Origin of the sequence: Lentisalinibacter salinarum (genome assembly GCF_040706555.1) — a bacterium.
Classification (GTDB): domain Bacteria; phylum Pseudomonadota; class Gammaproteobacteria; order Steroidobacterales; family Woeseiaceae; genus Lentisalinibacter; species Lentisalinibacter salinarum.
On the sequence record NZ_JAPDRH010000002.1, the window covers coordinates 1,358,511 to 1,413,266 of the forward strand.

Genomic DNA, 54,756 nt, shown 5'->3' on the forward strand with positions numbered 1-54,756 from the left:
CCCAGGCCGAGTTCCACGTCCGAGCGGTCGTAGCGTTCGTAGCGCGACACGCTGGCGTGGTAGTCGCCACGTTCGGCGGTCTCGCCGTCCAGGCGCAGGAACTGCTGCTGCCAGCCCGGCAGGCCGTTGGTGAGATCCTCGTAGCCCGCGCCCGCGGTGAGGAAATAGCGCGTCGCCACGTCCCACGTGCCGGAGGTCTCGTTCCGGGCGAGACGCCGCTCCAGCTGCCGCACCGCCTCGTAATCCGGGGCCAGCCGGGCGGCGCGGCGAGCGGCTTCCAGGGCCTCGGCATCGCGCCCGAGCTGGGCCAGCGTCAGCGCGCGGCCGTAGACGTAGTCGACGTTGTCGGGATAGGCGTCCAGCAGGGCTTCGTACTCCGCGAGCGCGCCTTCCGGCTCCCCCGACCAGCGCAGCACCTGGGCGAGGCGGAAGCGCAGCGCCGGGTCGCCCGGGCGCTCCGCCAGCGCTTCCCGCAGCAGTGCCCGTGCCGCCGGCCAGTCCCGCTCCTCGATGGCGGCGTCGGCGGCGCTGGCCGGGTCGGTCGGGCTGGCCCGGTCGGCCGCAACGGGTCCGGCTGCGGCCAGCAGCATGGCGAGGAGTCCGGCCCGGGCCACCTGTACCGCGGCCCGGCTCATGCCGACAGCCTCTCGCGGGTGGCGATCAGCCGGCGGATCCGGGCCAGCAGTTCCTGGGGCCGGAACGGCTTCGTGACATAGTCGTTCGCGCCCTGGTCCAGCGCCCGGGTCACGTCCATCTCGAGCACCTTGCCCGAGAGCACGAGGATCGGAACGTCGCACCAGTCCGGGTCCTCGCGGGCGTCCAGGATGATCTGGTAACCGGAGACGTAGGGCAGCATCAGGTCCAGCACGATGACGTCCACCGGCGGCACATTGCGCATGACCTCCTGGGCATCCCGCCCGTTCGGCGCGACCAGCACCTCGTAGCCGGAGCGGTGCAGCAGAAATTCGAGCATATAGGCGGTGTGCTCGTTGTCCTCGACCACGAGGACACGACGCGCCGGTCGGACACTGGGCTCGGGATTGTTGCTCAAGGCGGCCTGCAGGAGGGTTTCACATAATCAATGTGGGAAGTGTAGGCACCGTGGCTTTTCACGGCGTGATCTGTGTCGCAGAACGCCGCTTCGCCCGGCGCCCCCAGGGCCCGTCGCGCCGGCCCTTCAGCCGCTATAATCCCCGGCCCCCACGGGTGGTGCGACGGGACTATGGCGGAGAAGACGGGTACCGGGCCGGCAGCGGCGGATCTGGAAGAGGCGATAGGCGACGGCGCAGCCGCTCTCGGCCAGGCGCTGCCCGCGGGTGCCGCGGCGAGGCTCGCCCGGCTGCTGCTCCTGCTGGCGAAATGGTCGCGGGCCTACAACCTCACCGCCGTGCGCCGGCCCGAGGACATGGTGACCGAGCACGTGCTGGATGCGCTCAGCATTCGTCCCTGGCTGGGCGGCCACCGCATCGCCGACGTGGGCACCGGCGCCGGGCTGCCGGGCCTGGTGCTGGCCATTGTCGAGCCGGAACGCCGCTTCACCCTGCTGGACGCCAGCGGCAAGAAGCTGCGCTTCGTGCGCCACGCCGTGGCGGAACTCGGCCTCGCCAACGTGGAGGTGGTGCAGGCGCGGGTGGAAGACTATGCGCCGGAGGCCGGCTTTGATACCGTGCTTTGCAGAGCGTTCGCGCCGCTGCCACGGTTCGTCGAGTCGAGCGCCCACCTCATCACCGGACACGGCAAGCTCCTGGCGCAGAAGGGCCTCTCGCCCGACGGCGAACTGGGCGCGTTGCCGCCGGGCTGGGCGGCGGAATCGGAGCCGGTGACGGTGCCCGGTCTCGCCAAGACCCGGCACGTGGTCAGCCTGAGAAGAACAGAGAAGGCGGCATGACGAGAATCATCGCGGTAGCGAATCAGAAGGGCGGCGTCGGCAAGACGACCACGGCCGTGAATCTGGCGGCCTCGCTGGCGGCCACCCACCGGCGTGTGCTGCTGGTGGACATGGACCCTCAGGGCAACGCCACCATGGGCTGCGGCGTCAACAAGATGGAGCTGGAGGCCAGCACCTGTGACGTGCTGCTGGGCGAGGCGAGCGCCGCGGACACCATCGTCTCCGTGCCCACCGGCAACTTCGCGCTGCTGCCCGGCAACGAGGACCTGACCCTGGCCGAGGTGCAGCTGCTGCAGGAGATCGGCCGGGAGATGAAGCTTGCGAAGGCGCTGGAGCCGGTTGCGGGGCTCTACGACTTCCTGCTGATCGACTGCCCGCCGTCGATCAACATGCTGACCATCAACGCGCTGACCGCCGCCGACGGCGTGCTGATCCCCATGCAGTGCGAGTACTACGCGCTGGAAGGTCTGAGCGCGCTGCTGAACACCATCGAGCAGATCCGCGACAGCGTGAATTCGCGGCTCGAGATGCACGGGCTGCTACGGACCATGTTCGACCCGCGCAACAATCTGGCCAACGAGGTCTCCGCCCAGCTCATCGAGCACTTCGGCGACAAGGTCTATCGCACCGTCATCCCGCGCAACGTGCGCCTCGCCGAGGCGCCGAGCTACGGGCTGCCCGTGCTCTATCACGACAAATACTCCCGCGGAGCCCTGGCCTACCTGGCCCTCGCCGGCGAGATCCTGCGCCGGGAGGGCGAGCCGGTGCCGCGGGTGCGCACGGCCTGACGCGGCGGCGGGCGCGGGCGAACCTGCTACAATTCCGCTCCCCGCGCCGGGGCGCGAGGGCGGCGCCGCGGCCGCGGCGGGCGAGACGAGAGAATCCGCGAGACCCCACATGGTGACCAAGAAGAAGAGGCTGGGACGAGGACTGGATGCGCTGCTGTCCCAGTCGTCCGCGCGTGCCGCCGAGAGCGGTGAGCGGTCGGCCGCCGGCGAATCCGACACGCTGCGCGAGGTGCCCGTGGATCTCCTGCAGCGCGGCCGTTACCAGCCGCGCACGGACATGCGCCAGGAGTCGCTGGAGGAACTGGCCGATTCCATCCGTGCCCAGGGCGTGGTGCAGCCGATCGTGGTGCGGCCGATAGGTACGACGGGGGGTACGACGGGGGGTACGACCGGCGGCACTCGTGGCGAGACGCGCTACGAGATCGTGGCCGGCGAACGGCGCTGGCGCGCGGCCCAGCTTGCCGGCCTGGCCACCATCCCGGCCGTGGTCCGGCAGATCCCGGACGAGGCGGCCGTGGCCATGGCCCTCATCGAGAACATCCAGCGCGAGGACCTCAACCCGCTGGAAGAGGCCATGGCGCTGTCGCGCCTGATCGCCGAATTCGACATGACCCACCAGCAGGCCGCCGAGGCGGTGGGCCGCTCCCGCGCCGCGGTCAGCAACCTGCTGCGGCTGCTGGAGCTCGGTGAAGAAGTGAAGAAGCTGGTGGAGGCCCGGCAGCTGGAGATGGGCCACGCCCGCGCGCTGCTGGCGCTCACCGACCCGGCCGCGCAGCTGGAGGCCGCCCGCCGGGTGGCGAAGGGCCAGCTCTCCGTGCGAGCCACCGAACAGCTGGTGCAGAAGCTGAACGCGCCGCGGAAGAAGCCGTCGGCGGGCAAGTCGAAGAAGACGGTGGATCCGGACATCCGCCGGCTGGAATCCGAAGTGGCGGAGCGCCTCGGCGCCCGGGTGGAGCTCGAGCACGCCGCGGGCGGCAAGGGCCGGCTCGTGATCCGCTACAACAGCCTCGACGAGCTCGAGGGCATCCTCGAGCACATCCGCTGACGCTGAGCCTCTTTCGCTCGGGTCTCCGGGCGCCGAAGCCGGGCGCCGGCTCTCAGGCGGCCGATGCCGCCGCCACCGCCGGGTAGCAGCTGCGGATGATCTCCGGCATGACGGCCGCCGAGATCAGGAAGCCCTGCATCTTGTCGCAGCGGATCTCGCGCAGAAACGCCAGCGTCTCCTCGTCCTCCACTCCTTCGGCGCACACGGTGATGCCGGAGCTGTGCGCCAGGCCCGTGATCGCCGCCAGCGCCTTGCGCGACATCTCGTTGGCCCGGGCGTGGGCCAGCATGCTGGCGTCGATCTTGATCTCGTCGAGCTCCAGCGCGCCGAACGCCTTCAGCGAGGAGGCCGCGGCGCCGAAGTCGTCCAGCGAGATACGGAAGCCCTGTTGCCGGAGCGCAGAGACCACGCGGCGCCCGGCGAAGTCCGGGTCGGCCACGGCCGATTCGGCGATCTCCAGCGTAACGTCGGCACAGGCGAGCCCGTACTGCTCGACGATCTGGGCGTAGCGCCAGGGCAGTGCCGGGTCGGCGAGCTCCGCCGGCGCCAGGTTGATGCAGCCCTTGAGCGCCAGGCCCCGCTCGCGCCACCTGCGCAGGTTCCTGAGCATATTCCTCAGCACCAGCTCGTCCAGCTCGGCGATGCGGCCCAGCCGCTCGGCCGCCGGCAGGAAGGCACCGGGCCCCAGCAGGCCGTGCTCCGGATGGCGCCAGCGGATCAGCGCCTCCGCCTCCGTGGTGCGCCATTCGCCGCTCTCATCGACCCGCTCCACCTTGGGCTGGAACTGCACGACGAACTCGCGCCGGACCACCGCCGCCTCCAGCGCTTCCGCCGTGATCCGGGGCCCGGGTATTCCGCCTTTGTCTGCCATTGATTACCTCCGGGGTCATTGCGGCGCGACCGTCGGCGCCGCAGACTCACTGTCGAGGATCGACTATACGGCTGCGGCGCGAGGGTTCCGTGCGCCAGTTCGCAGACCGCCGCGCCGCGCCAGGCCGCCGGCCGGGCGGCTCTGCCGGAGCCGGCGGGCGATGTTGCGCAGCAGCAGGACGCTATCTATAATGCTCAGGTTTGCACAGGATCGTTTCCAAAGACCTGTCCACGCCACGTACCCAGGCACATACCCAGGGGTTAGTGGCGTTTTTATTGTCGGCTTCATCCAGCAACGAGGTCCGCTTCGCGTGAGCGCCCCGGGCGATGGTCGCGATCCTCGGCACCTGGTGCTGAAGATACTGCTGGCACAGACAGGCCTGACGCTGTTCCTGACCGCGGCGGTCTGGATCGGTTACGGGACGGTCCCGGGCTATTCGCTGCTGATCGGCGGCTTGATCTGCATTCTGCCGAATGCATTCCTCGCCGCGCGGATACTGAAAGCGGATCTCGAGGGGCTCATGCGCGGCGCGTGGCTCGGCGAGATGGGCAAGTTCGCTCTGACCGTGCTCCTGTTCGGCGTGGTCTTTGCGCTGGTGAGGCCGCTCTCCTATGTCGCGGTGCTCGCCGGATTCATACTGGCACAACTGGTGATTCTGATTGCGCCCGCGCTCGAGGGCGGCGCGCGCAAGACACATTCTGACGGATAGCGAGAGCGGCACGGGAATGGCAGGCGAAACCCACGGAGCGGCGGAACGGACCGCCAGCGAATACATCTCGCATCACCTGCAGAACCTGCAGGTGTGCCGGGTCGACGGCGAGTGGGTGTGGAACAAGTGCGGCAGCACGTTCATGGCCATCAACGTCGACTCCATCGTGGTCGCCGTGCTTCTCGGTCTCGCCTTCGTCTGGCTGTTCCGCAAGGTGGCCAGCGCCGCCACCAGCGGCGTGCCCGGCAAGCTGCAGGCATTCATCGAGCTCATCGTCGACTTCGTGGACGGCTCCGTGAAGGACGCCTTCCACGGTAAGAGCGACGTTATCGCGCCCCTCGCGTTGACCGTGTTCATCTGGGTGTTCCTGATGAACCTGATGGACCTGGTGCCGGTGGACTGGCTCCCCTGGTCTGCCGAACAGATCGGTATCCCCTATCTGAAGGTGGTCCCCACCACCGATGTGAACGTGACCTTCGGGCTGTCGCTGTCGGTGTTCGCCCTGATCGTGTTCTACAGCATCAAGGTCAAGGGCTTCGGCGGGTTCATCGGCGAGCTGACGCTACACCCGATCAAGCCGCCGTCGAAGGGGCTCGGCCTCATCGGCGCGCCGTTCATCATCGCGTTCAACTTCATCCTCGAGAGCGTGTCGCTGCTGGCCAAGCCGCTCTCGCTCTCGCTGCGACTCTTCGGCAACCTCTACGCCGGCGAGCTGATATTCATCCTCATCGCGCTGGTCGGGCTGTGGCAGCTGCCGCTGCACTTCGCCTGGGCGGTGTTCCATATCCTCGTGATCATCCTGCAGGCCTTCATCTTCATGATGCTCACGATCGTTTACCTGAGCCTTGCTCACGAGCACCACTGATTCTGTATTGAGTCTTTCTTATCAACGATTCCTTTTAACTGACCTGATCCTGAGACGGAGAAACTGATGGACTTTGTAATTGGCATGACGGCGATTGCGGTGGCAATCATGATCGGCTTCGGCGCCATCGGCGTCGCCATCGGCATGGGCCTGCTGGGCGGCCGCTTCCTCGAGAGCTCTGCCCGCCAGCCGGAACTGGCACCGATGCTGCAGACGAAGATGTTCCTGGTCGTCGCCCTGCTCGACGCCGTCGCGATGATCGGCGTGGGTGTCGCGCTCCTGTTCGCCTTCGCGAATCCCTTCGTCGGTCAGCTGCAGGCGACCCTCGGCTGAGCATCCGGCCTTTGACGGGCCGCATGCAGGCGCGTGCCTGCATGACCAGCGGCCCGCAGCCGGCATGCCCAGGAAAGATTGAGGAGATACGCAGGTGAATATCAACCTGACACTGATCGGCCAGTCCGTCGCGTTCCTGTTCTTCGTGTGGTTCTGCATGAAGTTCATCTGGCCGCACCTCATGAACGCCATCGAGGAGCGGCAGAAGACTATCGCCGACGGCCTCGCGGCGGCCGAACGCGGTCAGCAGAGTCTCGAGACGGCCGAAGCGAAGGTCGACGAGCTCGTGCGTGAGGCCCGGGAACGGGCCCAGGAGATCGTGGATCAGGCGAACGCACGGGCCAACCAGATCGTCGCGGAAGGCAAGGCAGAGGGCGAGCGCGAGCGCGAGCGTCAGCTGGCGGCGGCGCGCGCGGAGATCCAGCAGGAGACCCACAAGGCGCGGGAGGAACTCCGCGGCCAGGTCTCGGCAATCGCCGTGGCCAGCGCCGAGAAGATCCTGCAGCGCGAGATCGACAGCGCCAGTCACGAGGACATCCTGAACAAGCTGGCCTCCCAGCTGTAGGGGCGAACGATGGCGGACAAGCACACCCTGGCAAGACCCTACGCCGATGCGCTGTTCGAACTGGCGCGCCAGGACGGCACACTGGACGAGTGGTCTTCTGCGCTCGGCGTGGCGGCGACCGTAGCGGCCGACGATGGCGTGGCCGAGGTGATGCACGACCCGCGCTATTCCGATACGCAGCGGATCGAGTTCCTGACCGGCCTGTTCGCCGAGATGCCCGGGGCGAAGATGCTTGCGGGCGGCGAGACGAAGGGCACGAACCTGCTCCGGCTGCTGGTGGATTACGACCGCATCGAGGTGCTGCCGGAGATAGCCGGGCACTTCGACGAGCTGAAGGCGGAACTGGAGAACACCATCGATGTGACCGTGACCGCCGCCTCGCCGCTTACCGACGAGCTGTCGGCGCGCATCCGCAAGGCGCTCGAGGAGAAACTGGGCCGGGAGGTGACACTCTCCACGGCGGTGGACGAAGAACTCATCGGCGGCGCAGTGATACGCGCCGGCGACTTTGTCATTGATGGCTCGATACGTTCGCGGCTCACGAAGCTCGCCAACGTACTGGGCAGCTAAGAGGAACGAGACATGGCACTCAAGGCTTCTGAAATCAGTGAACTGATTAAAGAGCGCATACAGAATTTCGAGTCCGCCGCCGAGGCGCGCGACGTCGGCACGGTCATCGGCCTGAACGACGGCATCACCCGCATCTACGGCCTCACGGATGCGAAATACGGTGAGATGCTCGAATTCCCCGGCGACACGTTCGGCCTGGCGCTGAACCTCGAGCAGGACTCGGTGGGCGCCGTGATCCTGGGCGACTACACCCACATCTCGGAAGGCGACACGGTGAAGACCACCGGCCGCATCCTCGAGGTGCCGGTGGGCGAGGCGCTGCTCGGCCGCGTCGTCGACTCGCTGGGTCGCCCCATCGACGGCAAGGGCGACATCAAGGAGTCCGGCTTCGAGCCCATCGAGAAGATCGCCCCGGGCGTCATCGAAAGGAAGTCGGTGGACCAGCCGGTGCAGACCGGCCTGAAGGCCATCGACTCCATGGTGCCGATCGGCCGCGGCCAGCGCGAGCTGATCATCGGCGACCGCCAGACCGGCAAGACTGCCATCGCGGTCGACACGATCATCAACCAGAAAGGCAAGGGCATAAAGTGCATCTACGTCGCCGTAGGCCAGAAGGTCTCGTCGGTCGCCGGCGTCGTGCGCAAGCTCGAGGAAGAGGGCGCGATGGATCACACCATCGTCGTCGCGGCCACCGCCGCCGAGTCCGCGGCCATGCAGTACATCGCCCCCTACGCCGGCTGCGCCATGGGCGAGTACTTCCGCGACCGCGGCCAGGACGCGCTGATCATCTACGACGACCTCACCAAGCAGGCCTGGGCGTATCGCCAGGTGTCGCTGCTGCTGCGCCGCCCGCCGGGCCGCGAAGCCTATCCCGGCGACGTCTTCTACCTGCACTCCCGCCTGCTGGAGCGCGCGGCGCGGGTGAATGAGGACTACGTCGAGCGCGCCACCAACGGCGAGGTGAAGGGCAAGACGGGCTCGCTGACGGCGCTGCCGATCATCGAGACCCAGGCCGGCGACGTCTCGGCCTTCGTGCCCACCAACGTGATCTCCATTACCGACGGCCAGATCTTCCTGGAGTCGGACCTGTTCAACGCAGGCGTCCGCCCGGCCATCAACGCCGGCCTGTCGGTGTCCCGTGTGGGCGGCGCGGCCCAGACCAAGATCATCAAGAAGCTCGGCGGCGGCGTGCGCCTGGCCCTGGCCCAGTACCGGGAGCTGGCGGCGTTCGCCCAGTTCGCCTCCGATCTGGACGAGACCACCCGCAAACAGCTGGCACGCGGCCAGCGCGTCACGGAGCTGATGAAGCAGAAGCAGTACTCGCCCCTGTCGGTCGGCGAGATGGGCCTGTCCCTGTACGCGGTCAACGAGGGTTACCTCGACGACGTGGCGGTGGAGAAGGTGGTGGACTTCGAGGCCGCCCTGCATGCGTTCGCCCACGCGAGCCACGCAGACCTGATCCAGAAGATCGACGAGACCGGCGCCTACGACGACGAGATCCAGGACGGACTGAAGAAGGTCCTGCAGGAGTTCAAGGAGACCGGCACCTGGTAAACGCCGGGTAATAGCGTCCCCGAGAAACCCGAGAGAGCCCGAGAGAGCAATATGGCTGGCGAGAAGGAAATACGCTCCAAGATCAAGAGCGTAAAGAACATGCAGAAGATCACCAGCGCCATGGAAATGGTCGCGGCGAGCAAGATCCGCAAGGCGCAGGCCCAGATGGAGGCCTCCCGTCCGTATGCCGAGCGTATCCGCCGGGTGGTCGGCCACCTCTCCCAGGCCAATCCGGACTACCGTCACCCGTGGCTCGAGCAGCGCGAGGTGCGCCGCGTCGGCTTCATCGTCATCTCCACCGACCGCGGCCTCTGCGGCGGCCTGAACGTGAACATGTTCAAGCGCGTCATCAAGGAGCTGCGGCACTGGTCCGAAGAGGAGGTGGAGATCGACATGGCGCTGATCGGCGCCAAGGCGGTGCAGTTCTTCCGCCGCGTCGGCGGCAACGTGGTGGCCACGGCCAGCCATCTCGGCGACTCGCCGCAGATCAACGACCTGCTCGGCTCCATCAAGGTGATGCTGGACGCCTACAGCGAGGGCCGCATCGACCGGCTGTTCCTCGTGCACAACGAGTTCGTCAGCACGATGAGCCAGAAGCCGGAAGTGAAGACCATTCTGCCGGTGAGCGAGATCGAGGGTGACAACGAGGAGCTGCAGCAGCACTGGGACTACATCTACGAGCCCGACCCGGCGGAACTGCTGGACGACGTGCTGCAGCGCTACATCGAGTCCCAGGTCTACCGCGGCGCGGTGGAGAATTTCGCCTGCGAGATGGCCGCGAAGATGATCGCCATGAAGTCCGCCACGGACAACGCCGGCGACATCATCGAGAGCCTGCAGCTGCAGTACAACAAGGCCCGCCAGGCCGCCATCACCCAGGAGATCTCGGAGATCGTGGGCGGCGCGGCAGCCGTAAGCGGCTGACGATTTTTAATGTAGGAGGGCCTTCAGGCCCGACAAAAGAATGTGGGAGGGCCTTCAGGCCCGATTCGAATGATGAGGAAATACGCATGAGCAGCGGAAAGACCGTGCAGATCATCGGCGCCGTCGTGGACGTGGAATTCCCGCGGGAGTCCATCCCGAACATCTACGACGCGCTGGAACTCGAAGACGGCGGGCTGACGCTGGAGGTACAGCAGCAGCTCGGCGACGGCGTGGTCCGCACGATCGCCATGGGCTCCAGTGAGGGCCTGCAGCGCGGCATGACGGTGAAGAACACGGGCCAGCCCATCTCGGTGCCGGTCGGCGCCGGCACGCTCGGCCGTATCATGGACGTGCTCGGCAAGCCCATCGACGACGCGGGCGAGGTCTCCACCGAGGAACTCTGGCCCATCCACCGCAAGCCGCCGGCCTACGAGGACCAGGAGGCCGCCACCCAGCTGCTGGAGACCGGCGTGAAGGTCATCGACCTCATCATGCCCATCGCCAAGGGCGGCAAGGTGGGTCTGTTCGGCGGCGCCGGCGTGGGCAAGACGGTGACGCTGCTCGAGCTCATCAACAACATCGCCAAGCAGCATTCCGGCCTGTCCGTGTTCGCGGGCGTCGGCGAGCGTACCCGCGAGGGTAACGACTTCTACTACGAGATGAAGGAAGCGGGCGTCCTCGACAAGGTGGCGCTCGTGTTCGGCCAGATGAACGAGCCGCCGGGCAACCGCCTGCGCGTGGCGCTCACCGGCCTCACCATGGCGGAGTACTTCCGCGACGAGGGCCGCGACGTCCTGATGTTCATCGACAACATCTACCGCTACACCCTGGCCGGCACCGAGGTGTCGGCGCTGCTGGGCCGCATGCCCTCCGCCGTGGGTTACCAGCCGACGCTGGCCGAGGAGATGGGCGTGCTGCAGGAGCGCATCACCTCCACCAAGACCGGTTCCATCACCTCGTTCCAGGCCGTGTACGTCCCCGCCGACGACCTCACCGACCCGTCGCCGGCCACGACCTTCGCCCACCTTGACGCCACGCTGGTGCTGTCCCGCCAGATCGCCGAGCTCGGCATCTACCCGGCCGTGGACCCCCTGGATTCCACCTCGCGTCTGCTGGACCCGAACGTGATCGGCCAGGAGCACTACGACTGCGCCCGTTCGGTACAGGCCGTGCTGCAGACCTACAAGGAGCTGCAGGACATCATCGCCATCCTCGGCATGGACGAACTCTCCGAGGAGCAGAAGCTCACCGTGAACCGGGCGCGCAAGATCCAGCGCTTCCTGTCGCAGCCGTTCTTCGTGGCCGAGACGTTCACCGGCACGCCCGGCACCTACGTCACGCTTAAGGACACCATCCGCGGTTTCCAGGGCATCGTCGACGGCGAGTACGACCACATCCCGGAGCAGGCCTTCTACATGGTCGGCACCATCGAAGAGGCCGTGGAGAACGCCAAGAAGATGCAGTAAAAGCCGCTGCATCGGCACACGAGGCTAACGAGCAATGCCAACCATCAAAGTCGACATCGTCAGCGCGGAAGGCGAGATCTATTCCGGCACCGCCGCGATGGTCTTCGCGCCGGCGTCTGAGGGCGAGGTGGGCATCGCCCCCCGCCACGCGCCGCTGCTGACGACGCTGAAGCCGGGCATGTGCCGGGTGGAGGACGAGGAAGGCGCCGAGCACAACTTCTACCTCACCGGCGGCGTGCTCGAGATCCAGCCGCACATGGTCACCATCCTTGCGGACACTGCGCTCCGCGGCGAGCAGCTCGACGAGGCCGCCGCCCTGCAGGCCAAGGAAGCCGCCGGGAAGGCGCTGGAAGGCGCCGCCGAGGAAACCGACCTGGCGCAGGCCCAGCAGGAGCTGGCGGAGGCCGAGGCCCGCTACCGCGCTGCCCAGAAGCTGAAGGGCAAGACCGGCTGAGTCCGGCTTGACCCCGTCTGCGCGCCCGCGCAGATTAAGTGCCTCTGTACGGAGGCTCCCCGGCATGCGCCACACCGCGACAGGACGACCGGCCGTCCTGAAGACCACGGCACCGAAGACCTTATCGACGATCCTCCTCGTTACGGGCGCGATCATCATCGCCATCGCGTTCGCCGGCTCGAGTGCGAGGGCCGCGGACGTGACAGTGGCGGTCGCCGGGAATTTCCTCGCGACGGTGCAGCAGCTGGAGCCCGAATTCGAGCGCCGCACGGGCCACGAGCTGCGCCTCGCCGCCGGCTCCACCGGCAGCCTGTATGCCCAGATCGCGAACGGCGCGCCCTACGACGTCTTCCTGGCTGCCGACGAGGCCCGGCCTGCCCGGGCGCTGGAGGAAGGCCACGCGGTAGCCGGCAGCGCCTTCGTCTACGCCGTCGGCACACTCGTCCTCTGGTCCGCCGACCCGGACGGTCCCCCCGGCCCCGAAGCGCTGGAAGGGCAATTCCACCATCTCGCCATCGCCAACCCCCGCACCGCACCCTACGGCGCCGCAGCCCAGGAGGTGCTGACGGCGATGGGACGCTGGGAGTCACTGCAGGGCCGTATCGCCCGCACCCAGAGCGTGGCCGGCGCCTGGTCCGCGGTGGCTTCCGGCGCCGCCGACCTCGGTTTCGTCGCGCTCTCCTCCGTCCTCACGAACGATGCCAGGGAGGGCCGCTACTGGGAGCCGCCCCAGGCCCTGTACACGCCGCTGCACCAGACCGCCGTCCTGCTGACGCGCGGCGCCGATAACCCCGGCGCGGCGGCCTTCCTCGAGTTTCTCCGCAGCGCCGACGCCCGCGCCGTCATTCGCCGCGCCGGCTACCGCATCCCCTGACATGTTGTCTCCGGCCGACTGGGAAGCCGCGCGCACCACGCTACTGCTGGCTGCCACCACCGTGGTGGTGCTGATACTCGTGGCCACGCCGCTGGCCTGGCGCCTGGCCTTCGCCCGCGGCCGCTGGGCCCGGGTGGCCGAGGCCGTGGTGGCCATGCCGCTCGTGCTGCCGCCCACGGTAATGGGGTTCTATCTGCTGGTCCTGCTCGGCCCCGCCGGCCCCATCGGCAGCTGGTGGGTGAAGCTCACCGGCGACACGCTGAGCTTTTCCTTCATCGGGCTGGTCATCGCCTCCTGCCTGCATTCGTTGCCGTTCGCCGTGCAGCCGCTGCAGAACGCGTTCGAGTCCGTGGGCCGCCGGCGACTCGAGGCCGCCGCCAGCCTGCGGGCGAGTCCGCTGGACGCCTTCTTCTCGGTGGCGCTGCCGCTGGCGCTGCGGGGCTACGTGACCGCCGCGGTGCTCACCTTCGCCCACACCCTCGGCGAATTCGGCGTCATGCTGATGGTGGGCGGCAACATCCCCGGCCGCACCCGGGTGTTGTCCATCTCCATCTTCGAGCACGTGGAGACGCTGGACCATGCGGCCGCCCACCGGCTGGCCGCGGCGCTGCTCGTCTTCTCCTTCGTGGTGCTGCTGTCGGTGTATCTCGCCAACGGCCGTTACCGGACGCGGGTGGCCTGATGCGCCTGGCCCTCGACCTCCACGTGCGCCGCGGCCGCTTCGAGCTGCGGGTGGACGAGGAGCTGGAACTGGAGGGCATCACCTCCCTGTTCGGCCCCAGCGGCGCCGGCAAGACCACCCTGCTGCAGGCAGTGGCGGGATTCCTTCCCGGCACCGGCCGCATCGAGGCGGACGGCGTCGTCTGGCAGGACGGCCGCCGCTTCCTCCCGCCCCATCGCCGGCCGGTCGGCGTCGTCTTCCAGGACGGCCGCCTGTTCCAACACCTGGATGTGGCCGGCAACCTCGACTACGCCGCCCGCCGGGCGGACCCGCGCGGCCCCTCGGTGCGCCGCGGCGAGGTGATCGCCGCCCTCGGCCTCGCCGGGCTGCTCGACCGCCGCGTGGATACGCTCTCCGGCGGCGAGACGCAGCGGGTGGCCATCGGCCGCGCCCTGCTGGCCCGCCCGCGCCTGCTTTTGATGGACGAGCCGCTGGTGGCGCTGGATCGGGAGCGCAAGGCCGTCATCCTGGCGATGATCGCGGAGCTGCCACGGCGCTTCGGTTTGCCCGTGCTGTTCGTGAGTCATCTGGTGGAGGAGATCGCCCAGATCGCCGACCGCCTCGTGGCGCTGCGAGACGGGCGCACCGCGGGCCAGGGCCCGACGGTGGCCATGCTGGAACGGCTCGGTGCCGAAGTCACCGGCCACTTCGAGGCCGGCTCCCTGCTGGAGGGCCACGTCACCCGCCACGACGAGGAACACTCGCTGACCTGCGTGGACGTCGGCGCGGGGCTGCTGTGGACGCCGGGCGCCATGCACGCCGGCGTGGGCGAGCGCGTTCGGGTGCGGCTGCGCGCCCGCGACGTGGCGTTGTCCCTGCGGCGGCTGGAGGGGGTATCCATGCGCAACCAGCTGCCGGCCACCGTGGTGCAGGTCCGCGAGGAGACCGGCCCGTACGCGGAGGTGCGGCTGGACTGCGGCGGCGCGATGGTGCGGGCGCGTATCACCCGGCTGGCGGTGCGCGACCTCGGACTCGAGCCGGGCCTGCTCGTCTACGCGCTGGTGAAAACGGTGGCTTTCGACCGCCGTCTCAAGGTCTGACGGTCGGCCGACCCAGGCCAGGGCCCCTCAGCGCAGCGACCCGGTCACGCTCGCGTAGTTCCAGGACCCCACGATGCGCGTGCGCGGCCGATGATCGGCCAGGCGCTGCCGCTGCCAGCGCTCGAACGCGGCCTGCTCCAGGTCCGGCGGCCGGCGCCAGTCGTCCCGGGCGTGGTAGTGCCAGACGTATTCGTCCAGATAGCCCGCATCCGCCACCGCCGCCAGCGTGTCCAGGTACGCGTCCCGGGCGTCCTTCATGCGGCTCTGCTCGTGCCAGGTCTCCACGAGTATCTCCCGCGCGCCCAGCTCGCAGTCCCAGGAATGGTTGCGGGCCGGGTTGTCCCCGCCGATCATGAGCTGGCAGGTGCTGCGGTCCAGGCTGTAGGCTACCCAGCTCTGCAGATCCGGGCTGTCGTCGATAAGCACCTGGGGCGGCAGGTAGAACGTGTCGCCGTCGGTGACACCGTCGCGCACGTAGATGCGGCCGTCGCAGGCGGCCAGGGCCAGCGTGGCCGCGCAAACGGCCAGCGTCACGGCGGGTCCGGGCCGTCGCGCGGCCCCTGTTTTCGGGCTACGGGTCATGTCCGTCCTCCCGGGAGGATTGATGTCCGGGCATTCTGCCACAGCCAAACTGAACGAACGCTGAGCACCGTCACGCCTGTGAACCGGGTAACATCACGGCCCCCGCGCCTGCGCTATCATTCGATTTTACGTAAACACACCCACAGACAACCCGAAACCCTTGCCACTCAGCATCGTCATACTCGCCGCCGGGCAGGGCACCCGCATGCGTTCGGACCTGCCCAAGGTCCTGCAGCCGCTGGCGGGCCGTCCGCTGCTCGCTCACGTGGTCGATACCGCCCGCGCGCTGGGCGCGGCTGATATCTGCGTGGTCTACGGCCACGGCGGCGACCGGGTGCGGGACGGCTTCCCGGAGGCCGACCTCCGCTGGGCCCTGCAGGCCGAGCAGCTGGGCACCGGGCACGCGGTCATGCAGGCGCTGCCGGACACCCCGGAGCCCAACCAGGTGCTGGTGCTGTGCGGCGACGTGCCGCTGATCCGGCCGGAGACGCTTCAGCGCCTCACCGAGGCCTGCGCCGACGGCAGCGTGGGCGTGCTCACGGTGGACGTGCCGGACCCGACGGGCTACGGGCGCATCGTCCGCGGCGCGGACGGCGACGTGCAGCGCATCGTCGAGCAGAAGGATGCCAGCGGCGCCGAACTCGACATCGCCGAGATCAACAGCGGAATCATCGTTGCTCCGGCCGCCCGGCTCTCGGGCTGGCTCGAAAACCTGAGCGCCGACAACGCCCAGGGCGAGTACTACCTGACCGACATCATCGCCAGCGCGGTGGCGGACGGCGTCGCCGTCCACGGCGTGAAGGCGGAGTCCTGGACCGAAGTCATGGGCATCAACGACAAGAGACAGCTGGCCGAGGCCGAGCGGGCGCTGCAGCGCCGCCGGGTGGAAGAGATCATGACGGCGGGTGCCACTGTGGCCGATCCGGCGCGGGTGGACATCCGCGGCACGCTCACCGTCGGCCGCGACGTCTTCATCGACGTGAATGCCGTCTTCGAGGGCGAGGTGGTGCTCGGCGACCGGGCGCGAATCGGCCTTGGCGTGGTGGTGCGCGACAGCCGCATCGGGGCGGACTCCGTCATCCATCCGCATACGGTGATCGAGGAGAGCGTCATCCACGCCGGCTGCCAGATCGGCCCGTTCGCGCGGCTGCGCCCCGGCGCCGAGTTCGCCGACGGCTCCAAGGCCGGCAACTTCGTCGAGGTGAAGAAGAGCCTGATCGGCGAGGGCAGCAAGGTGAACCATCTCACCTACATCGGCGACACCACCATCGGCCGCAAGGTCAACGTGGGCGCCGGCACCATCACCTGCAACTACGACGGCGCCAACAAGCACCGCACCGTCATCGGCGACGGCGCCTTCATCGGCTCGGGAGTGAATCTCGTGGCGCCGGTGGAAGTGGGCGCGGGCGCCACCATCGGCGCCGGCTCCACCATCAGCAAGCCGGCGCCGGCAGAGAGGCTGACGCTGGCGCGCAGCAAACAGATCACACTGGAACACTGGAAGCGGCCGCAGAAGAAAGAGTCCTGACGGGCTCGCCGCTGCAGCAAGGAGAAGCATATGTGCGGCATCGTCGGCGCCATCGCTGAACGCAACGTGGTCCCGGTCCTCGTCGAGGGCCTCAGGCGACTGGAATACCGCGGCTACGACTCTGCGGGCGTGGCCGTGCTCGAGAAGGACGGCGGCATTGGCCTGCGCCGCACCGTCGGCAAGGTGGCCGAACTCGATGCCAAGCTCGAGGCCGATCCCCTCGAGGGCCGCCTCGGCGTGGCCCACACGCGCTGGGCCACCCACGGCGGCGTCACCGAGGCCAATGCGCATCCGCACCTCTCCGGCGACCGCGTGGCGGTGATCCACAACGGCATCATCGAGAACTACCAGGAGATCAAGGAAGAACTCCAGGCCAAGGGCTACGAGTTCCTGTCCGAGACCGACACCGAGGTGGCCGCCCACCTGGTGCACGACCACCTGAAGGATGGCTGCGACCTGCCCGAGGCCGTGCGCCGCTCCGTCGCGCGTTTCACCGGCGCCTTCGCCCTGCTGGTGTTCGACGCCACCGACCCGGACCGCTTCGTGGTCAGCCGCGTGGCCAGCCCGCTCGTGATCGGCCTCGGCATCGGCGAGAACTACGTGGCCAGCGGCGTGCCCGCGCTGCTGCCGGTCACCCAGCGCTTCATCTACCTCGAGCAGGGCGACCTCGCCGAGATCAAACGCGACGCCGTGAACATCTTCGACGTGGACGGCAACGCCGTCGAGCGCAAGGTGCACGAGACCCAGTGGAGCAGCGACTCGGCGGAGAAGGGACCCTACCGCCACTTCATGCTGAAGGAGATCTTCGAGCAGCCGAGCGCGCTGGCCAACACCCTGTACGGCCGCATCGAGAGCGGCAAGGTCGTCACCGACTCCCTCGGCCCCCAGGCCGCCGAGATGCTCAACGACGTCGAGCACATCCACATCGTCGCCTGCGGCACCAGCTACCACGCCGGCTGCGTCGGCAAGTACTGGCTGGAGTCGCTGGCCGGCGTCACCTGCCAAGTGGAAATCGCCAGCGAATACCGCTACCGGCACGTGGCCGTGCCGCCCAACACGCTGTTCCTGACGCTGTCACAGTCCGGCGAGACCGCCGACACGCTGGAAGCGCTGCGCATCGCCAAGCAGTCCGGCTACGTCGGCAGCCTTACCATCTGCAACAGCGCCCACAGCTCCATGGTGCGGGAATCCGACCTCACCATGATGACCCATGCCGGCCCCGAGATCGGCGTCGCCAGCACCAAGGCCTTCACCACCCAGCTCCTCTCCATGCTGCTGGTGACCCTCATCCTCGCCCGCCAGCGCGGCATGAGCGCGGAGAAAGAAGCCGAACTCGTGCCCCACGTGATGCACACCGCGGCGGCAGTGGAGGAGGCGCTGGGCATGAGCGACACGCTGAAAGATCTCGCCGAGGACTTCGCCGAGAAGCATCACACGCTGTTCCTCGGCCGCGGCCCCATGTGGCCGATCGCCATGGAAGGCGCGCTGAAGCTGAAGGAGATCTCCTATATCCACGCCGAGGCCTATGCTGCGGGGGAACTCAAGCACGGTCCGCTGGCGCTCATCGACGAGGACATGCCGGTGGTGGTCGTCGCGCCTAACAACGAGCTACTGGATAAGCTGAAATCCAATATGCAGGTGGTGCGGGCGCGTGGCGGGCAGCTCTACGTCTTCGCCGACAAGGAGACGGGGATCCAGAGCGAGGAAGGTGTGAAGGTCATCGACATGCCGCACGCCGATCGGCTGATCGCGCCGATTGTTTATACCGTGCCGTTGCAGCTGCTGGCGTATCACGTCGCCGTGCTGAAGGGGACGGATGTAGATCAGCCGAGGAATCTGGCGAAGTCGGTGACGGTGGAGTAATTCGACGGCGGATTGTGCCGGTCCGCTCTCTCCTCGCTAAAGCGCAATCAGCCGCAGTCGGATCGCTGCGCGTTGTTATCGAGCACGTAGCCAGCTCCCGTTCTGGGATCGCGATGATCTTCGGATCGAACGCGGTTCAAAATCGAACGGCCCCCCGCCGGGAACATATCTCCCCATAACCTTGAGTCTGTTCAGGCGCTTGTGGGCCGGCGTCGCGCGATAATTTCTGATTGTGGTACTTTTCGACCACCAAGTTCTCTCCGACTCAGTGCGTCCCGCAGGCGTCGAGACTGACGTAAAAATGGATCTCAGGCGATTGAGACGGGTGAGCGAGGAGTAAATTGATGGAAGACCTCAACACATGGTTCTCGGGTCGCCCAAAGTGGCTGCAGGAAGCTGCCAGCCTTCTCCTGACGAAAGGGCGTCTAGCCGATAAGGACGTCGATACGCTTTTCGACAAGTGTTTGCGTGAGGTCGACTCGGGAGACACACCAACGGAGGCCTCGTTCCCCACGGACGCGTTCGGTCTCCAAAGCGAGTCAGCACTGCACCTGTGTTCCATCGGCAGTGTGAAAGGCATCAACGCGCTAGCACCTCGTAGTCCACTGGAATTCGGCTCGGACAACATGACTGTCGTCTACGGGGGAAACGGATCTGGGAAATCCGGCTACGTTTGGATATTGAAGCACGTATGTGGCGCCCGGAGTCCAGGAACGCTGCATCCCAACGTGTTCGCCACAGACGGCGCTCCACAGTCGGCCAACATCACGTACAAGAGCGACGGTCGCGAACGCCAGGTCTCTTGGAGTACCAATGACGGGGTTCAGGCGGACCTTCGGCCCGTGGATATCTTCGATACGGAGTGCGGCAGAATGTACTTGGAGGGCGAAAGTGAGGTCACCTATGAACCGCCCGCACTCGTGTTCTTCTCCGAACTGATCGCCGTCTGCGACGAGATCTCGCGTCGCATTGATGACAAAATTCGCAGACTCGCTTCGAAGAAGCCTCAGATGCCTGCGGAGTTAGCCGAGACAGTTCTCGGGCTCTGGTACTCGTCCCTGACCGCCGCAACTACACCTGAAGATGTCGCTGCGCACACGGAATGGTCCACCAAAGCCGACAATTACGTTACCGATCTGGAAAAGCGACTGGCAGAGAAGGCGCCCGCCGATCGGGCCAAGGAACTGCTTTCGAAAAAGAAGTACCTGGAGAAAATACTCCGTGGGATCGAGAGCCACGTTTCGACACTCTCCGATGAGAACTGCCGTCAAATCGTGAGGCTAAAGAAGGACAAGCGCATCAAACGTGAGGCCGCACAGGCCGCAGCTACCAAGGCGTTTTCCGGGGCTCCCTTGAAGGGCATCGGAACGGATGCCTGGAGTCTCTTGTGGGCCCACGCGCGCCGGTACTCCGAAGGGTACGCGTATCCTGACCAGCCATTTCCGCAGCTTGGCTCCGATGCCAAATGCGTGCTCTGCCATCAGCCATTGTCGGATGATGCCCGAAAGCGCCTCGCATCCTTCGAAGAGTTCGTCAAAGGGCAAGCCGAGGAAGATGCGAGAGTCGCGGAGACGGCCCTCGACGATGCGATGCTCGTTATCGGGGACATACCGACCGCTCAGGAAATCAAGACACAGTGCGACGCGGCAGGACTGACCTACGAAGGGGACATGCCCCCGTTGGTCACTTTGGTGGAGGCTCTCCGGCAACGCAAAGCAAAGCTGCTCGATGTAGAGTCGGAGACTGATCTGCCTGACGCTCCGGATTTCACGTCTTGGCTACAGGACAGTAAGAAGAAAGCGTCTGAATACGCTGAGGCCGCACAGAAGGCACAAGAAGACGCAACGTCCGACACGCGGCCACAACTCAAGAGCGAACTGCGTGAACTCAAAGCGCGGAAGTGGCTCTTCGAACAGCGTCTTGCCGTAAACGCAGAGATTGAGAGGCTTCAGGCCATCACGCGCTTGAACAGTGCAAAGCGGCTGACGGACACGCGCGGTCTCTCGCGCAAGAAGGGCGAGCTTGCGGAAGAACTTATCACGGAGGCGTACATACAACGATTCCACGATGAACTGGCCGCGCTTAGGGCATCACAGATCAAGATCGAACTGGTCAAGAAGCGAGTTGATCGAGGCCGCGTTCTTCATGAGTTGCGCTTGGCGAATGCCCGATCCGGCGCGCCGCGGGAGGTTCTGAGCGAAGGCGAACACCGCGTCGTATCTCTTGCTGCCTTCTTGGCGGACGTAACGGGGAAGCAACAGCCCGCGCCATTCGTGTTCGACGACCCTATTTCATCGTTGGATCAGGACTTTGAGGAGGCCGTAGTGCAGCGTTTGGTACGCTTGGCTGCGGATAGGCAAGTTATCGTGTTCACCCATCGAGTTTCTCTGCTGGTTCTATTGCAGGAATTCGCGAAGCGCGAGGGACGTGAACCTAAGGTGACCTGTGTCAGAAGCGAGCCTTGGGGTACGGGTGAGCCGGGCGACACGCCGCTGTTCGTGAAGAAGCCCGACAAGGCGCTCAATGTGCTCCTGAATGAGCATCTGGCCAAGGCTCGGAAGGTGCATGAAGCGGAAGGCGAAGCCGCCTACGCGTTATTTGCGAAGTCTATTTGCAGCGATTTCCGCATTCTTCTGGAACGCATGATCGAATGCGAGCTGTTGGCGGATGTTGTTCAAAGGTTCAGGAGGGCCATTAACACGCAAGGCAAACTGGACAAGCTGGCACGAATCACGGCCGAGGACTGCAGATTCCTCGAAGACCTGATGACGAAGTACTCCCGTTATGAACACTCGCAGCCGAATGAAGCTCCGGTCGCGCCCCCCAAGCCAGGTGAACTGAAAATGGACATAGAGGCACTGCGGGACTGGCGAGAGGCCTTTATTGCGAGGTCCTTGTGACGCGTCCGTCAAAAAGGCCTATCCAATAACTGTGTGAAGCGGACGGCTCTACGCGCCGCTGCTGACGCGTTGATGTGAAAATTGGACGAGGGTATGTCGTTCGAATCTGCCTGATATGCTCCATCTCGCACATTGGGAGTGGCTTAATTCACGGGCTACGGTCAGGTCCTCGTTCAAGCTTCCATGGGCTTGCCAGTATTGTCAGATATATACATACTCAATACATAAATCGAATCAGATGCTATCAAGCCCTCTGCGAACTTGAGAAAGCATCGGATTTGCTTCGAGGAAGCCTCTGGACTGCTCTCCTCGCTAAGCGGGTTTAGCGCAGCAGAACGCCTTGGCCGACTACGAGCACCGCTGGATAGTGATCGCCATGACCGTCAGAGCCCGCCTGTTAACGCTGGTGTATACGTTGCGCTGGGCGGATCGCATTCGCCTCATCGCCGCACGCAGGGCCACCCGAAAGGAAGCCGAATTCTATGCCAAAGGAACATGACTTCTCGAAAGCGAAGCGAGCCAGGGACGTGCCGCACCTGGCAAAGCTGCAATCGCAGGCCAGGGGCAAGACCCGGATCACGATCATGCTCGACAACGATGTGCTGATGACGTTTCGTGCGAAGGCGGAAGCGGAGGGAATCGGCTATCAGACGCTCATCAACCGGACGCTGCGGGAAGCACTGGCATCGGGTCCGGTGGACGAGGAGACTCTGCGTCGAGTATTGAGAGAGGAACTCAAAACAGGCTGAGTCGGGCCGAGATGGAACCCGGGAGCGGTTCGGGACGCAATTGTTGCGCGGGAATCGCCAAATAAAGGTACTTGGGCAGCGGAAAGAGGAATCCATTGAACTTGAAGCTTCTGATCAAGAAATCGCGTGCCCTGGCGCTTACCTGCTGTTTGGCTGCATCACTACTCGCCGCGGCTCCGACGTTCGCTGCCGCAAAAGGCAAGATTCTCTTTGTCGCTTCAAACGTCCTCGACATGGGCGATCCGGAGCAGCACGATGCGCGTAACAACCTCTGGGAGTATGCACCGCCTTACCATATCTTCGTAATGCATGGTTACGAGGTCGATTTCGTCTCGCCTCAGGGAGGCCCCGTCGAGTTCATGATGGATCCCCTGGGAATCAGCAGCTATGCCATCAAGTACGAGAACTTCTTGGGCAAGGCTGGAAACACGCTCAAACCCGGTCAGATTGATGCGGCCCAGTATCAAGCCGTGTATATCGGCGGTGGCTACGGCACATTGTTCGACGTTGCATCCGACGAAGCACTGATGAACCTCATCGGTCGCATATACGAACACGGCGGCGTCGTGGGTGGCTGCGGGCATGGCCCGGGCGGCTTTGCCAACGCCAGGCTCGAAGACGGCAGCTATCTGGTCGCAGGTAAGCGCGTGGCCGGGTTCCCGAATTCGACGGAGCGTTCCAAGTCATGGGCGAAGGAAGGCAGCCTGTTGCCGTTTCTCGTCGAGGATCAACTCCGCAAGAACGGAGCAGAGGCCCAGAATAAGGAAACGCTGGCGGACAAACATGCGGTCGTTGTCGATCAACGCATTGTCTCAAGTATGTTCTTGCCGTCAGCTGCATTGGTGGCCGAGGAGATGGTGCGGTTGCTCGAGCGGGACGATCCGTAAGCTTCCCCGACCGGGGTAAGTTACGCTCCCGACACCCTGGAACGCCTGATCGTTGGCACCAGCCCAAAAGAACCGCGGCTCGCATCATGTACGCGTAATGCAGTAGTCCCGAGTGCTCACTCGGCTTCTTGCAATCGCCGGTCCCCCAGCTGAATGCGCGGTCGGGAGTAAGCCTTCTGTACGAGCATCCTCCCGACCGCTTTTCAGTCGCGATTCCTAATTGCCCCAGCTCTTGATCCGGCTATACATGCTCACCGTGGTGATCTTGCGGATGTCGCCAACCGTGCCGACGAATTTCGCGTAGGCATCGCCTGCCAGCAGCTTGTCCAGGTAATTGTTCAGGTCAGCGATATTGGGCGCCGTGATCAGTACCACGTGGCTGTAGCCTGTGGCTCCCGCCCGCGCTTCCATGAGCCGAACCGAGCCCGGATGACCCGCCTCTTTGATCATGGTGCCGAAAGCCTCGGCATAGCGGCGAGGGTCGGAGACGGACATCACGTAGGCGGCTACGGCCCCATGTTCGCGCCAGTTACCGCCCTCACGCATACGCTCTATGTAGAGGGTCTCACCGGTGAGATCCGCGATGTCGTTCACGGCAAGCAGATAGCGCGGCCAGGCATCACTCGCCAGCCGTGTGCTCGTCATTTTCTGATAGGCATCGTGGCTCTGGTGGTCGGTGACGATCAGATGCGTGGTCGGGTTCGAGCCATTGAATTCAGTAGCCCAGAGAGAGACTTTCGCCGCTTTCATTTCGTCGGTCGCAAGAAAGCGGTCCAATGCGGCGACGAATGCCGGCGGATTCTCCACCTCGAAGCCATAGACGGCCTCCACCGGCGCGGCCGAGCCGAGCGAGCTCGCGCCGAGCAGTGCCATGGAAGTCGCGGTCAGTAACGATTTTCGTATCCAGGTTTTCATTGTTATTCCCCCGTCATTTATCCCGCCGATGGCGGATAGCCCGACAGATTGTCGGACTATCTGACATAAGACCACGCCCGTTGTGTTACCGCAACATACGGATGCGCGCCGGGCCGATCTCCGGCTCCATTCACCGCATGACGCCCCGAGTGGTGTCTGTCACTGGCTGTGCCACAATTCGGCATGAGGCGGATCTCTTGCGGGATCCTCTGGTCAAGAAAGGTAATCAGAAGGCGCCTAAAGCCATGGCCGGTTATTCAGGCACTCCGCTAAGCAAGAAACTCGGCATCAAGGCGGGAACCCGGCTGAAGGTCAGAGGTGCTCCGGCCCAATATGAAGATCTGCTGGCGCCGCTGCCGGAGGGCGCCATCGTATCTTCAAGGCTTCGCTCGCCCTTCGACATTCTTCATGTCTTCACGAAGTCCCGCAGGAAGCTGCAAACCGAACTCGAGCGCGGCATACGCGAGATACGCCAGGACGGTGCCCTGTGGGTTTCCTGGCCGAAGAAGGCATCCGGTGTCGAGACGGACGTGACCGAGGACGTCGTGCGTGAAGTCGCGCTGCCGATGGGGTTGGTGGATGTGAAGGTCTGTGCGGTCGACGAGACGTGGTCCGGGCTGAAGCTGGTAATCAGGAAGGCTCTGCGGCGGTGACCGCGCGGCGAGTTCGCGCTACGTTGCCCCCGGTTTCTCGATCCCCAGCTGCTTCATCCGGTACTTCAGCGTTGACGGATTGAGCCCCAGCAGATCCGCGGCGCCGTCCTCGCCCCAGACCCGCCAGTCCGCGGCGCGTAGCGCGGCGGTGATATTGGCCTTCTCCATCAGCCGGAACTCGGCTTCCGTGACGAAGTCGGTGCCGTCCGATGTTGATGCCGTCCCCGCCGGCAGCTCCGCCGTCTCCGGCAGCGCGAGGTCCGTTCGCACCCGCTTCCCTTTCGACGAGATCGCCGCCCGCTCGATGACGTTCTTCAGCTCCCGGATGTTGCCCGGCCAGTCGTGGCGCTCCAGCAGCCCGAGCTGTTCCCTCGTGAGCTTCAGGTTTTGGCGTCCGAGTTCCTCGCCGATCACCTTCAGGAAGTGTGCGGCCAGCGGCGCGATGTCGTCCACGCGCTCGCGCAGCGGCGGCACGTGGATGGGGAAGACGCTGAGGCGGTAGTAGAGGTCTTCCCGGAAGCGTCCCGCCTTCACCTCTGCCAGCAGGTCGCGGTTGGTGGCGGCGACCACGCGTACGTCCACCTTCTTCGTCTGGTCGTCGCCCACCCTTTCGAACTCGTTCTCCTGCAGCGCGCGCAGCAACTTGCCCTGCTGTGACAGCGGAATCTCGCCGACCTCGTCGAGGAACAGGGTGCCGCCGTCGGCGAGCTGCAGGCGCCCTACCCGGTCCCGGTGCGCCCCGGTGAACGAGCCCTTCACGTGACCGAAGAACTCGCTCTCGAACAGGTCCTTCGGGATGGAGGCGCAGTTCACCTTCACCAGCGGTTTGTCGGCGCGGCCGCTGTGGGCGTGGATGGCGCGGGCGATCATCTCCTTGCCCACGCCGGATTCGCCGAGGATGAGCACGTTCGCGGGCGTCGGCGCCACGGCCTCGAGCTGGGCAAGGGTGCGCTTCAGCGCCTCGCTCTGGCCGATGATCTCGCCGTAGTGGAAGGAGACGTTGACCTCGTCCCGCAGGTAGTCGCGTTCCTGCTCGAGCTGCTCCTTCAGCCGCTTGATCTCCTCGAAGGCCTCGCGCCGCTGTGCCTCCAGCGCCTTCCTCTCGGAGATGTCGCGGAAGATGACCACGGCGCCGGCCGGCTTGCCGTCCTTCACGATGGGCGTGCTGGTGTACTCGACCGGCACGGCGGAGCCGTCCGAGTGCCAGAAGACCTCGTCCTCCACGTGGTGCACCTGGCCGTCCTTCAGCGCGGCGTAGATGGGGCATTCCTCGCGGGGGTAGTTACGGCCGTCCGGGTAGGTGTGGTGGTGGATCTCGTGGGAGCGTTCGCCGAGGATGCGCTTCGTATCCCAGCCCACGATGCGTTCCGCCGCGGCGTTGCCGAAGGTGAGCCGGCCGTCCGCGTCCAGGCCGTACACGCCCTCGCCCGCGGATTCGAGGATGAGGGAGTGGTACGCCTCCATCTCACTGAACTTCTGCCGTAGCTGCAGCTCGTCGGTCAGGTTCTGCGTGAGCGCAAGCACGTGGCTCACCTCGCCGTCCTTCGATACAGGCACCAGCGAGGTGGTGTACTGGGCGCCGCCCTCGTCGGCGTAGCGGAAGTGCACCTCCTCACCCTGCAGTGCCCTGGCGAGTTGCGTCTCGACCCGCTCCCGGTCGTCCTCCGCGGCGAGGTCGGCGAAAGCCGTGCCGATGACGTCCTCGGGGGCCTTCGCGCCTGCCCATTCCAGGCCGACCCGGTTCGCGCCCCGGATCCGGCCCTCGCCATCGAGCTCGACGACGGCGTGGGGTGAATGATCGAAGAGCGCCTGATAGCGCTCTGCCAGCACCGGGCCGGATGATTCCCGGCTGGGACGGGTCGCCATCGCTTTCTCCCTCTCTCCACCGCAAAGATTTACGGATTGGACCATTAAATCCTGCGGTCCGCAAATTCCTGCGGTCACTCGGAATCACTAACTTATTGTTTTCCCGAGAATTCGCGAGTTGGCACGGTCGCTGCAGTAGGAGAGCCAGAAATCGACATCGTCAGTTTTTGCAGGAGACACGGCATGACCCGCCCACCGACACCGCCCTTCACCCGGGAGACGGCACTCGCGAAAGTCCAGGCCGCCCAGGATGCCTGGAACACCCGCGACCCGCAGCTCGTGGCGCAGGCCTACACCCCGGACTCCGAGTGGCGTAACCGGGACGAGTTCTTCACCGGCCGCGCCGCCATCGAGGCGTTCCTCACCCGCAAGTGGTCGCTGGAACTGCACTACCGGCTGATGAAGGAGCTGTGGTGCTACACGGGCAACCGTATCTCCGTGCGCTTCGAGTACGAGTGGCAGCACGCCGGCACCGGCCAGTGGTACCGCACCCACGGCAACGAGCACTGGGAGTTCGATGCCGACGGTTACATGCGCCGCCGCGACATGAGCGCCAACGACGTTCCCATCCTCCCCGAGCACCGACGCATCGGTGTGCAGGGCTGATCCCAAGAAACCCCACCAGAAGGAAACCAACCGATGAACGTAATGACCCGAACTCTGACCTCCCTGCTGGCCGCCTTGCTGGCTGTAATGGCCCTCTCCGCCACCGCGCACGCCCAGCTGCCGGACCCCGGCATGGACATCGTGCCCGGCGCCACCGCGCTGGTGATCACCGATCCGCAGAACGACTTCCTGAGTCCGGAAGGGGTCACCTGGGGCGTCGTCGGCAAGAACGTGAAGGAGAACGGCACGGTGGAGAACATCGACAAGCTGTTCGCCACGGCGAAGGCGGTCGACATGCCCGTCTTCATCTCGCCGCACTACTACTACCCCCACGACCACGACTGGCAGTTTGAGGGTGCGCTCGAGACGCTCATGCATTCCATCGGCATGTTCGACCGCGAGGACGCTCTGTCGCTGGTCGGCTTCGAAGGCTCGGGCGCCGACTGGCTCGCGCAGTACAAAAAGTACATCGAAGACGGCGAGACCGTGGTCACCAGCCCGCACAAGGTCTACGGCCCGGAGACCAACGACCTCGTGCTGCAGCTCCGCAAGGCGGGCATCCGCAAGGTCATCCTGGGCGGCATGTCCGCCAACCTCTGCACGGAGTCCCACATGCGCGAGCTGATCGAGCAGGGCTTCGAAGTGCTGGTGGTCCCCGACGCCACCGCCGCCGCGCAGCTGCCCGGCTGGGACGGCTACGCCGCCGCCCTCACCAACTTTCGCATGATCGCGAACCACATTGCCCCGACCGGTGAGACCGTGAAGGCCATCGAGGCCGCCTACCGGTAGGGACGATACCGCCGACCTGTAATCAATCCATAAGGAGTACGACAATGTTTATCAATCTGAAATCTGCTGCCATCGCTACCGCTGCCGCCCTGATGCTCACCACCTCTGCCTGGGCCGCCGACGAGTACAACGTCTCGACCGGCGTGACCACGGCCGGAGTGCCCCTGGGCCTGCACGGCATCGATACGGTGGCGCTGAGCACTCTCAATGCCGCCGCGGAAGGTGACGCGGCCCACACCGTCACCCATGACGGCGTGGCCTACTACTTCGCCTCCGAGGCATCGGCCGAGCGGTTCAAGACAAACCCGGAAGGCTACCTGCCCCAGTACGGCGGCTTCTGCGCGTTCGCGGTGGCCAAGGGCAAGAAGTTCGACGGCGACCCGATGTTCGCGGACATCGTCGACGGCAAGCTCTACCTGTTCGTCAACGACGCGGTCTTCCAGATGTATCTGGCGGACAAGGAGAACATCCTCAGGAAAGCCGAGGAGACCTGGCCGAAGATCCGCAGCACGGCTGTGGGCGATCTGTAATCAACCCTGCCCTCTGGCGCGGTCGGGAGTCCCGGCTCCCGGCCGCGTCTTCATTTGTGCGACATCCCCCTGCCGGACCGATCGCCGTCGAAGACCACTACACCGCGAACGCGGAGGGAGACTACTGCTCCGTCGCGGACTGGACCGGCTACAACCTCCTGAGAAGGGCGGAGCTCGAGTCCGAATACGGCACGAGGCGAGGGGACGTCGAACTTTGACGCGTCCGTCGTTCCCTGGCCCGTTGCGCGTAGACTCAGCTCTCCGTATGAAGAGGACGCGCCATGCCGAAGATCTTAATCGCCGAGTTTCCCGCGAACCGGGACAAGGTCCCGGAGGTCGAAGCGACGTTGAAGGAGGCGTTGGTCGACACGCGTGCCTTCGACGGCTGCATCCGCATCGACACGTATTTCGACGAGGCTGTCTCGCAGAGCTTCCGCGTCAGGAAACTCGAGCCGCGGGAAGTCTGACACTCCCCGATGATCCCTCGTGGGGTCACCGGAGGTATCAGAACCGGCGATCAGACTCTGCGGTGGCGTATCCGCTTGCGCGGCTCTTCCTCAGAGCGGCGCCCGTTGCGCCCATTGCGACGATAGCGCCGGTGTGCGAGGTAGCAGGCGACTGCCATCGCGATCAGCAATCCTGCTAGCGCGATCCCGTCGAGTGTGAAATAGACATCCGTGTAATCCATGGCTGTACGATACCTCAATGCTGCACTGCAGCAACTCAGGTATTATCCTCACTTGAATCCTCCGTGTCCATCCCCACGGCAAAAGATTAATTGTTTTGAAACAATCGATTAGCGACAGATTAGAGAACAAGCGGTATCCCCGGGCCATCGTCTGGGACCTCGACGGCACCCTCGTCGACAGCGTCGGCGACCTCGGCTCCGCGCTGAACGACGTGCTCCGGCAGCACGGGCTGGCTCCCCGGAGCGCAGACGCCGTCCGGGGGATGATCGGCGACGGGGTCGGCGAACTCCTGCGCCGGGGTTTCGCCGCGGCGGGCCGGCCGCTCGCGCAGGCCGAAGTGCCGCCGCTCCGGCGTGACTTCCTGGCCGTCTACGGCCGGTGCGCCACCCGGGAGACGCGGCCCATGCCCGGAGCGGCAGCGGTGCTCGCGGCCCTGTCGGCCGAGGGCTGGCGCCATGGCGTCTGCACCAACAAGCCGACCGCGATCGCCCGCGACATCCTCGAGGCACTGGAAATGAGCGGTGAAATCGACGTCGTCGTCGGCGGTGATGACTCCCTGCCGCTGAAGCCGGATCCGGCGCCGGTGCGTGCCTGCCTGGAGGCCCTGGACGTATCCCCGGCGCGGGCGTTGATGGTGGGCGACTCGCTCAACGACGTGGCTGCCGGCCGGCAGGCCGGCGTCCCCGTGATCTTCGCCCGTTACGGCTATGACCATGTGCCCGGCGGCGAAGCGGCCCCCGCCGGTCTTGCCGCTTCCGTCGACGCCCTGGAAGAGGTGCCCGCGATCGCGCGCCGACTCGTCGACGCCGGCGACCGTTCCCATCGGTGAGGCCGGGGCGTAGGATGGTGTCGTAGACCAGAACAACGGGAGAACCCGATGCCGGTCGAACTGAAGGTCCTCGGCTACGCAGCACTGCTGCAATTCGTGCAGTTCGTGTTGATGGCCGTGCCCGTCAACAAACAGCTGGGCCCCCGATACACGGGTGGCAACCGGGACGAGCAGAAACAGCCCTGGGGCGTCCCCGGACGGCTGAAACGGGCGCTCGACAACCACTTCGAAGGCCTGATTCTGTTCACAATCGCCGTCGTGGTGGTGGTGCTGGGCGAGGCGTCCACACCGGCCACCGAGGCGGCCGCCTGGACTTATCTGGTGGCCCGGGTGGCCTACGTGCCGGCGTACGCGTCCGGCGTCTTCCTGATCCGCTCGCTTATCTGGACGGTCGGCTTCGTCGCCACGCTGGTGATGCTGCTGATCGCGGTGTTCTAGCCATGAACCGTACCTTGCGAAGAATCGATCCCTGGTCGGCGGCCAAAATCTCGGCCGCCACCGCCGCGGTGTTCATGTTCGTCTACGTGCTGCTCGGCCTGCTGGTGATGACTTTCACCGACATCCAGCTGGGTGCGTCGGACGGGCCGTTCGCCACGGCCTCCGTCTGGCTGCTGCTGCTGATGCCCGTCGCCTACCTCATCGTCATCTATCTGATGACGCTGCTCATCTGCCTGATCTTCAACACCGTGGCAGGCTGGCTGGGCGGCATCCGCATCGAGCTGAGCGACGACTGACGGCGGCCGTTCTCAGCCGAAAGGCGCCACGCCGAACCAGGCCTCGTGCAGCCAGAGCACGAAGATCACGTAGACGCCGAGACCGGCGGCCACGACCAGCACGTCGTTGATCCCCTTGGCCGGCGCCGAGGGCACCGGGCGCTCGGTCCGCCGCTTGAACGAGATGCGGTCCACGACCGCCCAGATCAGGAAGCTGCCGAACAGGACGACGTCTGCCAGAGTGCCGTTCACCAGCAGATGGGCCACGGCCCACAGCTTCACCGCCACCAGCTGCGGGTGTTTGGTGGCGGCCTTGATCTTGCCCGGCAGGTAGGGCGCGAAGAACAGGACGAAGACGGGCAGCAGCAGCAACGCCGCGAGATGTTTCATCCACACCGGCGGCACGTAGAGCAGCGTCGGGTCCATGCGCGCCGCCGCATAGCCCTTGACGATGAGCACGATGCCGACGATGGAGACGACGCCGTAGAACGCCTTCCATCCCAGTTCACTCTTCGCCGCCATCCGGTTGCGGAATCCTTCCGCCACGATGGAGGAGGAGTGGATGCCGAGGAAGAGTACGAGCCCCAGAATCAATAGCGCCATAGCCGGGTTCCCCTGTTCTGCGCGTGGTATGACAGGTGGCTAGTCTACCGGCTATGGCGCGCCGCGGCTAAATTACCGCTACTGTACGGACTGATCGGTCTTGCAGGTCCTGATGCCGAACAGGGAGTAGGCCGGGCACCAGCCGATGAGGCCGGTGGCCAGCGGTACCAGCCCGATCCAGCCCCACGGAGTCTGCGGGCCGATGAATACCAGGCTGAGTAGTACCAGCCCCGCCGTCACGCGGACGGCCCGGTCGACGGTGCCTTCGTTACGGAATGCCATGACGAGCCTCCTTGAGGGGTTTGCGATGTCACGGGCACAGTGTGCTCCGCGCAGGCGTCGCGCTCAGTGACTTCGTCACAGAGGGCGGCAGAGGCCGGCGATCGGAGCGGCACCGGGATCAGCCGCAGGGCTGCTCGTCCGCTATGGCACGGAGCCCGGCTTGATCGGAGAGCGTGACCACGCCGCGGCCGAGGGTGACCAGCGCTGCGCCTTCCAGGCGTTTCAGGTGCCGGGAAATCACCTCACGGGCAGTACCGAGTTCCTCCGCAAGGCTCTGATGGGTGATCCGCACGTCGCCGTCGCCGGGGTCCAGCGTCAGCAGGAGGGCAGCCAGCCGCGCCTCGACCGGCGTCAGTGCAACGGCCTCCATGCGCTCGATCACGCCGGCGAGCCGCCGTGAGAAGCTGTCCAGCACGAAACGGCGGAATGGCGCCGATTCCTCGAGGCCCCGGTCGAAGGTCGAACGCCCCATCGCCAGCGCCGTCACCGGCGTTTCGGTGTGCGCCTCGGCGGGGTAGCGGCGGCTGCTCATCAGGCAGGAGGTGGTCAGCACACAGGTGTCGCCGGGCTCCAGGCGATACAGGGTCACGGATCGGCCGGACAAGGCGTTCAGCGTAACGCGGACCGAGCCCTGCGTGATGATGAGGAAATGCCGGCACTCGGCGCCGGCATGGAACACGGTATCGCCCGCATCGAGGCGCAGAACGGCGGCGGCACCGAACAGCGTCCGTGCGTCACGGTCTCCGAGCCCTGCCAGACCCGGTACCCGCTGTAATGCCTCGGCAACGGTCGCTTGCATGGAACCCCGCCGCCGGGCCGGCCGGCTTCATGCGAGTCAGTGTGTGGCGTCTTCGACTGCCCGGATGCGCATCTCCGCCGCCGCGCCGGCCATGATCAGCCGCTGCACCAGCGACTTGTCGCAGCCGTGGCAGCCCCCGCGGCAATAGTCCGCCGGCAGGATGCCGGAATCAAGCATCTGCCGCGCCACGTCGCCCTGCCAGCCCAGCAGCGGGCAGCCCCGCTCGTTGTCGTGGACCTCCAGGGCGGCAGCGCCGCCGGGCACGCGGGCGATGCTGAGACTGTAACGGGCCTCCCGGCCAGCCTCGGCGGCGGGCGCGGTGTCCCGGAGATCCCGGGGAGCGGGTCGATAGGCGGTGTCTGTCATCATGTCGTCCTCTCCCTTCATGCAAATGAGAATCATTCTCAATAATGAGTCTACTGGCTGCAGCCCGGCCGCGCAAGCGCTCTTGTGCGCCTTGCCCGGCTGGCCGACTTGATGGCTCGAAGGGCGCCGGAGAGAATCGGCGGACATGACCACCATCCGTTATCTCGCCTATGGCTCCAACCTGCATCCGGAGCGCCTGCGGCGGCGCACGCCCTCGGCGACGCTGCTGACTACCTGGGAACTGACCGGATGGCGGCTCAGCTTCGACAAGCGGGGTTTCGACGGCTCGGCCAAGGCCACGATCTCAGCGACGAACGACGGCAGGGATCTCGTCCATGCGGCGATCTTCGAGCTGTCCCTCGACGAGAAGCCGGCGCTGGACCGGATCGAGGGCCTGAACCGGGGCTACCATGCCCACCTCCTGTCGCTACCCGGCCTCGGCGAGGTACACACCTACAAGGCCGACACCCAGTTCCAGGACGGCTCCCTGGTGCCGTTCCGCTGGTATCGTGACCTGGTACTCCACGGCGCCCGCTTCCACGGTTTCCCGCAAGCGTACATAGAGAACATCGCGGCGGTGCCCGTCGTCGACGACCCGGACGACGACCGACAGCGCGAGCACGACGACATCCTGGCGGCCATGCGCAGGGCCATGGCCGAGGCAACCGGCAATCCAACGAGTGGCGATCCCGCCACCGACAAGGAGTGACCATGATCGTGACCACCACCCCCACGCTGGAGGGGCAGAAGATCCGTGACTATCTCGGCGTCGTCACCGGCGAGGCGATCCTCGGCGCCAACCTGTTCCGCGACCTGTTCGCCGGACTGCGCGACATCGTCGGCGGCCGCTCCGCCTCCTACGAGAAGGAGTTGCGCAAGGCCCGCGAGGTGGCCTTCGAGGAGCTGGAGGCCGCCGCGCGAGAAAAGGGTGCCAACGCCGTCATCGGCGTGGACATCGACTACGAGGTGCTCGGCGAGTCCAACGGCATGCTGATGGTGAGCGTCAGCGGCACAGCGGTGCGAATCGCCTGATGTACCGTGTCTACGGCGACTCGATCTCGGGCAACTGCTACAAGATCAAACTAGTCCTGCACGAGCTCGACCTGCCCTACGAATGGGAGGAGATCGACATCCTCTCGGGGGATACGCGCCGGCCCGGTTTCCTCGCCAGGAATCCGAACGGCAAGGTGCCTGTACTGGACGTCGAGGGACAGGGCTCTCTCGCGGAGTCGAACGCCATCCTGTTGTACCTGGCCGACGGCACGCACCTGGTCCCGACGGATCCCTACCAGCGGGCGCTTCTCTGGCAGTGGCTGTTCTTCGAGCAATACAGTCATGAGCCCTACATCGCCACGTCCCGGTTCATCGTCCGCTACCTCGGGCGGCCCGCCGACCGCGAGGAGGAACTACAGGCCCGGAGGACCCCCGGTTACCGCGCACTGGACGTGATGGAACGGCGCCTCGGTAATCACGATTTCCTCGTGGCCGACCAATACACCGTGGCGGACATCGCCCTTTTCGCCTACACGCACGTCGCGGACGAGGGCGGCTTCAGCCTGGACGCTCATCCGGCCATACGAGACTGGGTCGACCGCATCCGTGCGCGAGAGGCATTCCTGCCGATGTACTCCGCCGCCACCCGCCAGCCGGATGCCGTGTGACGGATTGGTAACGGCCGGATGATCGGCGATTGAGTCGTCTTCTGGTGCCCGCTACTATTGGCAGCGGCGGGGCGGATCATCACTGACAGGAGGCCCCGCGCCCGGTACACCCGGGGTCATCCGGCCGAGGTCCCACGCCGTTGATCCGGCTGATGTCAGCGTGTTGAGAACGGCGGTGTGTGGACGGTTTGATGAATATCTATGTGGGTAACCTCCCTTACAGCATTACGGACGACGAACTGCGGGAGGCCTTCGCCGCCTTCGGCGACGTGAAGTCAGCCAAGGTCATCATGGATCGCGAGACGGGTCGCTCCAAGGGCTTCGGTTTCGTCGAGATGGACGATGCGAAAGAAGCCGAGGAAGCGATCCGGGTGATGAACGGTCAGGACCTGAATGGCCGGCCGGCGCGGGTCAGCGAGGCCCGGCCGCGCCAGGACCGCCCATTCCGCGGCTGAGCGCGAGTCTGCGGGCCGCCGGCCTGGCGGCTCTGGTGACTCCGGCGCTCGCCGGCACCGGTTGCGCCGGTGCACCCGTCGACACCCGGAGCTACGACTGCGAGCAGGGCGGGCTCCTGTCTGTCGAGATCGCCGACGCCATGGCGCGCGTCGAGTTCGACGGCCGCCGCCATACCCTGGCGGCGGTGGAGACAGACGAGGGCCGCCGCTGGCGCGACGGCGACGTCCTGCTCTGGATACGCGACGGCGAGGCATCCGTCACCGTCGGCGATCAGGTCGTGGTCTGGGGCTGCCGGCGGCGCTGACCTGCAGGCGGCGACGGGCTGCGACAGCACCTGCGCAGCGTCTTTACAAAGGCCGCCGTTTCACTAGGATGAGCAGTCGCCCGGCAGCCGACGGCCGCCGCCACCACCCGAGCAACACCGGTAGACCGACATGATCATCGTCCTCTCTCCCGCCAAGACCCTGGACTTCGAATCGCCGCTGGCGACGGACAAGCACACGACGCCGCGCTTCCAGAGCGAGGCGCGCCAGCTGGTGGAGATCCTGCGCGGCAAGTCCGGGAAAGAGATCGCCTCGCTGATGAACCTGTCGCCGAAGCTGACGACGCTGAACGTGCAGCGCTATCGGGACTTCTCCGACCGCGCCACCGCGAAGAACGCACGCCCGGCGCTGCTCGCGTTCAAGGGCGACGTGTATCAGGGCCTGCAGGCGGAGCGCTTCGACGCCCGCGACCTGAACTATGCGCAGGATCATCTGCGTATCCTGTCCGGGCTTTACGGCGTGCTGCGCCCGCTCGATCTCATGCAGCCCTATCGGCTGGAGATGGGCACCTCGCTCGCCAGCGAGGCGGGCAAAGACCTCTACGCCTTCTGGGGCGAGCGCATCACCCGCGCGCTGAACGAGGAGCTGGCCGGCCAGAAGCCGAAGGCGCTGATCAATCTGGCGTCCAACGAGTACTTCGGCGCGGTGAACGGGGACCTGCTGGACGGGCGCATCGTGTCGCCGGTGTTCAAGGACCGCGCGAAGAGCGGCGACTACCGGGTGCTGAGTTTTTTCGCCAAGCGGGCGCGGGGCATGATGGCCGCCTGGATCATCCGCGAGCGGGTCGACACGCTGAAGGGCCTGAAGGACTTCGCGGAGGAAGGCTACCGCTACAGCGAAGAGCAATCCGAGCCGGACCGGCCGGTGTTCCTGCGCGCGAAGAACTGATCCGCGCCCGAGCCGCCGCCCGGTGATGGTGATACCGGTGCGTCAGCCGGTCGCCGTATTGTCCAGCCGTATGCGGGCGAGACGCGTCCCGGTCTCCTCCACCATCTCGCGCATGGTGCGCAGACTGGACTGCTCGCCGACGAACGCGGGCGGCTTGCGCCGCAGCAGCTGCCAGTGGCCGGACTCCAGGATCTGCTCGAGGAAGGTGAAGTTCGCCTCGATGGCGAGCATGTAGGGATTCTGGCCTTCGAACAGCGCCTCGAGGTATCGGTATACACCGCCGAAGGTGTTCTCCAGCCGGGGCAGCGCCGCATACTCGAAAAACCCCGGCGTCTGGCGGAGCAGGTCTTCGCCGGACTCGTAGCGCACCATGAACTCGCCGGGCCGTGCGTTCTCGATGGCCACGCCGCCGACGACGAACTCGCTGTACAGGCGGTCGCGGCATTTCTCCAGGTAGCAGCGGTCGGCCATCTGGGCGACCAGGTCGGCCGTGCCGAGGAGGTGACCCAGCAGGGTGTCCTTCGGATCCTCCATCTCGATCGCTTCCGGCGCGATCTCGTAGCCGGTGAAGTGCACCAGCTTGCTCGCGGCCGGCGCCAGGTGGTCGAGCCCGATGCCGGGCAGATAGCGGCGCAGGAAATCGGCGCTCCGGCTGACGTGATAGAGAGTGAACTCGGCGCCGTTGCGGTATTCCCGGTCCCGTAGTTCGTGGCGGATGTAGCCGGCGTCGTGGAACAGGGAAGTGATGATGCCGAGCAATGCCCGCTCGGGGCCGAGGCCCTCGCCGACGTTGCGCGCCGACTCGTAGCCCGCGATGAGGCGCGCCATGGCCAGCGTCATGTCCAGCGTGTGCTGGATGTCGTGATAGCTGGTGTCGCAGCCCAGGTAGCCGGGCATGCGGCCGGTGAACAGCCGTTCGAAGTCGTAGAACGCGAGCCAGATCTTGTCGAGGCCGGCGTCCGGGTAGGTCTGCTCGAGCAGTTCCCGCACCGCGTCGCGCACGGCGGCGGGATTGCTCACCTGCACCGTGTTGGTGACATCGAAGTCGTTGCGCCGGTCCTGCAGCATATTCTTGTACTTCTCGGCGCCGTCGGCGCCCCCCGCGCTGCGGCCCGCCTGCAGAGTCCGACCGTGAGTCCCGGCATCCGGATTCACGATTCTCCCCCCGTCCGCGGCAGCGGACCATCGTGTCTTGTGCCTGCAGCATACACGCCGCCCCCGGCCGCAAGCGGCCGGTTTGACCTAAGACGGCAGATCGCGCGCGCCCTCATTCCTCGAACTCCGCCCAGACGGGGGCATGATCCGAAGGGCGCTCCCAGCCGCGCGGTTCCGGGTCGACGGCGCTGGCGACGCAGCGCTCGGCCATGGCGTGGCTGCCGAGTATGAGGTCGATGCGCAGCCCCCGGTTGCGGCGAAATGCCGCCGCCCGGTAGTCCCACCAGCTGAACGCCTCCTCCGGCTGGTCGAACTGGCGGAACAGATCCACCAGGCCGAGTTCGGTGAGGCGCTTCAGTGCGGCGTGCTCGGGCTCGCTGAACAACACCCGCCCGCGCCAGAGCTCAGGGTCGTGCACGTCCCGGTCCTCCGGGGCAATGTTGAAGTCGCCGAGCACGACCAGCCGCCCGTGGGACTTCAGCTCGTCGGCGAGATAGTCCCGCAGTCGGCCGAGCCATTCCAGCTTGTACTGGTACTTGTCCGAGTCCACTGCCTGGCCGTTGGGAACATAGAGGTTGACGACGCGGACGCCGCCGATCGTGGCCGCCAGCACCCGCCGCTGGGGGTCTTCGGAGCCCGGCAACGCGCGTACCGGATCGGACGGCGGCCGGCGCGAGAGCAGTGCCACGCCGTTATAGGTACGCTGGCCGTTGGAGATGCCGTGGTAGCCGGCCGCCTGCAGCGCCTCCGCCGGAAAGTCCTCGTCCGGCTGCTTGATCTCCTGCAGTGCCAGCACGTCGGGCTTCGCCTCCGCCACCCAGGCGAGCACCTGGGGCAGGCGGACCTTCAGGGAGTTCACATTCCAGGTGGCGACCTTCACGCTGCCCGGCTGATCCCGCTGCTCGCGAGCAGCGCTTCGAGACTCGGGCCCCTGCCGCGGAACTCGACGAAGGCATCCATGATGTCCCGGCTGCCGCCCACCTCCAGGATGCTGGTGCGGAAGCTCTGCGCCGTGCCGCGGTCGAAGATGCCCGCCTCCTCGAAGGCGCTGAAAGCGTCCGCCGCCAGCACCTCGGCCCACTTGTAGCTGTAGTAGCCTGCAGCATAGCCGCCGGCGAAGATGTGCGCGAAACCGTTCGCGAAGCGATTCCAGGCCGGCGGCCGCACCAGCGTCACCCGGTCGCGTACTTCGTCCAGGATTTGCGCCGCGCGCGAGCCCTGCGCGGGGTCGTACTCGGCGTGCAGGCGGAAGTCGAACAGGGCGAACTCCAACTGGCGCAGCATCTGCAGGCCGGCATTGAAGTTGCGGCTGCCGCGCAGGCGCTCGAACATCTCCTCCGGCAGGGGCTCGCCGGTGTCGACATGTCCGGACGCGTGCGCCAGCACTTCGTAGTGCCAGGCGAAGTTCTCCATGAACTGGCTCGGCAGCTCCACCGCATCCCAGGGCACGCCGTTGATGCCGGCGATGCTGGGGTAGTCCACCCGGGTGAGCAGGTGGTGCAGCATGTGGCCGAACTCGTGGAAGAGCGTGAGCACGTCGCTGTGGGTCAGCAGCGACGGCTCATCGCCGTGGGGCGGCGTGAAGTTGCACACCAGGTAGCCCACCGGCGCGGCTCTCTCGCCGCCGATGCCCTTGCGCACGACGCACTCGTCTATCCAGGCGCCGCCGCGCTTGCCCGTGCGGGCGTAGAGATCGGCGTAGAAGCCGCCCACGGACGTGCCGTCGGCATCGCGCACCTCGTAATAGTTCACGCTGTCGTGCCAGACGGGAACGCCCTCGCGTACGGCGATTTCCAGCCCGTAGAGCTCCCCTGCCAGGCGGAACAGACCTTCGACGACCCTGGGCGCCGGCAGGTACCGGCGGAGCTCCTCGTCGGAGATGGCGTGGCGCTCCTGCTTCAGTTTCTCGGAGTAGTAGGCGAGGTCCCAGGGCCGGATCGAGCGGCCGGCGAAGTCCTCCACCGCGGCCACCTCGTCCTTCGCTGCAGGCAGGCTGCGCTCGGCCAGCTCGGAGAGGAACGCGAGCACATCGTCCACGCCCGGCGCCATCTTGCTGGCCAGCGAGTACTCCGCGTAGTTGTCGAAGCCGGTGAGGGCGGCCGCCTCGTGGCGCAGCGCCAGGATCTCCTCGATGAGCGGCGCGTTGTCGTGGGCGGGATCGTGGGGGCCGGTATCGGAGGCCCGCGTGACCCAGGCCTCGTAATAGGTGCGGCGCAGATCCTCGTCGTCGGCGTGGGTGAGCACCGCCTGATAGGTGGGCTGATCCAGGTTGAACTTCCAGCCGTCGAGCCCGGCATCCTCCGCCGCCGCGCGGGCGCGCTGACGCGCGCCTGCAGGCAGACCGGCCAGCTGTGCCTCGTCCTCGACGTGCAGGCTCCAGGCGTCGGTCGAGTCCTGCAGATTCTGCTCGAAGCGGGTCGCCGCCTTCGCCATGGCCTGGCGGATCTCGCGGAAGCGCCGCTTGTCGTCCTCGGGCAGCCCGACGCCGCCGAGCCGGAAGTCACGGAGCGCGTGTTCCAGCAACTTCGCGAGCCCGGGATCCGCGTCCGCCGGCAGGCGCCCGGCCAGGTCCTGGAAGCGCCGGTACAGGGTCTCGTTCTGGGCCAGCTCCGTGGCGTACTCGGTCAGCAGGGGCAACGCCTCGCCGTACGCCTTCCGCCAGTCGGCGTTGGCGGTCACCATGTGCAGGTGGCTCACCGGCGACCAGAGCCGCGACAGCCGGTGGCTCATCTCTTCCAGGGGGACCACCAGCGCCTCCGGCGTGGGAGACTCGTCGGCCAGCAGTTCCTGCAGGCGCCGCCGGTTCTCCTCGAGCACCGTCCTGACGGCAGGCAGCACGTGCGACGGCTCCAGCTCGGGGAACGGCGGAAGTTCCGTGTTTTCAAGCAACGGATTGGACATGGGGTTGGACATGGGCAAACCCGACCTCGGTCTTGCATTTCCCTGACCGGCCCGCATGTTAGCATGCGCGTCCCGTCCGGAGTCGCGCCGATAGCCGGGTTTCGCGCGGGAAAATGGACGATCAACGGATCACAATAACCGGAGACTGACGGTGGCACACCACTTCGATCTGATCGCGATCGGCGGCGGCAGCGGCGGACTGGCCCACGCACAACGCGCTGCCGAATACGGCGCACGGGCGGCGGTGGTCGAAAGCGGTCGCCTGGGCGGCACCTGCGTCAACGTGGGCTGCGTGCCGAAGAAGGTCATGTGGTACGCGTCCGCCATGTCCCATCACGTGGAGCAGGCGAAGGACTACGGCTTCGACGTCGCCGTCAACGGCCACGACTGGCCCGGGCTGAAGGCCGCCCGGGACGCCTACGTGGCCAGGCTGAACAAGATCTACGCAGGCAATCTCGACAAGCGCCACGTGACCCACATCGCCGGCCGCGCGAAGTTCGTCGACGAGCATACCGTGGAGGTGGACGGCGAGCGTTTCACCGCCGATCACATCACGATTGCCACGGGCGGCTACCCCATCGTGCCCGATCTCCCCGGCGCGGAACTCGGCATCACTTCCGACGGCTTCTTCGAACTGGAGGAGAAGCCGGAGCGGGTCGCGGTCGTCGGCAGCGGCTACATCGGCGTGGAACTCGCCGGCATGCTGAATTCCCTGGGTGCCGACGTGACCCAGTTCGTCCGCTACGACGGCGTGCTGCGGAGCTTCGACGAGATGCTGCGCAGCGAGGTCATGCAGGCGATGGACGACGACGGCATCATCATCGAGCGCCACTTCATCCCGAAGGGTCTGGAGCAGACCGACAACGGCCTGCGCCTGCTGAGCGAGGACGGCCGGCACTTCGACGGCTACGACTGCCTGATCTGGGCCGTGGGCCGGGCGCCGGCGACGGACGGACTGGAACCGTCGGCGGCGGGAGTGGAGACGGATGCGCGCGGCTTCATCCCGGTGGACGAGTACCAGGTCACCAGCGTGCCGAACATCTACGCCATCGGCGACGTCACCGGCGCGGCGGCGCTGACGCCCGTGGCCATCGCCGCCGGCCGCCGGCTCGCCGACCGGGTGTTTGGCGGCATGACCGACCGGCACCTGGACTACTCGAGCATCCCCACGGTGGTGTTCAGCCATCCGCCCATGGGCACGGTCGGGCTGACCGAGCACGAGGCGCTGGAGCGCTACGGCGACGACGTGGGCTGTTTCACCAGCCGGTTCAATCCCATGCTGTACGCGCTCAGCGAGTTCAAGCGGCCGAGTTCCATGAAGCTGGTGACGGTGGGCGACGACGAGCGCATCGTCGGCTGCCACATCTTCGGCGACGGCGCCGACGAGATGCTCCAGGGCTTCGCGGTGGCCATCCGCATGGGCGCGAAGAAGAAGGACTTCGACGATACCGTCGCCATCCACCCGACCAGCGCGGAAGAGCTGGTCACCATGCGCTGAGTCTCAGCGCGGCAGACGCTTGAGGACGCTTCGCGTGTCCGGCCGGACACCGCGCCAGATGTAGAACGACTCCGCTGCCTGCTCCACCAGCATGCCCCAGCCGACGATGGAGCGCCGGGCGCCCTGCGCCCGCGCCCAGTGCGTGAACGGCGTGTCGCCGGTGCCGTACGACAGGTCGTAGCAGATCGTCTCCGCGGTGACGATGCCGGCCGGGAACGGCAGCGCCTCGCCGCGCAGCCCGGCCGAGGTGGCATTGATCACCAGGTCGTAGTCGACGTCCTGCACGATGTCGTCGAAGCGGCAGGCCTCGACGGCTCCCATGCTGCCGAAATGGTTCGCCAGTGCCTGCGCCTTGGACACCGTCCGGTTGGCCAGTGTGATGGTGGTGGGCTGCTCCTCCAGCAGCGGCGCCATGATGCCGCGGGTGGCGCCCCCGGCGCCGAGGATGAGTATGCGCGCGCCCTCGATGGCCACCCGGTGATTTCTGCGCAGGTCGCGCACCAGGCCGACGCCGTCGGTGTTGTCGCCGCGGATGGTCTCCCGGCTGATGCTCAGGGTGTTCACGGCCCCGGCCATGCTGGCCGCATCGGACAACTCGTCCACCAGCCGGACCGCCTCGCTCTTGTGGGGCACGGTGATGTTCAGGCCGCGCCCGCCCTGGCGCTGGAAGGAGCGGATGGCGCTCTCCAGCTCGGCGGGCGGCACCTCCAGCAGCTCGTACGTCAGGTGCTGGCCGGTCTGCTGAGCGAAGACCCGGTGGATGATCGGCGAGCGGCTGTGGCTGACGGGATAACCCACCACGCCGTAGCGGTCCGGCTCGTTCTGTTCGCTCACGTCCCTGTTTTTCCCCGCTCCGTCCCGTACTTCCGGCTCAGTCGTCGGCCAGCCAGCGCGCAGCCTCCGGCGCAAAATAGGTGAGGATGGCGCTGGCGCCGGCCCGCTTTATCGACAGCAGCGCTTCCATGACGGTCTCGCGCTCGTCCAGCCAGCCGTTGGCGGACGCCGCCTTCAGCATGGCGTATTCGCCGCTCACCTGATACGCCATGGTCGGCACGCCGTACTCGTCGTGCACGCGGCGGATGATGTCGAGATAAGGCAGCGCCGGTTTCACCATGACCATGTCGGCGCCCTCGGCGATGTCCATGCCCACCTCGCGCAACGCCTCGTCGCTGTTCGCCGGGTCCATCTGGTAGCTGTGCTTGCCGCCGCCGCCCAGGTTGGACGCGGAGCGGACGGCGTCGCGGAAGGGTCCGTAATAGCTGGAGGCGTACTTGGCCGCGTAGGCCAGGATCATCGTGTGCACGTGGCCGCCGTCCTCCAGCGCCGTGCGGATGGCGCCGATGCGCCCGTCCATCATGTCCGATGGCGCGACTACATCCGCGCCCGCCTTGGCGTGGGAGACGGCCTGGCGCACCAGCATGTCCACGGTCTCGTCGTTCAGCACGTAGCCACTGTCGTCGATGATGCCGTCCTGGCCGTGGGTGGTGTAGGGGTCGAGTGCCACGTCGGTCATGACGCCGAGATCCGGATAGCGTTTCTTGATGGCCCGCACCGCCTGCTGTGCCAGGCCGTCCGGGTCGGCACAGACGGCACCGTCCGGAGTCTTCGCCGCCGGGTCGATGATGGGGAACAGCGCTACCATGGGGATGCCGAGCGCGTGTACCACGGAGAGGTGCTCCAGCAGCAGGTCGACGGAACGCCGCTCGATGCCCGGCATGGACGGCACGGTCTCGCGGCGGCCTTCGCCCTCGAGCACGAAGACGGGATAGATGAAGTCGCTCGGCGCCAGCCGGTTCTCGGCCACCAGCGAGCGCACCCAGCCGGTACGGCGGGTGCGGCGGAGTCGGGTGGCGGGGAACCTTGTGTCCGGGCGGCTGCTCATATTTACTCTCGGGTCACTCGGGAAAAATCGGATTCTCCCCCGATTCGGTTGGCGTGTCCAAGGAGGGGGAGGAGTGGTGAAATAAATGCCGAGGACCGCAGGTCTGTATCCATGACGGGAATATCAGAGGACAGCCGGCGCCGGCACCGCTTCGAGCGGCTGGTGGGCGAACTCCGCCGGGACATGTACCGCTACGCGTTCTGGCTCAGCCGGGACGGCGCACTGGCGGAGGACGTGGTGCAGGAAGCGATGGTGCGAGCCTGGCGCAATCTGGACAGCCTGCGCGACGACGGCGCGGCGAAGCAGTGGCTGCTGACGATAGTGAGGCGCGAGAACGCGCGGCAGTTCGAAAGGAAACGACTGGAGACGGTGGATGTGGACGATCTCGGCGGCAGGGAAGAAGGCATGCTGGCGCACTCGCACGATACCGACGTCGATGACCTTCGGGCTGAGCTCCTCGAGCTCCCCGACGAATACCGGGAGCCGCTCGTGCTGCAGGTGCTGATGGGGTACACCACGGGCGAAATCGCCGAGGTGATGGAGTTGAAGCAGGCCACCGTGCTCACCCGGCTGCACCGGGCGCGCAACCAGCTGAAGGAGAGGTTCGCGGCCGATGGCCCGGACTCGGACGAGTGACGAACATGCGTTGTCAGGAATTCAGAGAGCGGCTCGACAGCGACCCCGGGGCGGATTTCCCTGGCCGGTCCGCCCATGCCTCCGGGTGCCCGGAATGCGCCCGTTACGCCGCCGAGTCCGCCGTGTTCGAGCGGCGCCTCGCGGCCGCCCTCGCCGTTGACGTGCCGGATTTCCTCATCGATCTCCCGGAAGAAGACGGACATGCCGGCGGCCGGGCCGACAAGGTGGTCTCGCTGGACCAGCGGCGCGGGAGGCGCGCCGCCCGCTGGCGCGCGCTGCCCGCCTGGGCCGGCGTTGCCGCCGCGCTGGCGCTGGCCGTGACCCTGGCGCTGCAGTTCGGCAGCGGACCGCGGGGGCTCGATTCCTCCGCGCTCGCCGCCGAGGTGATCGCGCATATGGACCATGAACCCTATTCCCGCGTCGTCACGGACGAGGCGGTGGCGGGCAACGAACTCAGCCGGGTGTTGACACCCGCCGTGTCCCGCCTTGACGCCGGCCGGGTCGGGCTGGTGACCTATGCGCAGACCTGCCCGATCAACGGCCGCGACGTCCCGCACCTGGTGGTCCAGGGCGCGGACGGGCCGGTCACGCTGCTGCTGATGGCCGGCGAGAAGCTGGATGCGCCCGTGCCGCTCGAGGGAGACGGTTTCCACGGCGTCATCCTGCCCGTCGGCGAGGGCAGCATCGCCGTCGTCGGCGAGAAGGGCCAGTCGGTGGACGACGTGACGGAGAACATCCGCAGCGCCGTGGACTGGCAGATCTGAGCCCGGCCGACCGGAGCCGGGCAGATCCGGTCAGGCGACAAAGCGTTTTCATCCTGCCGGGGCGGTTGCAACGCCCCCAGGGAATCAAGGGCCCGCTACGGGCCGATACGACAGCGAGGAGAGAGATCATGAATGACAAGCACATGAAGAAGCCTATTGCGATTGCGGTCGGTGCGGCACTCGCCGCTACTTTCGGCGCCGTGGGCGTGGCCCAGGCCCAGAGTGACCAGGGCGCCGGCAGCCCGTTCCAGATGACGTCCCTGTCCAGCGGCTACGAGGCCACCGGTGGCCACGGCGAAGGCAAGTGCGGCGAAGGCAAGTGCGGCGGCGACAAGGAAGGCGACAAGGGCGGTGAAGGCGCCTGCGGCGAAGGCAAGTGCGGCGGCGACAAGGGCGGTGAAGGCACCTGTGGCGGCGACAAGGGCGGTGAAGGCTCCTGCGGCGGTGACAAGGGTGGTGAAGGCTCCTGCGGCGGCGACAAGGGTGGCGAAGGCTCCTGTGGCGGTGACAAGGGCGGCGAAGGCTCCTGCGGCGGCTCCGTCTGACAGCCTGAGCGCATCCGTCAACTCACGGAAGAAGGCTCGCGGCTACGGCCGCGGGCCTTTTTTCGTCTTCGGGGAGCGATTCGCCGCTGGCTGTCTTCCCCGTCCGGGAGCGACAATGGCCGCACCGCCGACAGCAGGGGGATGACGCGATGAGCGAGGATCCGGTGCGCTGCGCCTGGTCACTGGGCGTGAATCAGGCCTACATCGATTATCACGATACGGAGTGGGGCGTGCCCGTGCGCGACGACCGGCGCCAGTTCGAGTTCCTGGTGCTGGAGGGCGCCCAGGCGGGGCTGTCCTGGTCTACCGTGCTGAACAAGCGGGAGGGTTACCGGCGCGCCTTCGCAGATTTCGATGCAGAGAAGGTCGCCCGTTTCAGCGAGGCGAGGATCGCGAAGATCCTGGCCGATCCGTCGGTGATCCGGAACCGCCTGAAGGTGCGCTCGGCCGTGACCAACGCCCGCGCCTTCCTGGCTGTGCAGGAGGAGTTCGACGGCTTCTGCAATTACATCTGGCGCTTCGTGGACGGCGCGCCGAAGCAGAACCACTGGCAGAGCGACGCCGAGGTGCCGGCCACCTCGCCGGAGTCCGATGCGTTGTCGAAAGACCTGAAACGGCGGGGCTTCCGCTTCGTCGGCTCCACGATTGTCTACGCCCACATGCAGGCCACCGGCATGGTGAACGATCACGTGGCGGATTGCTTCCGCCACGCCGAGTGCGCACGGCTGGCGGAGTGACCCCGGTTCCCCGTATCGGGCCTGGTCAGTTCCGGATATTCAGGCCGGTCAGTTCCGGATATTCACAATAGTGAGCGCCGTCAACCCGCTCGGCGTCACGTGTGAGATCGCGCCGAGATAGCGCCGGTCCGCGGCCAGCCCGGACCAGGTCACCTGCAGCGTCTCGGTGCTGCCGGCGGTGACGCTCGAGGGCGCCGAGACGGTCATGTTGCCCGCATCGTCCACCAGCCCGAACGCCCAGGCGAAGAGCTGGTAGTTCGCGCCGGGACCGCCGGCCACCTGGTCGGTCTCGAAGCCGTGGATCAGCACCGCGTAGCGGCCGGCGGGCGGCGTCACCAGGCTGAACTCCTCGGCCGAGGTCTCCGAGCCGCTTTCGCCGATGCGCGTGCAGATGTCGTTCGGGCAGTAGTAGACGTACATGTCCAGATCGTCGTCGCCGTCGGTGGCCTCGTCGAACAGCGCGAAGCGCAGATACGCCTGATTCGCCGGCACGTCGATCACGTGGCTGGTCACACCGTTGCCGTCGCGGAAGCTGAATGTCTTGGTGGGGTCGTTGTCCACGAAACCGTCGATCACCAGCGCCTCGTTCAGCCCGTGCACGCCGGCGCGGTAGCTGCCCGTATAGCCGAAGTCCACGTCGAAGCCGAGCGTGCCGCTGCCGCCGGCATCACGCACCTCCTCCGGTGCCGACAGCGATACCGGCCGGATGGCCAGCGGGGTGCGCACGGCCGTCTCGCCGGCCCGCCAGCTCATGGCGCCGAAGTACCAGAGGTCGAGCCCGGTGCCGATGAACTCCATGTCCACGGTGTAGGTGGCGGTCTCGCCCGGGTTCAGCGACAGCGTCGCCGGAGACACGGATACCACGGTGCCCGGCGGCGGCTCGATCTCCGCCTGCCAGGTGCCCCCCGCGTCGCCGGCGGCCGTCACGCTACGGGTGATGCTGCGCCGGCCGGTCAGCTGCTCGATGGCGATGGAGGCCTGGTTGAACTGGGTCGCGTCGAAGCTCCTGCCGGCGGCGGCCAGCTCGTCGCAGCGTGACGGGTCCGGGAGGGGCTCCTCCAGGCCGCAGCCGAAGGCGTCGTAATCGTCGGCGCCGGCGTCGAAGAGCAGCCCGGGTTTGCCGGCTGCGTTCGGCTGCAGGTGGCCCGCGCCGAAGTCGAACGGATTGGCCGGGGTCTCGCCGTCCTGCTGCACCACGTCCTGGTAGGCGCTGGTCATCATGGCCGAGCGCAGCGCCGCCGGCGACCAGTTCGGGTTGGCCTCCAGCAGCAGCGCGGCGACACCGGCCACGTGAGGGGTGGACATGGACGTGCCGGAGAGATAGCCGAAGAACTCGCCCTGCTCCGCGTTGGCGGCATCCGGGGTGAAGCCCGCGAGTATGCTGACCCCCGGCGCCGTCAGGTCGGGCTTCAGTATGTCCGGCGCGCCGCTGGCCGGCCCCCGCGACGAGAAGCCGGCCATGATGTTGCCGGCCTCGGTCTCGGTGAGGAACAGCCCTGCCGCGAGCCGCACGTCGACGATCTCCTCGTCCACGTTGATGGCGTCGAACAGGAGCCGTCCGTCCGCCTGGCCGATCATGACGGCCGGGATGTCCACCGAATCGGCCGTGCCGGTCATGACGAAGGGCTCGCCGGCGTTGTTGAATACCAGGGCGCCGATGGCGCCGGCGTCCTCAACGTTGCGGATCTTGGTCTCGAAGCTGCAACCGCCGCGCGCGAGCAGCGCGATCCTGTCGGCGAGTTCGTCCCCGTTCACCGGCGCCTGGCAGGCATCGTAGGTGGTGCCGTTACCGCCCCCCGTGTCGGTGGCCAGGCTGTCGTCGTCGACGATCACGAGTTCCTCTTCCACGCTGCCGGTGTCTTCCAGCTGCGGGGTGAAGCTCGCCTCGCGGGAGGCGTACTTGCCGGCCAGCGAAGGCGGTGAGATCACCTCCATGGCCTCGCTGAAACTCACGCCGGGGCGCGTGGAGGCCGCCACCGTAGTGACCCACGGCGAGCTGCCCGGCGAACCGATGGTGCGCAGGCCCGGCCCCTCGTTGCCCGCGGCCACCGCGGTGAAGATACCGGCCTTGGCGGCGGCCAGCAGGGCGATGTCGTCGGGGCCGCTCACCGTCGCCAGCGAATTACCCACCGAGTAGTTGATAATGTCCACGCCGTCCGCCACGGCCGCGTCCACGGCCCGGGCGAGGTCGGAGGTATTGCAGCTGGCCCGGGTGTCGCCCGGCCTCAGCCAGCAGGCCTTGTAGATCGCCACCCGGGCTTTCGGCGCCATGCCGCGGATGCGTGCGAGTTCGGTGCCGGCCACGGACGCCGTCACCGGGTTTCCGGCGGCGATGGTCGCGATGTGGGTGCCGTGGCCGTCGGCGTCCCGTGGCGAGAGGAACTCGCCGGGGTCCAGGTCGCCCGTCTCCAGGGCCCCGTCGACGAAGAAGCGGGCGCCGATGAGCTTGTTGTTGCACACCGTCTCCGCGAACTGCTCGCCGGACTGGCAGATGCCGTTCCAGTTCTCCGGCGGGTCGAACAGCTGCACGTCGTCGCGAACTTCGAAGCGTCGGCATAACCAGAGGCCGAGGAAGGTATCCGCGAACGAGGTGCGGCACAGCCGCGGCCTGTCCGCCTCCCGGGTGTCCTTCAGGCTCGGGTGGTCGGGCGTGATGCCGCTGTCGATGACGCCGATGACCACGCCCTCGCCCTCTAGCCCCAGCGCGCCGGTTAGCCCGTCCGTGTTGTCGAACAGGCCGAGAAAGCTCGGCGACTCGTTGGTGGCCAGCGGCCGGATCTCGTCCTCCCAGACCCCGGCCACCTCCGGCATGTGGCGCAGCCGGTCGGCCTGGGCCGGCGTCAGGGCGGCGGCGAAACCGCTGAAGCCGTAGCGATAGTCATAGACGGTCCGCGCACCGGGGGCGGCCTTCGCAAGCAGACTCGTCTGCGCCTGGTTGCTGCCGGCCACCCAGGCCTTCACCGCCGCCGAATCCCGGCTGAAGCCGGTGGACTGCATCACCTTCATGGAGGCGGGGCGGCCGGGCGCGGCCGCCTTCGCGTAATGCTCCGCGGCGCCGGGACGGCGCAGCTGCACGATGTACACCTTGCGCCCGTCCGCGCGGACGCCGATCTCGTCGGCCAGCACCAGGCTGCCCGCGGCGCCCTCGGCATGGCGCAGGGACGCAGCCTCCGCCGTCGTGCCGAGGCAGATTACGGTCAGAAGCAGCCAGGTCAATGGCAGCCAGGCCGGATGCAGGTTTCTGTTCACCGCTCGCTCGCCCCGGGAGGATCGATAGTCTGTCGCCACAGTGAGGAGGCTCGGACGACGTTAGCATAGCGCCGAATCGGCGGGCGAGCACGCCCGCGGTGCCGCCGCCGACGGTGCCTAGTCCCGGGCGAAGATGCGGGACGGGTCGGCGAAGCTTTTGAACTCTAGCGCGTTGCCGGCCGGGTCGCGCAGGAACATCGTGCGCTGCTCGCCCGGCTGGTCGCGGAAACGCACCCGCGGCTCGATCAGGAAGCGGACGCCGGCGGCCGTGAGCCGGTCGGCCAGGGCCTGCCAGTCGGGCGGAGCCAGGATGACGCCGAAATGGCGCACGGGGACTTCGTCGCCGTCCACGGCATTGGCTGCCTCCTCGCCGGTGTCCCCTGCCAGGTGCAGGGTGACCTGGTGGCCGAAGAAGTCGAGGTCGAGCCAGCGCTCGTCCTCCCGGCCGGTGGCGCAGCCGAGCAGCTCCACGTAGAAGCCGCGGGCGCGCTCCAGGTCGTCGACCGGCACGGCCAGGTGGAAGGGCGCGGGATCGGCGGCGGCGTTCACGAGGCGCCCAGCCAGTCGGTGGGCTTCAGGAAGCGTTCGGTCAGCTCGGCTTCCGGGCTGCCCGGCTCGGGCCGGTAGTCGTACTGCCAGCGCACGAGCGGCGGCAGGGACATCAGGATGGACTCGGTGCGGCCGCCGGACTGCAGTCCGAACAGCGTGCCCCGGTCGTAGACCAGATTGAACTCCACGTAACGTCCGCGGCGATAGAGCTGAAACTGGCGCTCGCGTTCACCCCAGGCGGTATTCCGGCGCCGCTCGACGATGGGCAGATATCCCGGCAGGAAGTGGTCGCCCACGCTTCTCATGAAATCGAAGCAGCGCTCGAAGCCCCACTCGTTCAGGTCGTCGAAGAACAGCCCGCCCACGCCGCGGGTCTCGCCCCGATGGCGGAGATAGAAGTACTCGTCGCACCAGTCCTTGAAACGCGGGTAGGTGCCCTCGGGGAAACCCTCGCAGGCGTCACGGGCCGTGTGGTGCCAGTGTTCCACGTCCTCCAGGCAGGGATAGTAGGGAGTGAGGTCGAAGCCGCCGCCGAACCACCAGACCGGTTCGCTGTCCGGCTTCTCCGCCGCGAACACCCGCACGTTGGCGTGGGTGGTGGGCACGTACGGATTCTCGGGGTGCAGCACCAGCGAGACGCCCATCGCCTGGAATCCACGCCCGGCCAGCTCCGGCCGGCTCTTCGAGGCGCTGGGCGGCAGATTGTCGCCGTAGACGTGAGAGAAGTTGACGCCGGCCTGCTCGAGCAGGCTGCCGCCTGCGGTCACCCGCGTCTCGCCGCCCCCGCCGCCTTCCCGCTTCCAGGAGTCGCGGTGGAAGCGGGCGGTGCCGTCCACTTCCTCCAGGGTATCGGTGATCCGCCGCTGCAGGCCGAGCAGGTAATCTTTGACGGCCGCCAGTTTGTCGCCGAAGTCACTCATCGCCATATGCGCGGGCTGTCTCATCATCGCGGAGCGACGCATTGTACGGGATGGCCCCGCGGGATGGGTACGGCAGGCGGGCGTCTCAGTCGGCGGACTTCTTCTTCGCTGTCTTCTTCGTCTTCTTCCTGGCCGACGTCTTCTTCCTGGCCGTGCTCTTCTTCTTCGCTGCCTTCTTCGTGTCGGCGGCGGCCGTTGCCGTCTTCTTCTTCGCCTTCTTGCGGCCGCGACCACGGGCCGGCGCGGCTGCCAGCAGCTCCTTGCATTCCTCCAGCGTCAGCGACGCCGGTTCCCGGTCCTTCGGCACCTTGGCATTCTTGTTCTTGTCGGTGACATACGGACCGTAGCGCCCCTTGAGCACCTGGATGCCCTCGTCGGGGAAGTCCTGGATGGTGCGTTCGGCATCCGCCTTCTTCTTCTCGCGGACGAGTTCCAGCGCTCGTTCCAGGTTGATGGTGAACGGATCGTCGTCGCCGCGGATGGAGACGAACTTGTTGCCGTAACGCACGTACGGGCCGAAGCGGCCGATGCTCGCGGACACCGGCTCGCCCTCCGGCGTCTCGCCGAGCTTGCGCGGCAGCTTGAACAGCTCCAGCGCTGCGTCGAGATCGATCTCGTTCATCTTCTGGCCCGGCATGAGACCGGCGAACTTCGGTTTTTCCTCGTCGTCCTTGGTGCCGATCTGGACGAAGGGCCCGAAGCGGCCCATGCGCACGGTCACCGGCTTGCCGGACTTGGGATCCGTGCCGAGCTCCCGCGCCTGGGCCACCTGCTCGCGGGTGACGTTCTGGTCCTTCTCTTCCACCAGCTCGGCGAACGGCGTCCAGAATTCCTCCAGCAGCGGCACCCAGTCCCGATCGCCCCGGGAGATGGCGTCGAGGTCGTCCTCCATGCGTGCCGTGAAATCGTAGTCCACGTACTGGGTGAAGTGCTCGGTGAGGAAGCCGTTGACGATGCGGCCGATGTCCGTGGGCACGAACTGGCGGCCCTCCATATCGACGTATTCACGGTTCTTCAGCGTCGTGATGATGTTGGCGTAGGTCGAGGGACGGCCGATACCGAGCTCCTCGAGCGACTTCACGAGGCTCGCCTCCGTGTAGCGCGGCGGCGGCTCGGTGAAGTGCTGTTCCGGACGTATCTCCTCCAGCTTCAGCCGGTCGCCCTCGGCCAGGTCGGGCAGGCGCCGGTCGCTGTCGTCCGCCGCGGCGTCGTCGCGGCCCTCCTGGTAGACGGCGATGAAGCCGGGCTTGACCAGCACGGAGCCCGTGGCGCGGAAGCGGCCGGTGGCCTCGCCCTCCGGCTCGTCGGCGGGCACCATCTCGGCCGTAACCGTATCGAACACCGCGGGCACCATCTGGCTGGCCACCGTGCGCGTCCAGATCAGCCGGTAGAGCTTCAGCTGGTCGGCTTCCAGCTTGCCCTCCAGTTCATCCGGCGTGCGGCTGACCGAAGTGGGGCGGATGGCCTCGTGGGCCTCCTGGGCGTTCTTGGACTTGTTCTTGTACTGGCGCGGGCTGTCCGGCACGTTGTCATTCCCGTAGCGCTCGGCGATTACGCTGCGGGTCTCGTCCACCGCCACCTGGGCCAGCGTGACCGAGTCCGTTCGCATGTAGGTGATCAGGCCCACGTTGCCGTCCGCGCTGCCGATGTCCACGCCCTCGTAGAGCCGCTGGGCGACGCGCATGGTGCGCTGGGTGTTGAAGCCGAGCTTGCGCGAGGCCTCCTGCTGCAGCGTCGAGGTGGTGAACGGCGCGGCCGGGTTACGGCGCCGCTGCTTGCGCTCCACCTTGACCGTGCGCAGCACGCCGTCGGCGGCCTGCCGCAGCGCGGCGTCCACGGCCATGGCCGTGTCCTCGTCGCCGAAGCTGAACTGCTCCACCTTCTCGCCCTTCCAGGCGACCAGCCGCGCCGGGAAGGCCTGGCCTTCCTTGCTGACGTCGGCCTCGATGGTCCAGTACTCCTGCGACACGAAGCGCTCGCGTTCCTCCTCGCGCTCGACGATGAGTCTGAGCGCCGGGCTCTGTACCCGGCCGGCGGAGAGGTTCGGCTGTACCTTCTTCCACAGCAGCGGAGAGAGATTGAAGCCCACCAGGTAGTCCAGCGCGCGCCGTGCCTGCTGAGCGTTCACCAGCTCGCTGGAGAGGCCGCGGGGATGCCGGATGGCGTCCTGGATGGCCTGCTTCGTGATCTCGTAGAAGACGACGCGGTGCACGTCCTTGTTGTCCAGGGCGCCCTTGTCCTTCAGCAGCTCGTACAGGTGCCAGGCGATGGCCTCGCCCTCGCGGTCCGGGTCTGTGGCGAGTATCAGGGAATCCGCCTTCTTCAGCGCACGGACGATGGCGTTGACGTGCTTCTCGTTACGCTCGATCACCCGGTACTTCATCTCGAAGCCGTGCTCGGTATCGACGGCGCCCTCCTTCGGCACGAGGTCGCGTACGTGGCCGTACGAGGCCAGGACGTCGTAGTCCTTGCCCAGGTACTTTTCGATGGTCTTCGCCTTGGCCGGCGATTCCACGATGACGAGGTTCTTGCTCATCCGTTCCCGTGCGTCCGTTGTCGCCGGGCGCGTTCCTGTCGCCCGGCCAGAAATGAAAAACCGCGGACTCTGCCGCGGCGTGCTGTCTGACGCGGCCAGTCTGCCGCCTCAGATTGCCCCGATCAATGGATCGTCCCCGAGTCCTCGTCGAAGACCAGATCCTCCATGCGCGCGTAGGCGAGCTCCTGGCCGGGCTGGCTGAACAGTACCATCAGCACCACCCACTTGATCTGCTCCACGTCGATGTCGGCCGAATCGAGAGCGAGCAGACGGTCGATCACCAGTTCGCGCTGAGGCGGCGAGAGGATGCCCACCTGCTCCAGGTACACGAGGTAACCGCGGCATGCCGCATCCAGCCGCGAGAGTTCGACCCCGTTGAAGATGCGGGTGCCGTTCTCCGTCTGCGGGTTCGGGGACAGGAGGTCGTTGTTCGTTCCCAGACCGTCCAGCCAGTCGAGGGCGTGCTCGATCTCGGCGTCGTGGAAGCCGGCCCGGGCGAGTTCCTCGCGGAGTTCGTTCTGATCCGCTTCGGGTTCTTCCTCTGTATCGATGTAGGTCTCGAACAGATACATCAATACGTCGAGGACGTTCTCTTTCATTCGGGTAGGCGCTCCTGTCTGACCCTCGAGAACTTCCCGCCAGGCAGCGTTTCGACTTCGCCCTCGAGTTCCAGGATCAGGAGCATGGAGGAAAGCTGATCGATCGTCAATCCGGACCGTTCGATCAACGTATCCATGTCCACGGGCTCCCACGCGAGGGCCTCGAGCAGTTTGTCGTAATCCCCGTCGCGCTCGGATTCGGCGGCCTCGGCGGCCGCGGAATCCCCGCCGGAAGGGGATTTCCCGAGGCGTGTGCCGAGCGCACCCGCGAGCGGTGCGAGCTCGGCGAAGATGTCGTCGGCGGACTCCACCAGCCGCGCGCCGTCACGGATCAGCCGGTGGCAGCCGCGGGCGAGTGCGTTATGTATTGAGCCCGGTATGGCGAAAACTTCGCGGCCCTGTTCGGCGGCCAGGCGGGCGGTGATCAGCGAGCCGCTGCGCTGCGCCGCCTCCACCACGAGCGTGCCCAGGCTCATGCCGCTGATGATCCGGTTGCGTCGCGGGAAGTGCCATGCTTCCGGCGGCGAGCCCAGCGGAAACTCGCTCACCAGGGCGCCCTGCCCGGCAATGCGGTGCGCGAGTTCCCGGTTGGCGGCGGGATAGACCCGGTCGATGCCCGTGCCCAGCACGGCGATGGTGCT

At 66.6% G+C, this 54,756-nt stretch carries 61 protein-coding genes (2 of these 61 running past the window's edge); 40 read left to right on the forward strand and 21 right to left on the reverse strand.

The genetic code is table 11. The features are described 5' to 3' along the window. Both ACJMKZ_RS09350 and ACJMKZ_RS09355 read right to left on the reverse strand, forming a co-directional pair. A protein-coding gene (locus ACJMKZ_RS09350; protein ID WP_405232919.1) for a YaiO family outer membrane beta-barrel protein crosses the window boundary here: on the reverse strand, positions 1-635 show its 5' portion. 517 nt of this gene lie to the left of the window's left edge; the window shows 635 of its 1,152 coding nt (coding positions 1-635); the start codon lies at positions 633-635; its stop codon lies beyond the left edge, outside the window. Continuing rightward, positions 632-1,051, reverse strand: coding sequence for a response regulator transcription factor (locus tag ACJMKZ_RS09355; protein ID WP_405232920.1), 420 nt, complete (start codon positions 1,049-1,051; stop codon positions 632-634). Before ACJMKZ_RS09355 ends, ACJMKZ_RS09350 begins: the two co-directional genes overlap by 4 nt. Positions 1,052-1,222: 171 nt before the next feature. Here ACJMKZ_RS09355 and rsmG point away from each other — a divergent pair, with 171 nt between their 5' ends. The 3 genes from rsmG (at position 1,223) to ACJMKZ_RS09370 (ending at position 3,721) form a co-directional block, all read left to right on the forward strand. Continuing rightward, positions 1,223-1,888 carry a 16S rRNA (guanine(527)-N(7))-methyltransferase RsmG gene (gene rsmG, locus ACJMKZ_RS09360; RefSeq protein ID WP_405232921.1) on the forward strand — a complete coding sequence of 222 codons (666 nt, stop codon included), beginning with the start codon at positions 1,223-1,225 and terminating at the stop codon, positions 1,886-1,888. Then, on the forward strand, positions 1,885-2,676 hold the full coding sequence (locus ACJMKZ_RS09365; RefSeq protein ID WP_405232922.1) for a ParA family protein: 792 nt from the start codon (positions 1,885-1,887) through the stop codon (positions 2,674-2,676). The genes rsmG and ACJMKZ_RS09365 overlap by 4 nt, the downstream gene beginning before the upstream one ends. Before the next feature lie 109 nt (positions 2,677-2,785). After that, positions 2,786-3,721 (forward strand): ParB/RepB/Spo0J family partition protein, encoded by a 936-nt coding sequence (locus ACJMKZ_RS09370; protein ID WP_405232923.1) that lies wholly within the window; start codon positions 2,786-2,788, stop codon positions 3,719-3,721. Between the two features lie 52 nt (positions 3,722-3,773). Here ACJMKZ_RS09370 and ACJMKZ_RS09375 read toward each other — a convergent pair whose 3' ends face one another. Beyond that, positions 3,774-4,592, reverse strand: coding sequence for an EAL domain-containing protein (locus tag ACJMKZ_RS09375; protein WP_405232924.1), 819 nt, complete (start codon positions 4,590-4,592; stop codon positions 3,774-3,776). 310 nt (positions 4,593-4,902) lie between these two features. Here ACJMKZ_RS09375 and ACJMKZ_RS09380 point away from each other — a divergent pair, with 310 nt between their 5' ends. From ACJMKZ_RS09380 to modC, 12 genes are all read left to right on the forward strand, one after another. Continuing rightward, positions 4,903-5,301, forward strand: a complete 399-nt coding sequence (locus ACJMKZ_RS09380; RefSeq protein ID WP_405232925.1) for an ATP synthase subunit I — start codon at positions 4,903-4,905, stop codon at positions 5,299-5,301. Positions 5,302-5,317: 16 nt separating this feature from the next. Next, complete coding sequence (atpB, locus tag ACJMKZ_RS09385) at positions 5,318-6,166, forward strand: F0F1 ATP synthase subunit A (protein ID WP_405232926.1); 849 nt, start codon at positions 5,318-5,320, stop codon at positions 6,164-6,166. A 66-nt stretch (positions 6,167-6,232) separates the two neighbouring features. Next, entirely contained in the window at positions 6,233-6,499 is a 267-nt protein-coding gene (atpE, locus tag ACJMKZ_RS09390) for a F0F1 ATP synthase subunit C (protein WP_405225442.1), read from the forward strand. 94 nt (positions 6,500-6,593) lie between these two features. Continuing rightward, the gene (locus ACJMKZ_RS09395) at positions 6,594-7,064 is read left to right on the forward strand and encodes a F0F1 ATP synthase subunit B (protein WP_405225445.1); all 471 of its coding nucleotides are present in this window, start codon (positions 6,594-6,596) and stop codon (positions 7,062-7,064) included. Positions 7,065-7,073: 9 nt separating this feature from the next. Next, on the forward strand, positions 7,074-7,634 hold the full coding sequence (locus tag ACJMKZ_RS09400) for a F0F1 ATP synthase subunit delta (RefSeq protein ID WP_405232927.1): 561 nt from the start codon (positions 7,074-7,076) through the stop codon (positions 7,632-7,634). A 12-nt stretch (positions 7,635-7,646) separates the two neighbouring features. Next, positions 7,647-9,188 carry a F0F1 ATP synthase subunit alpha gene (gene atpA / locus ACJMKZ_RS09405; RefSeq protein ID WP_405232928.1) on the forward strand — a complete coding sequence of 514 codons (1,542 nt, stop codon included), beginning with the start codon at positions 7,647-7,649 and terminating at the stop codon, positions 9,186-9,188. A gap of 51 nt (positions 9,189-9,239) precedes the next feature. Beyond that, positions 9,240-10,112, forward strand: coding sequence for a F0F1 ATP synthase subunit gamma (gene atpG, locus ACJMKZ_RS09410; RefSeq protein WP_405232929.1), 873 nt, complete (start codon positions 9,240-9,242; stop codon positions 10,110-10,112). Between the two features lie 86 nt (positions 10,113-10,198). Then, on the forward strand, positions 10,199-11,578 hold the full coding sequence (atpD, locus tag ACJMKZ_RS09415; RefSeq protein WP_405232930.1) for a F0F1 ATP synthase subunit beta: 1,380 nt from the start codon (positions 10,199-10,201) through the stop codon (positions 11,576-11,578). Between the two features lie 34 nt (positions 11,579-11,612). After that, complete coding sequence (locus ACJMKZ_RS09420; protein WP_405232931.1) at positions 11,613-12,032, forward strand: F0F1 ATP synthase subunit epsilon; 420 nt, start codon at positions 11,613-11,615, stop codon at positions 12,030-12,032. A 64-nt stretch (positions 12,033-12,096) separates the two neighbouring features. After that, complete coding sequence (gene modA / locus ACJMKZ_RS09425) at positions 12,097-12,906, forward strand: molybdate ABC transporter substrate-binding protein (RefSeq protein ID WP_405232932.1); 810 nt, start codon at positions 12,097-12,099, stop codon at positions 12,904-12,906. A gap of 1 nt (position 12,907) precedes the next feature. Next, positions 12,908-13,588: a molybdate ABC transporter permease subunit gene (gene modB / locus ACJMKZ_RS09430; RefSeq protein ID WP_405232933.1), complete on the forward strand. Its 681-nt coding sequence runs from the start codon at positions 12,908-12,910 to the stop codon at positions 13,586-13,588. Continuing rightward, entirely contained in the window at positions 13,588-14,667 is a 1,080-nt protein-coding gene (gene modC, locus ACJMKZ_RS09435) for a molybdenum ABC transporter ATP-binding protein (protein WP_405232934.1), read from the forward strand. Before modB ends, modC begins: the two co-directional genes overlap by 1 nt. 27 nt (positions 14,668-14,694) lie before the next feature. Here the strand turns inward: modC and ACJMKZ_RS09440 are convergent, their stop codons facing one another. Then, positions 14,695-15,249 (reverse strand): hypothetical protein, encoded by a 555-nt coding sequence (locus ACJMKZ_RS09440; RefSeq protein ID WP_405232935.1) that lies wholly within the window; start codon positions 15,247-15,249, stop codon positions 14,695-14,697. A 160-nt stretch (positions 15,250-15,409) separates the two neighbouring features. On the opposite strand from ACJMKZ_RS09440, the gene glmU reads away from it, so the two are divergent. From glmU to ACJMKZ_RS09470, 6 genes are all read left to right on the forward strand, one after another. Next, the gene (gene glmU / locus ACJMKZ_RS09445; protein WP_405232936.1) at positions 15,410-16,777 is read left to right on the forward strand and encodes a bifunctional UDP-N-acetylglucosamine diphosphorylase/glucosamine-1-phosphate N-acetyltransferase GlmU; all 1,368 of its coding nucleotides are present in this window, start codon (positions 15,410-15,412) and stop codon (positions 16,775-16,777) included. A gap of 30 nt (positions 16,778-16,807) precedes the next feature. Further along, a complete protein-coding gene (gene glmS, locus ACJMKZ_RS09450; protein ID WP_405232937.1) occupies positions 16,808-18,640 on the forward strand; it encodes a glutamine--fructose-6-phosphate transaminase (isomerizing) in 1,833 nt (610 codons plus the stop codon). Between the two features lie 344 nt (positions 18,641-18,984). Beyond that, on the forward strand, positions 18,985-21,540 hold the full coding sequence (locus ACJMKZ_RS09455) for an AAA family ATPase (RefSeq protein ID WP_405232938.1): 2,556 nt from the start codon (positions 18,985-18,987) through the stop codon (positions 21,538-21,540). A 340-nt stretch (positions 21,541-21,880) separates the two neighbouring features. After that, the gene (locus ACJMKZ_RS09460) at positions 21,881-22,039 is read left to right on the forward strand and encodes a BrnT family toxin (protein ID WP_405232939.1); all 159 of its coding nucleotides are present in this window, start codon (positions 21,881-21,883) and stop codon (positions 22,037-22,039) included. After that, the gene (locus ACJMKZ_RS09465; protein ID WP_405232940.1) at positions 22,023-22,289 is read left to right on the forward strand and encodes a BrnA antitoxin family protein; all 267 of its coding nucleotides are present in this window, start codon (positions 22,023-22,025) and stop codon (positions 22,287-22,289) included. The genes ACJMKZ_RS09460 and ACJMKZ_RS09465 overlap by 17 nt, the downstream gene beginning before the upstream one ends. A gap of 110 nt (positions 22,290-22,399) precedes the next feature. Beyond that, positions 22,400-23,176 carry a type 1 glutamine amidotransferase domain-containing protein gene (locus ACJMKZ_RS09470; protein WP_405233166.1) on the forward strand — a complete coding sequence of 259 codons (777 nt, stop codon included), beginning with the start codon at positions 22,400-22,402 and terminating at the stop codon, positions 23,174-23,176. Positions 23,177-23,392: 216 nt separating this feature from the next. Here ACJMKZ_RS09470 and ACJMKZ_RS09475 read toward each other — a convergent pair whose 3' ends face one another. Then, positions 23,393-24,091, reverse strand: coding sequence for a hypothetical protein (locus ACJMKZ_RS09475; protein ID WP_405232941.1), 699 nt, complete (start codon positions 24,089-24,091; stop codon positions 23,393-23,395). A 101-nt stretch (positions 24,092-24,192) separates the two neighbouring features. Between ACJMKZ_RS09475 and ACJMKZ_RS09480 the strand changes: the two genes are divergently transcribed. Further along, positions 24,193-24,744 (forward strand): DUF3052 domain-containing protein, encoded by a 552-nt coding sequence (locus tag ACJMKZ_RS09480; RefSeq protein WP_405232942.1) that lies wholly within the window; start codon positions 24,193-24,195, stop codon positions 24,742-24,744. Positions 24,745-24,762: 18 nt separating this feature from the next. On the opposite strand, the gene ACJMKZ_RS09485 is transcribed toward ACJMKZ_RS09480, so the two are convergent. After that, complete coding sequence (locus tag ACJMKZ_RS09485; protein WP_405232943.1) at positions 24,763-26,610, reverse strand: sigma 54-interacting transcriptional regulator; 1,848 nt, start codon at positions 26,608-26,610, stop codon at positions 24,763-24,765. Positions 26,611-26,793: 183 nt separating this feature from the next. Here ACJMKZ_RS09485 and ACJMKZ_RS09490 point away from each other — a divergent pair, with 183 nt between their 5' ends. The 7 genes from ACJMKZ_RS09490 (at position 26,794) to ACJMKZ_RS09520 (ending at position 30,787) form a co-directional block, all read left to right on the forward strand. Then, positions 26,794-27,216, forward strand: coding sequence for a nuclear transport factor 2 family protein (locus ACJMKZ_RS09490; protein WP_405232944.1), 423 nt, complete (start codon positions 26,794-26,796; stop codon positions 27,214-27,216). 33 nt (positions 27,217-27,249) lie between these two features. Continuing rightward, positions 27,250-28,005: a cysteine hydrolase gene (locus ACJMKZ_RS09495; protein WP_405232945.1), complete on the forward strand. Its 756-nt coding sequence runs from the start codon at positions 27,250-27,252 to the stop codon at positions 28,003-28,005. A gap of 44 nt (positions 28,006-28,049) precedes the next feature. Then, positions 28,050-28,535, forward strand: coding sequence for a YHS domain-containing (seleno)protein (locus ACJMKZ_RS09500; protein ID WP_405232946.1), 486 nt, complete (start codon positions 28,050-28,052; stop codon positions 28,533-28,535). Between the two features lie 281 nt (positions 28,536-28,816). Further along, positions 28,817-29,002, forward strand: a complete 186-nt coding sequence (locus tag ACJMKZ_RS09505; protein WP_405232947.1) for a hypothetical protein — start codon at positions 28,817-28,819, stop codon at positions 29,000-29,002. Positions 29,003-29,318: 316 nt separating this feature from the next. Continuing rightward, positions 29,319-30,053 (forward strand): phosphoglycolate phosphatase, encoded by a 735-nt coding sequence (gene gph, locus ACJMKZ_RS09510; protein WP_405232948.1) that lies wholly within the window; start codon positions 29,319-29,321, stop codon positions 30,051-30,053. A 48-nt stretch (positions 30,054-30,101) separates the two neighbouring features. Then, on the forward strand, positions 30,102-30,491 hold the full coding sequence (locus ACJMKZ_RS09515; RefSeq protein ID WP_405232949.1) for an MAPEG family protein: 390 nt from the start codon (positions 30,102-30,104) through the stop codon (positions 30,489-30,491). A 14-nt stretch (positions 30,492-30,505) separates the two neighbouring features. Continuing rightward, positions 30,506-30,787 (forward strand): hypothetical protein, encoded by a 282-nt coding sequence (locus ACJMKZ_RS09520; protein ID WP_405232950.1) that lies wholly within the window; start codon positions 30,506-30,508, stop codon positions 30,785-30,787. 12 nt (positions 30,788-30,799) lie between these two features. On the opposite strand, the gene ACJMKZ_RS09525 is transcribed toward ACJMKZ_RS09520, so the two are convergent. From ACJMKZ_RS09525 to ACJMKZ_RS09540, 4 genes are all read right to left on the reverse strand, one after another. Continuing rightward, positions 30,800-31,369: an NnrU family protein gene (locus ACJMKZ_RS09525; RefSeq protein ID WP_405232951.1), complete on the reverse strand. Its 570-nt coding sequence runs from the start codon at positions 31,367-31,369 to the stop codon at positions 30,800-30,802. Positions 31,370-31,447: 78 nt separating this feature from the next. Further along, positions 31,448-31,651 (reverse strand): YgaP family membrane protein, encoded by a 204-nt coding sequence (locus tag ACJMKZ_RS09530; protein ID WP_405232952.1) that lies wholly within the window; start codon positions 31,649-31,651, stop codon positions 31,448-31,450. A 118-nt stretch (positions 31,652-31,769) separates the two neighbouring features. Beyond that, positions 31,770-32,450 carry a Crp/Fnr family transcriptional regulator gene (locus ACJMKZ_RS09535; protein WP_405232953.1) on the reverse strand — a complete coding sequence of 227 codons (681 nt, stop codon included), beginning with the start codon at positions 32,448-32,450 and terminating at the stop codon, positions 31,770-31,772. 36 nt (positions 32,451-32,486) lie between these two features. Then, complete coding sequence (locus tag ACJMKZ_RS09540) at positions 32,487-32,819, reverse strand: hypothetical protein (protein WP_405232954.1); 333 nt, start codon at positions 32,817-32,819, stop codon at positions 32,487-32,489. A gap of 142 nt (positions 32,820-32,961) precedes the next feature. Here ACJMKZ_RS09540 and ACJMKZ_RS09545 point away from each other — a divergent pair, with 142 nt between their 5' ends. The 6 genes from ACJMKZ_RS09545 to yaaA all read left to right on the forward strand — a co-directional run bounded on the left by ACJMKZ_RS09545 (position 32,962) and on the right by yaaA (position 36,144). After that, the gene (locus ACJMKZ_RS09545; RefSeq protein ID WP_405232955.1) at positions 32,962-33,525 is read left to right on the forward strand and encodes a gamma-glutamylcyclotransferase family protein; all 564 of its coding nucleotides are present in this window, start codon (positions 32,962-32,964) and stop codon (positions 33,523-33,525) included. Between the two features lie 2 nt (positions 33,526-33,527). Continuing rightward, positions 33,528-33,848 (forward strand): heavy metal-binding domain-containing protein, encoded by a 321-nt coding sequence (locus tag ACJMKZ_RS09550; protein ID WP_405225549.1) that lies wholly within the window; start codon positions 33,528-33,530, stop codon positions 33,846-33,848. After that, positions 33,848-34,477 (forward strand): glutathione S-transferase family protein, encoded by a 630-nt coding sequence (locus tag ACJMKZ_RS09555; RefSeq protein ID WP_405232956.1) that lies wholly within the window; start codon positions 33,848-33,850, stop codon positions 34,475-34,477. The genes ACJMKZ_RS09550 and ACJMKZ_RS09555 overlap by 1 nt, the downstream gene beginning before the upstream one ends. Before the next feature lie 191 nt (positions 34,478-34,668). Continuing rightward, complete coding sequence (locus ACJMKZ_RS09560) at positions 34,669-34,932, forward strand: RNA recognition motif domain-containing protein (RefSeq protein ID WP_405225552.1); 264 nt, start codon at positions 34,669-34,671, stop codon at positions 34,930-34,932. Between the two features lie 35 nt (positions 34,933-34,967). Continuing rightward, the gene (locus ACJMKZ_RS09565) at positions 34,968-35,237 is read left to right on the forward strand and encodes an MliC family protein (protein ID WP_405232957.1); all 270 of its coding nucleotides are present in this window, start codon (positions 34,968-34,970) and stop codon (positions 35,235-35,237) included. Between the two features lie 130 nt (positions 35,238-35,367). Next, entirely contained in the window at positions 35,368-36,144 is a 777-nt protein-coding gene (gene yaaA, locus ACJMKZ_RS09570; protein ID WP_405232958.1) for a peroxide stress protein YaaA, read from the forward strand. 42 nt (positions 36,145-36,186) lie between these two features. On the opposite strand, the gene ACJMKZ_RS09575 is transcribed toward yaaA, so the two are convergent. From ACJMKZ_RS09575 to ACJMKZ_RS09585, 3 genes are all read right to left on the reverse strand, one after another. Next, positions 36,187-37,299: a hypothetical protein gene (locus ACJMKZ_RS09575; protein ID WP_405232959.1), complete on the reverse strand. Its 1,113-nt coding sequence runs from the start codon at positions 37,297-37,299 to the stop codon at positions 36,187-36,189. Between the two features lie 112 nt (positions 37,300-37,411). Continuing rightward, a complete protein-coding gene (gene xth / locus ACJMKZ_RS09580; RefSeq protein WP_405232960.1) occupies positions 37,412-38,179 on the reverse strand; it encodes an exodeoxyribonuclease III in 768 nt (255 codons plus the stop codon). Beyond that, positions 38,176-40,200, reverse strand: coding sequence for a M3 family metallopeptidase (locus ACJMKZ_RS09585; RefSeq protein ID WP_405233167.1), 2,025 nt, complete (start codon positions 40,198-40,200; stop codon positions 38,176-38,178). Before ACJMKZ_RS09585 ends, xth begins: the two co-directional genes overlap by 4 nt. A 151-nt stretch (positions 40,201-40,351) precedes the next feature. Here ACJMKZ_RS09585 and gorA point away from each other — a divergent pair, with 151 nt between their 5' ends. Further along, complete coding sequence (gene gorA / locus ACJMKZ_RS09590; protein WP_405232961.1) at positions 40,352-41,698, forward strand: glutathione-disulfide reductase; 1,347 nt, start codon at positions 40,352-40,354, stop codon at positions 41,696-41,698. 3 nt (positions 41,699-41,701) lie between these two features. On the opposite strand, the gene aroE is transcribed toward gorA, so the two are convergent. Together aroE and hemB are read right to left on the reverse strand one after the other, a co-directional pair. Continuing rightward, a complete protein-coding gene (aroE, locus tag ACJMKZ_RS09595; RefSeq protein ID WP_405232962.1) occupies positions 41,702-42,532 on the reverse strand; it encodes a shikimate dehydrogenase in 831 nt (276 codons plus the stop codon). A gap of 37 nt (positions 42,533-42,569) precedes the next feature. Continuing rightward, positions 42,570-43,580 (reverse strand): porphobilinogen synthase, encoded by a 1,011-nt coding sequence (gene hemB, locus ACJMKZ_RS09600; protein WP_405232963.1) that lies wholly within the window; start codon positions 43,578-43,580, stop codon positions 42,570-42,572. A gap of 111 nt (positions 43,581-43,691) precedes the next feature. Between hemB and ACJMKZ_RS09605 the strand changes: the two genes are divergently transcribed. From ACJMKZ_RS09605 to ACJMKZ_RS09620, 4 genes are all read left to right on the forward strand, one after another. After that, positions 43,692-44,216: a sigma-70 family RNA polymerase sigma factor gene (locus ACJMKZ_RS09605; RefSeq protein WP_405232964.1), complete on the forward strand. Its 525-nt coding sequence runs from the start codon at positions 43,692-43,694 to the stop codon at positions 44,214-44,216. Between the two features lie 5 nt (positions 44,217-44,221). After that, a complete protein-coding gene (locus ACJMKZ_RS09610; RefSeq protein ID WP_405232965.1) occupies positions 44,222-44,980 on the forward strand; it encodes a DUF3379 family protein in 759 nt (252 codons plus the stop codon). A gap of 128 nt (positions 44,981-45,108) precedes the next feature. Then, the gene (locus tag ACJMKZ_RS09615; protein WP_405232966.1) at positions 45,109-45,525 is read left to right on the forward strand and encodes an HvfA family oxazolone/thioamide-modified RiPP metallophore; all 417 of its coding nucleotides are present in this window, start codon (positions 45,109-45,111) and stop codon (positions 45,523-45,525) included. A gap of 149 nt (positions 45,526-45,674) precedes the next feature. Further along, entirely contained in the window at positions 45,675-46,262 is a 588-nt protein-coding gene (locus ACJMKZ_RS09620) for a DNA-3-methyladenine glycosylase I (RefSeq protein WP_405232967.1), read from the forward strand. Between the two features lie 48 nt (positions 46,263-46,310). Here ACJMKZ_RS09620 and ACJMKZ_RS09625 read toward each other — a convergent pair whose 3' ends face one another. From ACJMKZ_RS09625 to dprA, 6 genes are all read right to left on the reverse strand, one after another. After that, the gene (locus ACJMKZ_RS09625) at positions 46,311-49,511 is read right to left on the reverse strand and encodes a S8 family serine peptidase (RefSeq protein WP_405232968.1); all 3,201 of its coding nucleotides are present in this window, start codon (positions 49,509-49,511) and stop codon (positions 46,311-46,313) included. Positions 49,512-49,628: 117 nt separating this feature from the next. Next, complete coding sequence (locus ACJMKZ_RS09630; RefSeq protein WP_405232969.1) at positions 49,629-50,060, reverse strand: VOC family protein; 432 nt, start codon at positions 50,058-50,060, stop codon at positions 49,629-49,631. Further along, positions 50,057-50,980 (reverse strand): oxygen-dependent coproporphyrinogen oxidase, encoded by a 924-nt coding sequence (hemF, locus tag ACJMKZ_RS09635; protein ID WP_405232970.1) that lies wholly within the window; start codon positions 50,978-50,980, stop codon positions 50,057-50,059. The genes ACJMKZ_RS09630 and hemF overlap by 4 nt, the downstream gene beginning before the upstream one ends. Before the next feature lie 85 nt (positions 50,981-51,065). Continuing rightward, positions 51,066-53,516, reverse strand: coding sequence for a DNA topoisomerase I (locus tag ACJMKZ_RS09640; protein WP_405232971.1), 2,451 nt, complete (start codon positions 53,514-53,516; stop codon positions 51,066-51,068). A 122-nt stretch (positions 53,517-53,638) separates the two neighbouring features. Next, entirely contained in the window at positions 53,639-54,115 is a 477-nt protein-coding gene (locus ACJMKZ_RS09645) for a DUF494 family protein (RefSeq protein WP_405232972.1), read from the reverse strand. Next, positions 54,112-54,756, reverse strand: partial view of a DNA-processing protein DprA gene (gene dprA, locus ACJMKZ_RS09650; RefSeq protein ID WP_405232973.1) — the 3' portion only. Its footprint extends 495 nt past the window's final position; the window shows 645 of its 1,140 coding nt (coding positions 496-1,140); its start codon lies off the right edge, out of view — the gene reads right to left on this strand; its stop codon occupies positions 54,112-54,114. The genes ACJMKZ_RS09645 and dprA overlap by 4 nt, the downstream gene beginning before the upstream one ends.

Coding starts and splice junctions, on each gene's coding strand:
- ACJMKZ_RS09495 (WP_405232945.1), top strand. CDS start 27,250: ATGAACGTAATGACCCGAACTCTGACCTCCCTGCTGGCCGCCTTGCTG.
- ACJMKZ_RS09645 (WP_405232972.1), bottom strand. CDS start 54,115: ATGAAAGAGAACGTCCTCGACGTATTGATGTATCTGTTCGAGACCTAC.
- ACJMKZ_RS09555 (WP_405232956.1), top strand. CDS start 33,848: ATGTACCGTGTCTACGGCGACTCGATCTCGGGCAACTGCTACAAGATC.
- ACJMKZ_RS09485 (WP_405232943.1), bottom strand. CDS start 26,610: ATGGCGACCCGTCCCAGCCGGGAATCATCCGGCCCGGTGCTGGCAGAG.
- ACJMKZ_RS09525 (WP_405232951.1), bottom strand. CDS start 31,369: ATGGCGCTATTGATTCTGGGGCTCGTACTCTTCCTCGGCATCCACTCC.
- atpG (WP_405232929.1), top strand. CDS start 9,240: ATGGCTGGCGAGAAGGAAATACGCTCCAAGATCAAGAGCGTAAAGAAC.
- yaaA (WP_405232958.1), top strand. CDS start 35,368: ATGATCATCGTCCTCTCTCCCGCCAAGACCCTGGACTTCGAATCGCCG.
- atpA (WP_405232928.1), top strand. CDS start 7,647: ATGGCACTCAAGGCTTCTGAAATCAGTGAACTGATTAAAGAGCGCATA.
- ACJMKZ_RS09585 (WP_405233167.1), bottom strand. CDS start 40,200: ATGTCCAATCCGTTGCTTGAAAACACGGAACTTCCGCCGTTCCCCGAG.
- ACJMKZ_RS09455 (WP_405232938.1), top strand. CDS start 18,985: ATGGAAGACCTCAACACATGGTTCTCGGGTCGCCCAAAGTGGCTGCAG.
- hemF (WP_405232970.1), bottom strand. CDS start 50,980: ATGAGTGACTTCGGCGACAAACTGGCGGCCGTCAAAGATTACCTGCTC.
- glmS (WP_405232937.1), top strand. CDS start 16,808: ATGTGCGGCATCGTCGGCGCCATCGCTGAACGCAACGTGGTCCCGGTC.
- ACJMKZ_RS09620 (WP_405232967.1), top strand. CDS start 45,675: ATGAGCGAGGATCCGGTGCGCTGCGCCTGGTCACTGGGCGTGAATCAG.
- ACJMKZ_RS09370 (WP_405232923.1), top strand. CDS start 2,786: ATGGTGACCAAGAAGAAGAGGCTGGGACGAGGACTGGATGCGCTGCTG.
- ACJMKZ_RS09465 (WP_405232940.1), top strand. CDS start 22,023: ATGCCAAAGGAACATGACTTCTCGAAAGCGAAGCGAGCCAGGGACGTG.
- modB (WP_405232933.1), top strand. CDS start 12,908: ATGTTGTCTCCGGCCGACTGGGAAGCCGCGCGCACCACGCTACTGCTG.
- atpE (WP_405225442.1), top strand. CDS start 6,233: ATGGACTTTGTAATTGGCATGACGGCGATTGCGGTGGCAATCATGATC.
- ACJMKZ_RS09505 (WP_405232947.1), top strand. CDS start 28,817: ATGCCGAAGATCTTAATCGCCGAGTTTCCCGCGAACCGGGACAAGGTC.
- atpD (WP_405232930.1), top strand. CDS start 10,199: ATGAGCAGCGGAAAGACCGTGCAGATCATCGGCGCCGTCGTGGACGTG.
- ACJMKZ_RS09640 (WP_405232971.1), bottom strand. CDS start 53,516: ATGAGCAAGAACCTCGTCATCGTGGAATCGCCGGCCAAGGCGAAGACC.
- ACJMKZ_RS09420 (WP_405232931.1), top strand. CDS start 11,613: ATGCCAACCATCAAAGTCGACATCGTCAGCGCGGAAGGCGAGATCTAT.
- ACJMKZ_RS09535 (WP_405232953.1), bottom strand. CDS start 32,450: ATGCAAGCGACCGTTGCCGAGGCATTACAGCGGGTACCGGGTCTGGCA.
- ACJMKZ_RS09400 (WP_405232927.1), top strand. CDS start 7,074: ATGGCGGACAAGCACACCCTGGCAAGACCCTACGCCGATGCGCTGTTC.
- hemB (WP_405232963.1), bottom strand. CDS start 43,580: ATGAGCAGCCGCCCGGACACAAGGTTCCCCGCCACCCGACTCCGCCGC.
- ACJMKZ_RS09540 (WP_405232954.1), bottom strand. CDS start 32,819: ATGATGACAGACACCGCCTATCGACCCGCTCCCCGGGATCTCCGGGAC.
- modA (WP_405232932.1), top strand. CDS start 12,097: ATGCGCCACACCGCGACAGGACGACCGGCCGTCCTGAAGACCACGGCA.
- ACJMKZ_RS09550 (WP_405225549.1), top strand. CDS start 33,528: ATGATCGTGACCACCACCCCCACGCTGGAGGGGCAGAAGATCCGTGAC.
- ACJMKZ_RS09490 (WP_405232944.1), top strand. CDS start 26,794: ATGACCCGCCCACCGACACCGCCCTTCACCCGGGAGACGGCACTCGCG.
- ACJMKZ_RS09615 (WP_405232966.1), top strand. CDS start 45,109: ATGAATGACAAGCACATGAAGAAGCCTATTGCGATTGCGGTCGGTGCG.
- modC (WP_405232934.1), top strand. CDS start 13,588: ATGCGCCTGGCCCTCGACCTCCACGTGCGCCGCGGCCGCTTCGAGCTG.
- ACJMKZ_RS09530 (WP_405232952.1), bottom strand. CDS start 31,651: ATGGCATTCCGTAACGAAGGCACCGTCGACCGGGCCGTCCGCGTGACG.
- ACJMKZ_RS09440 (WP_405232935.1), bottom strand. CDS start 15,249: ATGACCCGTAGCCCGAAAACAGGGGCCGCGCGACGGCCCGGACCCGCC.
- ACJMKZ_RS09545 (WP_405232955.1), top strand. CDS start 32,962: ATGACCACCATCCGTTATCTCGCCTATGGCTCCAACCTGCATCCGGAG.
- rsmG (WP_405232921.1), top strand. CDS start 1,223: ATGGCGGAGAAGACGGGTACCGGGCCGGCAGCGGCGGATCTGGAAGAG.
- ACJMKZ_RS09480 (WP_405232942.1), top strand. CDS start 24,193: ATGCGCGCCGGGCCGATCTCCGGCTCCATTCACCGCATGACGCCCCGA.
- ACJMKZ_RS09365 (WP_405232922.1), top strand. CDS start 1,885: ATGACGAGAATCATCGCGGTAGCGAATCAGAAGGGCGGCGTCGGCAAG.
- ACJMKZ_RS09560 (WP_405225552.1), top strand. CDS start 34,669: ATGAATATCTATGTGGGTAACCTCCCTTACAGCATTACGGACGACGAA.
- atpB (WP_405232926.1), top strand. CDS start 5,318: ATGGCAGGCGAAACCCACGGAGCGGCGGAACGGACCGCCAGCGAATAC.
- ACJMKZ_RS09375 (WP_405232924.1), bottom strand. CDS start 4,592: ATGGCAGACAAAGGCGGAATACCCGGGCCCCGGATCACGGCGGAAGCG.
- ACJMKZ_RS09500 (WP_405232946.1), top strand. CDS start 28,050: ATGTTTATCAATCTGAAATCTGCTGCCATCGCTACCGCTGCCGCCCTG.
- ACJMKZ_RS09605 (WP_405232964.1), top strand. CDS start 43,692: ATGACGGGAATATCAGAGGACAGCCGGCGCCGGCACCGCTTCGAGCGG.
- ACJMKZ_RS09475 (WP_405232941.1), bottom strand. CDS start 24,091: ATGAAAACCTGGATACGAAAATCGTTACTGACCGCGACTTCCATGGCA.
- ACJMKZ_RS09610 (WP_405232965.1), top strand. CDS start 44,222: ATGCGTTGTCAGGAATTCAGAGAGCGGCTCGACAGCGACCCCGGGGCG.
- ACJMKZ_RS09515 (WP_405232949.1), top strand. CDS start 30,102: ATGCCGGTCGAACTGAAGGTCCTCGGCTACGCAGCACTGCTGCAATTC.